The following is a 57,671-nucleotide window of genomic DNA, read 5'->3' as shown; positions in this document are numbered from 1 at the left end:
GCAGGTACTCGTTTAACTCTTCTTTGTTTGTGCCTTTCTCAAGGTTTAGGTTTGCTACTGCCATTGAAACATTTGGCGTAGGTACGCGAATCGCATTACCTGTTAGCTTACCTTCCATTTCTGGCATCGCTTTTGATACCGCTTTAGCAGCACCAGTCGATGTCAGAACCATGTTCAATGATGCAGCACGACCACGACGATCGCCTGAGTGGAAGTTATCGATTAGGTTTTGGTCATTGGTAAATGAGTGAACCGTTTCAATGTGACCAGACAGTACGCCGAATTTATCGTGAACCGCTTTCAATACTGGCGTGATTGCGTTTGTCGTACAGCTTGCAGCAGAGATGATCGTGTCTTCTGGTTGAATGACATTCTCGTTCACACCAAATACTACGTTCTTGATGTCGCCTTTGCCTGGCGCAGTCAGTAGTACTTTCTTCGCACCGTTACATGCAACGTGTTGGCTCAGGCCTTCAGCGTCACGCCATACGCCTGTGTTATCAACCACAAGTGCATTTTCAATACCGTAAGTCGTGTAATCCACTTCTTCTGGCTTGTTTGCGTAGATAACTTGAATGAAGTTGCCGTTTACGATGATTGCTTTACGTTCTTGGTCAACTACGATGCTGCCGTTGAACTGGCCGTGAACAGAGTCACGACGAAGTAGGCTAGCACGTTTTTCTAGGTCGCCGTCTTTGCCACCACGTACAACGATTGCACGTAAACGAAGTGGGTAACCTGGGCCACTTTTCTCGATCAATAGACGAGTTAGCAGTCGGCCAATACGACCAAAACCGTACAATACAACGTCACGAGGTTCTGTCATTGCATCGCCTTGAAGCGATTCTACAAGTGCAGTTTGTAGAAAATCATCCAACCCGTGAGTGTCTTCGCGATCTTGCCAGAATGCATGGGCAAGGCGACCAACATCAATACGACATGGAGACAAGTCCATAGAGAGAAGGTGTTGAATGATTGGTTGAGTCTGTTCTGCTGTAAGAGGAGAACCAGTGTAACGTTTTGCGATACGGTGAGCTTTGATGATGTCGATAGTTGTCGCGTTAACCAGGGTCTTACCGAAGAGGATAACTTCTACGCCTTTTTGACGGTATAACTGACCTAAAGTTGGAGCGATGGATTCAGCAATAGTTTGACTAGTTTGCCAGTCTAGGAGGTGCTTTTCGGGACTCATCTTTACTCGGGACCTTTCACGTTAAGTTTCTGCATTCATGGCGGTTGTAGGGAAGCCAATCAGCATAGGGGATTTGAGGCATCAGGCTGTGGTCTATATTGCCACTTAAATGTGCTTGATATGCCTTGTGTGCAACTTGTAATTTTTATGTGGCAGGATTGTAAGGTACGACGGGTTATTCTGCTAGGAAAAATAAATGCAGACAAATTATCTGTAAGTTGGCTTTATATTAGCCATAAATCAAGTTTTTAGTGTCGATAAAGGCTATTGACTTTAACAATCTGTAGTACTTATTTTTCGCCAAAAAATACTCAAATCAAAATATTATATGTAATAAAAGTCATAGTGATCATTAAAGGTGTGATCGTTAGCTCAAGTTACACGTAAACAGTAAACGACAAATAAGGTGATTAATGCGTTTTCTTGTTCGACCTTTAAATACGCCGAATTCGAGTGCGAAAAGTGCATGACGCAAACGATTGGATCTCACAAATTTCACTTAACTTCGGTGTTTGTTGGTTTATAGAGTCATTACTCCCAACCTTGTGGAGCCGAGAAACGTGGCCGTTTGCTTATTATGCGAGTGATAATAACTGGATAAAGCTTGCTTCGTTAAACTTCACTTGTTCATACCTCGTTTGTTTACAGCTCTCTCATCTATACTCCTCCTGTTTAAACATCTTGTGTCTAGAGCTCGCGTGTTTAAAGCACACTTGTTTAAAGCATAACTGTTTAAAGCATATTTGTTTTAACTCTATCGGTTTAAGTAACAGCCCCCTTTAAAGCCTAAACATGGAGGTAAGTTGATCATAATTTACCGTTCTGGGCTCAGAGTATCGTTTGTTCATATCCAATTTGATCAATAAGTCCTGTTAATGTCCTATTCTTAACTTGGGCTAGGTAAAATTACTTTCGGGAAGGGAGTCGTTATAAAAATGATAAACATGTCAATTAGATGGCGTCTTATATTTCTTTCCACGGTTTCTGTATTCATCATGTTTGGTTTTACAGTCAATGAAGTGCTCAAGAACGATAAGAAGATGAATCACCTTGAAACAACTCGTATTAAGGTTGAAGCGCTTCAATCTTTTAATACCGTTTCCAGCGATGCTTATCGATGGTTGGTTCTGTCTAATGACTCTCCAGAGAAAGAGCTGCTGCTTTTAAAGCTGCAAGCTGATTTAGCTAGACTTGCTCAGTACGAGAAACAGCTTCGACAGTTCGACAGCAATTGGACTGTTGAACCACAGTTGGTTGAGCTTAAGAGTGTGTTAGCTAGACTCGCTCGCGTAACCTCCAGTATGAACAACGACGCAACACAGATTACGGACAACAACACGCAACTGACAGAGCATGCTTTCGACTTGCTAAAAGGCGTGTTAATGGAGCTATCTGAATATCGCATTAACATCGTGGACGAAAAGATCAGTCAAGCTGACGCGATGTTTATCAATCTTACTCACTACGTGTTCTGGACTCAGCGAGAAGCGTGGTTGAGCTACCGCTTGTATCGTTCTCCAGAGCTGATAGATCAATATTTATTGAGTTATGTTGGTGCTTCAGAAAGGCAGCAGCAGTTATTAGATACGTTTTTCCGTTCTGGAAGCCGTTCGCCTGAAATTAGAAAGCTATTAAGTACGTTTTCTAAAGATGAATTTCAAAACCGTTTTACAGCTCGAATCCTCAAAGGTGACTTCTCGTCGCCTGAAATATATGAACATGTGGAAGGTTTAGAACGAAAGAAGCTAGCGATTTCAAAGGCAGTGGGTGCTTACACGAAGCAATTGCAGTTTGATCTGACCAAAAATATAGCGCTGCAAAAAAGGCAAACCTTGGTTATGACATTGCTTATTCTTGTCGTTTCAGGTGTGTTGTTGTGGCTCGGTGTAGCGACATCTCTTCGCTTAAATCGAAACCTATCGATTATTTTGAAAGGGGTGTCTGAATGCGCGGATAGCTACGGCAAGCCCAAGGTCATTCATATTCAAGGCAACGATGAACTTGTCGAGTTCACTGAAACTTTAAATCGAGTGATGGAGCGCAACTATCAACATAACAAAGAGTTAGTAGAAACAAAGGAAGATGCAATTTCGGCTAACAAGGCCAAGAGCGCATTTTTAGCCAATATGTCCCATGAGATACGTACACCACTCAACGGGATTATTGGGATGGCTGAGATCTTATCTCAAAGCCAACTGAGCGCGAATCAACAAGAAGTGTTAGGAGACATCGAATCGTCTTCTCACTCATTACTGGTTCTGCTTAATGACATTCTTGACCTCTCCAAAATCGAGTCGGGCAACTTAATGCTATCGCCACACAATGCTGATCTGAGAGAGGCGGTTTACGACTCAGTAAGTGTGATTTTATCCAAAGCGATAAGTAAAGATATCGAACTCGACATCAATATCGATTCCCAAACCCCACCGGAGCTGTTTTTCGATGAGTACCGTGTAAGGCAGGTGCTGACCAATTTGCTGTCTAACGCCATCAAATTTACGTCAAAGGGCACGATTACGACGGACATTGCATACACACCTATGTCTTTGGGTAGAGGCAAGCTTGAATGCAGTGTGTCTGATACTGGAATTGGGATTGAGCCAGAGAAGCTAGAGTCCATATTTGAACCTTTCACTCAAGAAGATGGCAGCATTACTCGCCAATTCGGTGGGACAGGGTTAGGCCTTGCGATTTGTCGACAGCTTGTTGATTTGATGGGGGGTTACATTACCGCGCGTTCAGTGAAAGGAGAGGGCTCAACGTTCACTTTTTGTTTGTATGTCGACACTGTCGAAACTCATGTTCAAACCTTCGATAACCTAAACCGTGCGACTATTATCTCGAATTCTTTCAATTACCTCGATCAACTGGTCAAAGAGTGTGAACGCTTAAATGTTCGACCTAATGTTGTGTCATCCATTTTGGATCTTGATGAAAACCTGAAAGAAAGTGACTTCATACTTTATTGTCATACGCTGCATCACTCCATGGATAAAGATCTTGCGACGCTGAAGGCGTTATACCCTTTGGCTCGCGTTATCGTGTGTCAGCATCATCTCTTTAAAACCAATCTAATCACAGAAACGGTTCACTCAACTCATACATTGCCATTCTTGGGTCGACGATTCTTAAACAGCTTACAATCGCTCGATATCGGTGAAGAACAAGCGCCGACGGTGGAAGCAAAAGATGAAGAGGTTCGTTCTCTGAACCGACGTATTCTGATTGTTGAAGATAACCTAATGAATCAGAAGATAGCGAGCTTCTTTCTTGAGCAAGCGGGCTATGAATATTTGATTGCCAGTAATGGCCAAGAAGCGGTGGATGTCATCACTCAAGGCGCTCAGTTTGATGCTATCTTAATGGATTGCATGATGCCTGTTATGGATGGAATAACGGCGACCCGTGCGATTCGACAGTGGGAGAGTGACCAACAAGCCGCACCATTACCCATCATTGCTTTAACCGCTAGTGTGCTGGAAGAAGACATCAAAGATTGCTTTGAAGCGGGCATGAATGCCTACTTGCCGAAACCTTATAAATCCCACCAACTGTATGACCTTTTCAGTAGCCTTGATATTGTCTAACTGGCTCATTATCAAGGCTAGCACTGTACGATTTAGCGAACTTCTAACCCAAGGTTGTATTGCGCAAGGCAGCGACCGACATAACTAATCTTTAGTAATGCAGCCACTAAGATCGTGCTGATGTGTGCGACAATTTGAATTGGCAGTGAGAAGTGATCGGCCATAGGATAAGCAACAATAATACTGAGTAGCATAAGCAAGGCGGTGGTTGCTAGACTGAAGTTTGAAACAGAAAGTAGCGTTTGAAAGCGTTGAGTCATCGTCTTCATATTGAATTCCTAATTGCTATTAATAATTATGATACTCGTTATCAATAGCAATTAGCGTTCCAGTTTTATTTTAATCATTAAATCAATTGGTTAAAGTGTATTGTCAACTGTTCGAGTCATAATGACTCCGGCATATACCGAGTCTTTATGACTCTGATGTGTAGTTACCACTGTCTAAATCCGCAAGTATCGATGTGGAATCGAACACCAGAATACAAACCCAGCCCAACATTATTTTTTTGCCCAAATTCAGCATGAATCTTTTTAAGTTTCACGTGTAGATCTTCGCGAGTAATATCATTCGCAGGTACTAAGTCTAAGGCGCAGAATTCCAAGTGTTTACTTCGCAGTGCGCCGCCAGCTTGTTGATTGTAGATATTGGTTCGCTCTCCGGACACAGGGATAACAACGCCAATTTCAGGCTCAATATATTGTTGTATGTACTTAAGGGTATTGATCATGTTTGGCACATGTTTCTTATTGGGAAGGGTGAACAGGGTCGTATTACTCATTGCCCAATCCGTGCCTTGCAACAAGACTAAATGCAGAGGCATGCTCTGAGTGATGCCGTTGTCTTTGAGTTGTTGACCGATCGCTTTGACTTGATCTTGGGCGTGGTTAAGGAGCATCCAACCTCGAAATGCTGATCGGGTCGGAACCTTGTAGCCATGAACATCGACCACGAGATCGTCATAAGTGATTTCGGTTTCTTCGGTATAAAGTTTCTCAAATTTTTCAGGGTAGGGTTGTGTCGTTGATAACGCCAAGGTAATCAGAATACTTCCGTACATAAAGTCTCTCCATCGCTAGTGTACACTCGTTATTTAGTTTGATACTGCTGTTGAGTTTCATTCATTTTTGCTTAGGTACGCTTAAGTCTAGACGGTTAGGTTTAGATGCTTAGGTCTAGATGCTTAAGTATAGACGCTGGAGTTTAGGTACAAAAAAACCCACTACTAAGAGTGGGTTACTAACATTGTTATAAGTAAATTAGCGAGGTTAGATTACTTCTTACCTTGAGTTTGCTTGTCTTCTTCTGTTAGTTCACGAATGCGGCGGCTGATGTCGCGACGAGCTTTAGAGATCTCTGCACTCTTGATGATGTGATCATCAACGCGGTCTTCGTAGTCAGCTTTCATGTTTTTGATAATGCCTAAGATCTCGTCGTGAGTCATCTCTGGCTTGATGTAATCAAGTAGGTTATCAAGAAGGTCGACACGCTTGCGGTTGTCGCGAACTTTCTTTTCGTTGTCTAAAAGTTCACGCTTAAGTTTGTTCTTACGTCGTGCTTGGTTAACAATTTCAAATACGCTGCTCATAGATTCCTTTTCCTAATCGTCAAATACGTTGTCTGGTTCTGATTAAAGCACATCAGTTAGTGTTGTAACAGTCTTTAGATCAAAGCAAAAGTAAGGTTGTATAATTATTCGGCACTCTCGCTAAAGTGCGATTGTTTTTATCTAACTGTTCAAGTTAGTATCCAGTATAGACACGGCATTGATACGAAATGTGAAATGAATCAACAACAACTGGAAACAGAAGATTTGGGCGACGATGTCACTGAACCTTCGGCAGAGCAAAACAAGCTTCGTGATGCGTATGTACAAGAACGTACTTATTTGGAAGTCGTGGAAATAGAGCTAAATCGTTCTAAGATCATAATGATTGATGAACAAGGCAGAAAGAAACGAGTACCGATTTTGTCTGAGCATTAGCCATTACTGGCTGCATTGTTAAATGTTGAGATGGAATTATCAAAATAATAAAAAGGAAAAACGATGAACACAGTACTTTCCCCAATTGAAGCGAGAATTATCGGTTGCTTGATCGAGAAAGAAGTCACTACCCCGGATCATTACCCGTTAACGTTAAACAGCTTAACGACTGCATGTAACCAAAAGAGTAACCGTGAGCCAGTTCTCTCTCTGTCTGAGTCGGACGTTTTAGATGCGGTTGATGGTTTGATAGCTCGCCGCATGGTGAGTGATGAGAGCAGCTTCAATAGCCGTGTTAATAAGTATCAGCATCGTTTCTGTAATACTGAATTTGGGGATTTGCAATTTACAGAGCAAGAGCGCGCAATCATCTGCTGTATGCTGCTTCGTGGGGCGCAAACTCCTGGCGAACTGCGCACTCGTACTGGTCGTCTTGCTAATTTTAGTGATGTGAAAGAGCTTGAAGCGACACTCGATAAATTAGCCGTAAGAGAAGCGGGTGCTTTAGTCGTGAAGCTACCACGTGAAGCGGGTAAACGTGAATCACGCTACCAGCACTTATTGAGTGGTGAAGTGGATGTTGAAGCGTTTGCGACGGCATCGGTAAGTGCGGTTGCACCCTCTGCGACAAGCGAAAAGTTTGAAGAGCTTGAATCAGAAGTCGCAAGCCTACGTGAAGAAGTGGCAGAGCTTAAGGCTCTGGTTGAATCACTGCTTTAGATGTCTGAGTCTGATAAAAATGCGGATTGGGTCGTGTACTTAATCCGCAATCGTCACAATGCCCTTTATTGTGGCGTGACGAATAATTTAGAGCGTCGATTTGAACAACATCAAACGGGTAAAGGTGCCAAAGCGTTAAAAGGTAAAGGCCCACTTAAGCTAGTTTGGAGTTTTGGTGTTGGATCAAAAAGTGAGGCGTTGAAAACCGAATACGCGATCAAACAACTACCAAAATCTCGCAAAGAAAAATTGGTATCACTCAAACTAATTATTGAGTGGCAACAAGACAGAATTCAATATATCGAAGTCTCATAATTCATAGCTAAAATGTTTGTTATTGATTAAATATTAATAATGTAATGGACTATAATAAATAAATGTAAGCTCATGAATTTTAACGGTAATTACTCTTTCTGTGAATGGGCTTAAATCATCATTGAACTCGTTGTTGTTAATCTCCATTCCAAATTAACATATTGCTCATTTAGAATGTCGTTCTAATTAGTGTTAGACGCTATCATTTATCATCGTTGTCCTACATAATATCTTTCAGCCATACAAAGAGATGGTGTCATGCTAGGTTAAAAAATGAGCCAAAGTAGCTCATATAAAACGAGAAAAATATGAAACGTTTACTGATGTTGTTTGGACTTGCCGTATTTTCTGCGTCCGCTCTCTCCCATGGTACTCATGTCCTCAATGGGTACTGGGAATACCAAGATTATCTTTCCAAGTTTCCAGAGCAAAAAGCACTGACCGATAAAATGGTTGAAGCTGTGCAAAATCACCCTGTGCCATTGAGACGAGCTCAGAATGAGCCTATTACGATCTCAGTGGTGTATCCGGGTCAACAGATCTCCGACTACTGGGTTCGTAACATTCAAGCTTTTGAGAAACGCCTCGATAAGTTGAGAATCAACTATCAAATAAATCAGGTGTTTACCCGGGTTAATGCCGATCTCACGCAAACAAGTATTTCATTGCAAGAAGCGATAGAGAACAAAACGGACTACTTGATTTTTACATTAGACACGACGCGCCACCGCAAGTTTATTGAGCACGTGTTGAGCTCTACTGACACCAAACTCATTCTGCAAAACATCACAACACCAGTCCGTGCTTGGGCTGATAGACAGCCGTTCATGTATGTGGGATTTGATCATGCGACAGGCAGTTTAAAATTGGCGAATTACTTTAAAGAAGTGAGCAAACCAGACAGCAAATATTCTGTGTTATATCGCTCAGAGGGCTACATCAGTGATGCTCGTGGAGATACCTTTATCCATGATGTGAACACTGATACGAACTTTGATCTTAAGTCTTCGTTTTACACGAAATCAGACAAAGAGAGTGGTTACCAAGCGGCTAAAATCAGCATTGCGAACGATAAGGACCTAGACTTTATCTATGCATGTGCAACCGATGTCGCTCTGGGCGCTGCGGAAGCCATTCGTGAATCTGGTCGAGATATCTTAGTTAATGGCTGGGGAGGCGGATCCGCTGAACTGGAAGCCATTGCAAAGGGCGATTTAGATGTCACAGTCATGCGTATGAATGACGATACCGGTATCGCTATGGCAGAGGCGATCAAGTGGGACCTAGCCGGATTGGAAGTTCCTACGGTTTACTCTGGTGAGTTTGAAGTTGTGACCAAAGATGATTCACCAGAACGTATTTCAGAACTTAAGCAGCGAGCATTTAGGTACTCAGGTCAATAATGAAGAAAAGCTACGCCAGTACACCTAGGAACACCTTAGCTAAACTCATTACGCGTATCATTATTTTAGTGATAGGCGTGATGGCACTTGGCGTACTTATTCATAATTATGAAACCAGCAGTAATATCGTAAAGCAAGAGACGAATCGAACGGTCCAGCAAACCTCTAGCTTGATCCAAAATATGTTTGATTACCGTTTGTCGGTGCTGCAAATCCATCAAGACAGTAGCTCACATAGTGAAACACTCAGAGAGTATTTTGATACCCACAATGAAGAGGCTCTGAGTTATTTCTTTTTTGGTGTTGACCAAAGAGAGCCGGATCATGCGCCGGATCTTCGCTTTGTTTCTACTCATGACGGTTTGGCCTGGGAAGATGGCAACGGTCAGTTTTATGGATTGGATGAGTCCAACCTAAAACATATCTCTGATGAGGTTTCATTTAGTAGTAACTGGCATTTCATTAAAGTGATAACCGATATTGGTAAGCGTCATTTGTTGGCTCGCCGAACCCCTATTGTGGATAACAAAACAGGGGAGGTTCTTGGTCAGCTCTATATCGCGATCGTACTTGATAACAATTTCTCTCTGGCTGAGTCTATTCAGAAGGGCAGCAACTGCGAAAATATTGTTATCGAAGCGCACGGAACACCGGTTACGTCGACATTCAGTGGCGATGAAAGTTACACAATAACGGACATCCTCAACTACAAAATGTACGAGCAACTGCCTCGTCATTTCGTCACCATCGCGACCATTAAGATCAATGCCGTTGAAACGCCCCTTACCATTCGAGCTGTCCAAAAGAACACTAACTTCATTGCGTTAGAAGAGAACTATGAGCGTGCGATCATTGTTGTGATTGTGGTGATCATATTGATGTCTTTCTTTGCGAGAGCTTGGATTCAAAGAAAGGTGGCGGCTGAACTCGATAAGTTGATGGACTTTACTCGCTCAGCAAGTGACGGCGAAGAGTACAACAAGTTCGATGGCTCCAACATTTTCGAGTTTCATCATATTGGTTGCACCCTTGAGGACACTTTTGAACGTTTATCTGAACAGAACCAAAAATTCCAAGATCTCTTTAACTTTGCTCATTCACCTATCTTGGTTTGGTCTGATAAAGGTGACTTGATTCAGATGAACCCCGCTGCTCGTATGGCGCTATTTGACGCCGATGACAGCTACGGAGCGGTGGCTCAAGAGTTTGAGCATCGCATGCTACCGAATATTCATATGGTGGTTCAAGGCTCTAAACTGACAGGTATTAACGTACCCATTGGTGAAAAGGTGTTTCGCTGGAACATGTCTGCTATTCGTGTGGAACATGGCATTACCGGTGTGGTGGTACAAGGCCAAGACATTACTAAGCTCATTGAAGCTGAGAGGCAGGCTGATCGAGCAAGAGAAGAAGCTGAGCACCTTGCGAATGTACGGGCAGATTTCCTCGCAAAGATGAGCCATGAGATTCGTACACCGCTTAACGGTATTCTTGGTGTTTCTCAGTTGCTGAAACGCTCTATACACAGTGAAGATAACCGTGAACAGGTGGATGTACTTTGTAATAGTGCGGAACATTTGCTGGCGGTACTTAACGATATCTTGGACTTCTCAAAGATAGAGCAGGGGCAGTTCAATATTCAAAAGAAAGACTTCCGCTTGGGGGAACTGGTTAATACATTAGACAGTATCTATCGTCCGCTTTGTGGCGATAAATCGATCGCATTTACTATTGTGAATCACTTGGCTGGTGACATTGAAATAAACACCGACCAAGTGCGCTTGAATCAAATCATGTTTAACTTGGTGAGTAACGCTCTTAAGTTCACTCACCAAGGCGGTATTTCCGTTAGTTTTGAACTCGAAAGTATCTTTAACTCAGACCATGCGAGTTTGATCGTTCGAGTGAAAGATACCGGTATTGGTATTGATGAAAGCAAGATTGACGCTGTGTTTGAACCCTTTGTTCAAGCAGAAGAGACCACGACTCGTGAATATGGTGGGACAGGGTTGGGCCTAACGATTGTAAAAAATCTGGTCGATATGCTGGAAGGGGACATTCAAGTCCGCAGTGAGATAAATCAAGGTTCGGAGTTCATTATAGAAATTCCAGTGGAAGTGCACACTAAGCCGCTATTGGACGTGAAGCAACAAGCTGATATCGAACCAGAGGCGCTGTTTAGCCGATCTTTGAACGTATTGCTGGTGGAAGACAATCACACCAATGCCTTTATTGCGCAGGCTTTCTGCAAAAAATATGGCATGGTGGTGACATGGGCAAAAGACGGTTTAGAAGCGCTAGAAATGGCTAAGGCGACAACCTATGATCTTATTTTGATGGATAACCAACTTCCCAATCTTGGTGGCGTTGAAACTACTCAGCAACTTAGGAGTGATATTGGCGTTACAGCCCCGATTTATGCGTGTACCGCTGATGCTCAAGCGTCGACAAGAGACAGCTTTATGGCTGCTGGTGCTAATTACGTGATTGTAAAACCGATTAAAGAAGAGTCGTTACACCAAGCATTTGTTCATTTTAAAAACTCACATTGGGATGTAACGAACTACTGATCTAAACCTTTGAAAGTGCGATAGAACAAGTGCTGTGAATAAACTTTACTTGAAGACGCATTTATACAAAGCCGGCAACAAAGGCTTGCTCCAACAGCAGCGTTTTTAACTCGTCACTCATATCTAGGTGTTCAGGGAACTGAATGCCTAATAGCCAACCTTGGCCTTGTCTTTTTTTGCTCACTACGTTGTAGACCTGTTCGCTATCTAAGTACTCACTTAAGACAGAGTTTACTTGTATCTTCCAACCGACATCGATATCGGATTGCTGGGTAATATAGACGCCACAGCCTGAGACTGAAAAATCGACCAGAGTGGCATCTAATGACAAAGTATCAAAGGTAACTTCACAGCTGAGTCGTACCTTATATCTTTCGTGTTCACGGATAGGCTTGGTCGCAAAGCTTGAAGGCGGACGAAGGAAAATAAGGTGTGCTGGCGAGGTGATATGAGCCAGTACGTTGGTTTTAAACGCGACAATGTGTCCAAGTTCGGTGTCGGTGATGGCACGAACAATAATATCCACGTTGATGAGTTTTCTGAGTGTCAGTGCTTCTGTCGCTTTTTGTGACAGCTCAAGGATAAGGTATTGTTCTTCTTTGTGTCCGATATAGAGTGTAGTGATCTGGATCGAGTCGTCTGGGCCAAATTCTAATACACCTGCTGTTTTTGTACCGGGTTTGAGGTATCTAAACAGTTCTAAGTTTTTATCTTTATGCATATTCGTTACTAAACAATGTTAATCGTCTGATAAAATAATATAACGTCCTGATAAAACTATGTCATTAGTTTCATTGAGGTAATTTGCAGTATTTGTTCAAAAAGTGAATCGTTGTCCCAAGTAAACAACGGCTTACTCTTGTCGTAAAACAAGATACACTGATGACAGATATATAATTGATGGAGAAATAGTAAATGGAACTGGAAACCTTATTAAATACTCTGGCTGAAACCCCAGAAAGCGTGCAATTTGAAGATACAATGCAAGTGATCGAAGCTCACTATGTTTTTGCGGAGAGTGAATTTCGCAATGGTGAAGTGGTGAATACTGCAGGGCAGAATAATGGTTCGTGTAAGATTTTTGCTTTTGGTTTAGAGCAAGGTTTATCAGCGGAGCAAACACTTGCTTGTTTTGGTCAATTTTATCGTAACGACGTGCTAGGTTTTCCAGAGAACACGGACCATCGAAATATTCGTAACTTCATGGTTCATGGTTGGAACGGTATACAGTTTTCTCAGCCTGCGCTGGTTGCAAAAACGAAGTAGGCACTAACCAAATAAATCTCAGTATTTTTGAAGCGAGAAGCAATCTCTCGCTTTTTTGTCTATGTTGAACCGGTACGTAACCTGCGGAATAGGTTCTAAGCTACTTAACAGGTTCTAAACTACTGAACAGGTAACCTACTGAATAGGCAGTTCAGACAAGCATTTACGGCACAGACATACTCCAGCTTTTGGAATATCGCTAGTATCACGCTTTTCTAGTTCAAAACACCAACACGTCTCTTTACCCGCACTGATATCGCATTGAGCTGGCTCGTTACACTGCGGACATTGGTGAGTCGAACTAACACCAGTAAGATTATCCATAACCGAAGTTTGCTCTTCTTCAGATAAGCCTTTCCAACCTATAATTTCATCCATTGTTCGAAAGCAGCCACTGCACATTCCGCCATTATTTTTACAAGCCGCTCGGCAAGGTGTTTTCATTTATCTAACCTGTGATTCATTTGGGCTGAAATGTAGCATATTTGTTTGCCTATTAAGAGCCGTTAGGCTAAGAAATCACTCAGTTAAATTTAGAAATGACCTCGTAATTTTTAGGCTTTTCATGTAGCATCTCGCCCCTTTTGTTGAGTGGGGGATATTATGTTTATTGGATTTGATTATGGAACAGCGAACTGTTCTGTCGCGGCAATGGTTGATGGAAAACCAAGCCTGTTACCGCTAGAAGGTAACAACCACTATATTCCCTCAACCGTGTTTGCGCCTACTCGTGAGAGTGTTTCCGAACATCTATTTCGTCATTTGAATATCAAACCGAGTGATGCGGTTGGTGAGCAAGTGTTACGACGTGCTATAGCTTTGAATCGAGAAGAGAGTATCGATTTGGTGCCAGAAGATATGGCGTTTGGTCAGGCGGCGTTGGACCTTTACTTAGAAGACCCTCGTGATGTTTATTACGTAAAATCCCCTAAGTCTTTTCTTGGCGCAAGCGGGTTGCATGATGTTCAGGTGAGTTTCTTCGAAGATTTAGTGTGCGCCATGATGGCAAATATTAAACACCAAGCAGAACTCTCCACTCAAGAGCAGATCAAACAAGCTGTTATCGGTCGACCAATTAACTTCCACGGTCGAGGTGGTGAAGAAGCAAACCGACAAGCTGAAGACATACTCTCACGCGCAGCTAAGCGTGCAGGCTTCCTTGATATCGCTTTTCAATTTGAACCAGTAGCCGCAGGCCTTGATTACGAAAGTACCCTGACTGAAAACCAAACGGTATTGGTTGTGGATATTGGCGGTGGTACCACCGATTGCTCATTGTTAGAAATGGGGCCAACTTGGTCGGGTAAAGCGGACCGAACCCAGAGCTTGTTAGCTCACAGCGGGCAAAGGGTTGGGGGTAATGACCTTGATATCTACCTTGCCTTCAAGCAACTGATGTCACCTTTCGGTATGGGCAGCAAAGGCATTTCGGGTATCGATATGCCGCTGACTCAATTCTGGAATCCAATTGCAATCAATAATGTCGAAGCTCAAAAGAACTTCTATTCTCGTGAAAACCTAGCGACCTTGAAGTTACTTCGTAAAGAAGCTTCAGATCCTCAAAAGCTAGAGCGTTTGATGAGGGTTTATCATGACACTCTAGGCTATAGCATTGTACGCAGAGCGGAAGAAGCCAAGATTGCACTAGCAGAATCTTCTCAATATCGAGCCGCGATTAATGTTGCTTCTGAATTGGTCGAAGTGGACATTTCCGTTGAGCAGATGGTGGAAGCTATTGAATCGCCAAAGTCTAAGATGATTGAGTTGGTTAAAGAAGCCATGCAACAAGGCCAGAAAAAGCCAGACGTAATTTACATGACGGGTGGTTCAGCTCGTTCACCTATACTTCGTGAAGCCGTACAACAAGCATTGCCGAACGTACCGATCGTGAGCGGTAACTACTTTGGTTCAGTAACCTCAGGTTTAGCTCGTTGGGCTGAGGTTTGCTTCAAATAAGAGTCCAATGATGAGTTATGAAGGGCAACCAGTCGCTGATTGGTTGCTCTTTTTTTTGTTTTCTCTAGTGAAATTTTAATTGAGCGATTTTTTCTAGCTTAAATCGAGAATTGTTTCACAAAGCTAAATATTTCAACCCACTTCATCATGTTACAAAATGTTTCAATGTCGAGGGTGTATCTCTCGATGGTCTGATGAGTGATTTCGCGATTTGATTTTTAATGCTTATTTGTTGACTATAAAATCAAAAATAGCCGAAGCTTTTGTCTCAAAAGATAAAAAAGATCACCAGTGAGTGTCTATTTATATTGTTGTTTTAAATTGATTTTTTGTTTTTTATAGTACGATTATTTTTATTTTATATATTTTAATGCAACTTTTTTGTCATTCGTATATTAGTGTTTGCCTACTTGTTAAATGCAGGTAACAACTTCTCCGTAAGTACGAGGTTGTTAGTGAATAACTCACCCAGTTACATAATGGATATGACAATGAATAAGAAACTTTTAGCGCTAGCAATTTCTGGTGCAGTATTTGGTACACAGGCAGTTGCTGTAGAACTTTACAACGAAGACGGCACAACATTCTCTGTTGGTGGTCACGTATCAGTAAACCTAAATGGTTCTGAGAACGGCGATACAGATGTAGGTGCTAACTCACCACGTATCAACTTTAACGCGACTCAAGAACTGAGTAACGGTTTTACTGCTGACGCTAAAGGCGAATGGGCACTTAACTACCTTGAAGGTGGTGAAGAGACGTTTACAACTCGTCTAGGTTACGTCGGTCTTACTCACGATGACTTTGGTCGCGCAGTAGTGGGTACTCATGGGCTCCTTACTACGATGTAGCCGGTGTTGCGGATATGCCAATCGCGTTCGCGAATGACTTTATCTACGACAACCACGGTGCTCTTGGTACTGGTCGTGCAGACAAAATGGTTTCTTACCGCAACGGTTTTGAACTAGGTGAAGCTGGTAAAGTTACTATTGGTCTAGGTTGGCAGGGTACTCAAACTGTTTCTGATATCTACTCAGTAACAGAATCAGATGCTACAGGCATTACTGATGAATCTTACACATACGGTTTAAACACTGAAGTTAAGGATCGTACTCAAGTAACTCTAGGTTACGAGATCATGGGTGCTAAACTTGGCTACGGTTACAACACTGGTGACATCAAGATGATGGGTGAGACGGAAACTGCATCATCTCACGTATTCTCTGCTGCATACGGCTCTTATGGTAAAGGTCTTTACCTAGCAGGTGTATACGCTTCTAACGAGTTCATGAACTCTACATCAGCATCTGAAACAGTAGGCACTGATAAGATCACTGCGTCTGGCCTTCTAGCTGAAAGTGACGCATACGAGCTATTGGCTGCATACGCACTAGACAACAGCCTAAACTTCATCATCAACTACGAGATGGTTGAAGGTCGTGTAGCTACAGGCGAGTCAAAAGAAACAGCTCGTGAAGAGCTAGCTCTTCAAACTGAGTACAACTTCACTCCTAAGTTTGTTGGTTACGCTGGTTACCAGTTCGACCTAAACGACGACAACGGTCGTAATACTGATGACAAGTGGACTATCGGTGGTCGTTACTACCTATAAGTCGCAGACTTATTTAGCATAGTGTTTACTCCTTAAGTTTACCTTTTAGGATACTGTCCTAGACACCATGCTAAGCCCTCTCAAGCCTTTTGGTTTGAGAGGGCTTCTTTCGTTCTATACGCACCTGTTTTAGCTTTTCCTTCATGTTTCTTCTGCTATTCATTTTGTCTACGTAACTATGATCTACGTAGTTATGGCTCTTGTCATCAGTTCATATATGTCGCGATCTTCGGATAAAAGTATTTAAATCATTTAATTGAGCTCAAGATCAGAATTTAGAGATCGGTAATCATCTTGTCGAAGACTCTCATTTTATGATGCGCTAAACTCTGCTCTCTAAAAAATAGTTCAGGGATAAACTATGAGCAGCGTTGTAGATCAGAAACAATTGATGAATTCGAAACGAACAGCAACCCCAACAAAAGTACTGTGTGTTGGGCGTAACTATGTCGATCACATTGAAGAACTTAACAATGCGATCCCTGACTCTATGGTGGTTTTCAATAAGCCAAGCACCAGCGTTACTTCCTCTCTGTCTTCTTTTCATCAAGAAGCGCTGCACTACGAAGCAGAAATCTGTTTTATTGTTGAAAAAGGTGAATACTCTGCTGTGGGATTCGGCTTAGACCTTACTAAGCGTGAGTTGCAAAGCAGTTTAAAAGCCAAAGGTTTACCTTGGGAGCGTGCCAAAGCCTTTGATGGTTCCGCTGTCTTTAGTCGCTTTGTTCCCGTTGATAATTTTGATCTCTCTGACTTAAACCTAGAATTATTTATTAACTGTGTCCGTGTTCAAAAGGGTCACGTTGAACAGATGCTGTATTCTCCACAAACTATCCTAGAAGAGCTCTCTTCTTACACGACTTTGCTTGATGGCGATGTTGTAATGACAGGTACCCCAAAAGGTGTTGGTGAGGTCCATCGAGGTGATATCTTCCTTGGCCGTCTAAAGTGTGGTGAAACGACATTGATTGAGATCGAGTGGGTAGCAAGTTAAGTAGTCTTTTCTATTTGGTTAATAAATTTGCTTTATTGTTCATTGGTGGTATTTAATTCGAATATTTTACTATCTTACAACTAATTGCATCTGGAAGGGTGTTGGTAATTGATATAAAATCCGCCTCCGTTTTTATCAATACTGAAACCCATGATCGACTTAGCCATCCTACCTGTTTACCTGACTGCCGTTGTTGCACTTCTCCTTTTGCCTGGCCCTGATATGTTACTCATAGCGAGCTCAAGTATGAGCTATGGACGCAAGGTTGGTGTGTTTGCTAGTTTGGGTAACGCGACTTCTGGAATTATCCTGACAGTATTGGCAGCAATGGGTGTTTCAGCATTGATTGCGATGAGTCCAGCGGCTTTAAAAGCCCTTCATCTGTTAGGCGGTACCTACTTATTAAAAATGGGGTGGGATTGTCTTCGAACAGAGCAGGGCAATGCGCCTGAGTTAAGCGACAACTTTGCTGCAAAAGCCTACTATCAACGAGCATTGATTAGTAACCTGCTTAACCCTAAAGCGTTGGTTTTCTTTGTGATGTTCTTACCACAGTTTGTGTCGACGAATATTGAAGCGACTTCTGGTGAGCAGATGCTCGTTCTGGGTTTATTGTTGAATGTTCTCGGTTTAACGTTCAACTTTTTGCTGGTGGCTTTAGTGGGTACGATTGGTAAGTCTCTCGTAGAGAATGCTAAGTTTCGTACCTATCAACAGAAAGTCATGGGCGGAGTCTTCATCGTGTTGGCTATCTGGATGTTGTCCTCTTTCTTTACTTCGTAGACGAATCAAACCAGACATCTTCTTGCGGTTAGCCGCTGAGACAAAAATGGACGCTTCGAGCGTCCATTTTTTATATTTAACCGTTACATGCTGAACATGTTAACTGCTATGAGTTCAACTCTTGTTGATGCTGTTCAATCAGCTTACTCATGTCTTCTTCACCGCGCAGGCGAGTGTCTTCATAGGTTTCTGTTCCTTCGAACTTTGTCACCGTCTCATAATAGACTTTCACTTTTGGTTCTGTGCCTGAAGGTCGGACGATAATGCGTGTGCCATCTTCTAGGTGATAGATGAGAACATCACTTGAAGGCAGGTTAATCGCTTCAGTATTGCCACCAATGACGAAGCGTAAAGAAGACTGAAGATCTTCAATCACAGAGATAGCAACACCGTTTATTGCTTTAGGTTGTGCCGCTCTGAGTTTAGAACCAATCGATGGTGAATCTGGGTCAAGAGCAATGCTTCGCTGCGCGTTCGTATGAACACCATGTTCAAATGAAATTTGAGCGAGAAGATCCCAAACCGTTCGACCTTGAGATTTCAACTCCTCAACTAATTGAGCAAACACGACAATTGCCGATAGCCCATCTTTGTCTCGTACCTGAGTGCCGATTGTGTAGCCTAACGCTTCTTCATAGGCGAACAAGAATTCGTTCTGCTCATCTTCCAATTGCATGCCAATATTTGCCAGCCATTTAAAGCCCGTCAGCGTTTGGAAGTAAGTCGCACCATGGGACTGAGCCACTTTTTCAAGCAGAGTTGAAGATACGATACTGTTACCAACTAACTGGTTTTTGGTATGCGGCTTTGAGAGTAAATAATGAGCGAATAGCACGCCGACTTGATCGCCCGTTAGCATTTTATAGGAAGCATCATCAGTTCTAGCTGTATTGTCAGTTCTAACCGCTACGGCAAATCGGTCTGCATCTGGATCATTGGCGCAAGCAATGTCGGCATCAACACTTTTTGCTAAGTTAACCACGAGATCCATTGCCCCTTTTTCTTCTGGATTCGGGAAGTTCACGGTTGGGAAGTTGCCATCAGGCTCTCTTTGTTCGGCCACACAGAAGACTTTGTGGAATCCAGCATCGTGAAGAAGATCTTCCGCCATTTTTGCTCCCACCCCATGCATTGCCGTGTAGGTGATGGTGGTATTCGCCGATTCGATCTCTTTACTCACGTATGGGCTCTGATTGATCGCAGCGCGGTACGTCTGGTAATAACCTTCAGTTAACCACACTAACTTATCTTGTGTTTCAGCGTCACTTAGGCTCATTAATGGGATTGGCTTGGTTGAAGCGACATCGACTTCGCCGGCAATACCTGCATCGTGAGGGGGAATGATTTGAGCGCCATTCTCCCAGTATACTTTGAACCCATTGTATTCCGGCGGGTTGTGGCTCGCCGTAACAACAACAGCGGCAGCCGCATTGAAATGCTCAATACCAAAAGCAACGATAGGTGTTGCAGCGACATCGGAGGTTAGGTACACCTTAATGCCCAAAGCGGTAAGCACAGAAGCCGTATCAATTGCGAATTGCTTTGAATCTAAACGCCCGTCATAACCCACAACGACGCCACGAATCGAGGCATTGGCGACATGTTCAATCAAGTAATGGCCAAGGCCTGTTGCCGTTTCTTGTATCACCAAGCGGTTCATTCTGTTTGGACCGCATCCTACTTTGCCTCTTAACCCTGCGGTTCCGAATTCTAATCGTTGAGTAAAGCGGTCTTCTAGTTCGTCGTGCATTCCCTCATCAATGAGGTGTTGAAGCTCTTCACGAGTTCTTGGGTCTGGGTCTCTCGCTAACCAGTTCATTGCATCTTGCATAATCACTAAACCTTTTAATGTCGGTATGACTTACTGTTGATTTAATTTAAGTGATATTGATTATCATTTCCATGAAAGCAATCGTAAAACTCAATATAAAATAATTTATAACGGCGAGGGCGCGTGGATTAAGCCACTCTCAATAATTGACTGTTTAATAAGTAAACTTACCTTGAACAATTGGATATCACTAACTAGCCTTTTACATAAATATAACAAAATTTAACAAATTCGCCGTTTTTGAATCTTTCATGGAAACTTCCAACGCTTATGAGCCGTATTATATCTTAGGTTGAGATGAGGTCAGCAGGCCGTTTACTGGCTAGTTCCATGTGAGTGGTAGATTGAGATTCAGCCTTTCATGTGCAGCTGGAATAACAATGAATGTTGTTCAGATCGCAATGACATATAGCTCGTAATGAAACATAGCTCGCAACGAAATAGAGCTCGCAACGACATTTAGGTCGCAAGTATCCAATTAGGAAGGATAAGGAGAGATCTTTTGAAAAGATTACTGGTTAGGCTAGGGTGGCTTTTGAAAAGTTTTGTTATGGTTTTGGTATCGCCTTTGGTGCATGCCAGCACTGAATACAATATGACTCAAGGTGTCACTGAGATCAGCGGTAAGGTATACGAACTTCATATGCTGATCTTCTACATCTGCTGTGCGATTGCCTTTGTTGTTTTTGGAGTGATGTTCTATTCGATTTTGAGGCACAGGAAATCGAAGGGCGCAGTTGCTGCCCATTTTCACGAAAGCACGAAAGTCGAAATTCTTTGGACCATCATCCCTATTATTATCCTCATCGCTATGGCGATACCCGCCACCAAAACTTTGATAGCGATGGAAGACACCTCCCAATCAGATCTGACCGTTAAAATCACTGGTTCACAATGGAAATGGCATTACAGCTATTTTGGTGAAGACGTCGAATTTTTCAGCCTTCTAGCGACCAGTGATAAAGAGATTGAAGGAATTGAAGTGAAAGGCGCGCATTACCTGCTAGAAGTTGATAAGCCGCTTGTACTGCCTGTTGACCGTAAAGTCCGTTTCTTGATGACTTCCGACGATGTGATTCACTCATGGTGGGTGCCAGCATTCGCCGTTAAGAAAGATACCATTCCGGGTTTTATTAATGAGGCTTGGACAAAGATAGATGAGCCCGGTGTCTACCGAGGGCAGTGTGCAGAGTTGTGTGGCCGCGCTCATGGTTTCATGCCGATAGTGGTGCATGCCATGGAAGAAGACGATTTTGACGCATGGCTAGCAGAACAGAAAGAGTTGGCGATAGCCGAACAACAAGCCGCGAAAGATGCATTAGATGCGTCACTTTCTTTGGAAGAGTTGAATACCATCGGTGAAGAGGTTTACAAAACTCGATGTGCGGTTTGTCACCAAGCAAACGGTGAAGGCATTCCCGGAGCATTCCCTGCCATCAAAGGAAGTCCTATTGCCCTTGGTGATGTCGATGTTCATATCGACACCATTGTTTATGGTCGTGGCGGAACGGCGATGCAAGCATTCGATAATCAGTTAACCGAGAAAGAGATCGCAGCGGTAGTGACTTATCAACGAAATGCTTGGGGTAATGACACCGGCGATATTGTTCAGGCTTCAGATGTGAACGCTTATAAGGCCAAGCAAGAAGGCGGAGCTCAAGCACCTGATGAACAGGGCTCAACGGATGAAGCACAAAATGATGCTAAGGAGCAGTTATGAGTTCACCAATCAATAAGCCGGTGAAATCGGCTCCTGCAGAAGACCAAGTTCTGATCCATTCTGCGGAAGGTACGCTGGGCAATGATGATTTGCCTGTTGACGATCACGATTCACATGCGGCACCTAAAGGCTGGGCGCGTTGGCTTTACTCAACCAATCATAAAGACATCGGTACACTTTATCTGTGGTTCAGTTTTGCGATGTTCTTAACGGGTGGTGCCATGGCAATGGTGATCCGTGTTGAGCTATTCCAACCCGGGTTACAACTTGTTGAGCCAGATTTCTTCAATCAGATGACTACAGTCCATGGTTTAATCATGGTATTCGGTGCCGTGATGCCAGCATTTACGGGCTTGGCTAACTGGATGATCCCGATGATGATCGGAGCTCCAGATATGGCGTTGCCGAGAATGAACAACCTCAGTTTCTGGATCTTGCCTTTTGCGTTTCTAATCTTGATCGGATCTTTGTTTACTGAGGGAGGCGGCCCAAGTTTTGGTTGGACCTTCTACGCGCCACTCTCGACAACTTATGGTCCAGACAGTACCGCGCTATTCGTATTCTCAGTTCATATTATGGGGATCAGTTCGATCATGGGGGCGATTAACGTGATCGTAACCATAGTGAACATGCGTGCGCCGGGCATGACTTGGTTCAAGCTACCGATGTTCGTATGGACTTGGTTAATTACCGCTTTCTTGCTAATAGCCGTGATGCCCGTTCTCGCGGGTGCGGTGACCATGGTACTGACTGACAAGTACTTTGGCACTAGCTTCTTTGATGCCGCTGGTGGTGGGGACCCGGTGATGTTCCAGCACATATTCTGGTTCTTTGGGCACCCAGAAGTGTACATCATGATTTTGCCGTCTTTTGGTATTGTCTCGGCGATCATCCCTGCATTCAGTGGTAAGCGTCTGTTTGGCTACCACTCTATGGTGTACGCGACCTGTAGTATCGCATTGCTGTCATTCTTGGTTTGGGCGCACCACATGTTCACCACGGGTATGCCAGTATTTGCCGAATTGTTCTTCATGTATTGCACCATGTTGATCGCTGTGCCGACCGGTGTGAAAGTCTTCAACTGGGTGGCAACCATGTGGCGGGGTGCTTTGACCTTTGAGACGCCAATGCTGTTTGCGATTGCCTTCATTGTTCTGTTTACGATTGGTGGTTTATCTGGATTGATGTTGGCAATAGTGCCTGCTGATTTCCAATACCACGATACCTACTTTGTTGTGGCTCATTTCCACTATGTTCTGGTAACAGGTGCCGTGTTCTCAATTATGGCCGCCGCCTATTACTGGCTGCCTAAGTGGACAGGGCATATGTACGATCACAAGCTCAGTCTGTGGCATTTCTGGACGTCGGTAATTTCTGTCAATGTGCTGTTCTTCCCAATGCACTTTTTGGGGTTAGCGGGTATGCCGCGTCGTATTCCAGATTACGCCATTCAGTTTGCTGATGTTAACCAAGTGGTGTCGATTGGAGGTTTTGCCTTTGGGTTGTCTCAGCTGATCTTCTTATGGCTGGCTATCAAGTGCGTAAGAGGCGGAGAGCCTGCACCAAGCAAGCCTTGGGACAGAGCTGAAGGACTTGAGTGGACAGTACCAAGCCCTGCGCCTCACCACACCTTTACTCATCCACCTAAAGTGGATTAGAGGGATGAGCTATGAGTGATAAGCAAAGCGATCCCAATCAAGATAAAAAGCAACCAAAGCGCCTGTCTAATAAGCGATCGACCAAAACGCTGACGGGCTACTTGGTGTTAAGCGTGGTTGCGATGTTTGGCTTCGGTTTCGCTTTGGTGCCGCTCTACGATGTGATGTGTGAGGCTTTAGGGATCAATGGTAAAACCAATACCGTTTCCGCAGTTCAACCTCAGGGAATGCAGCCAGACTACTCTCGTACGGTCCGCGTTGAATTCATGTCCCACATCAAGCCAGATATGCCATGGCAGTTTTCGCCTGAGGTTCGAGTGTTAGAAGTTCATCCTGGTGAGGTGGTTCAAACTAACTACATTGCCAAAAACCTTTCTGGTACCTCGTTGGTTGGTCAAGCCGTACCATCGGTTTCTCCAGGTATGGGGGCAACTTACTTCAATAAGATGGAATGCTTTTGTTTTAATCAGCAGCCATTGGACGGATACAAGACCGCTGAAATGGGGTTGATATTTTACATCGAGCCCGATATTCCAGAATCGATACATACGCTTACGCTCTCTTATACGTTATTCAATATCACGAGTGAGGTGGTTGGGGGAGTAAACGAACCTGAGCCTAATGTCCTCGCAAGTAATTAAGAAATTACAGAACCAGTATCAACATAAGGAGTTGAGCGATGAGTTCTAAAAAGGAAGTTTATTTCGTTCCACATCAAAGTCACTGGCCATTAGTGGGTGCCGTCGCGCTGTTTTTGGTCGCGGTTGGCGCTGGTTTGACGGTGCAAAATATGGGCACCGACGCTGCTGGCGGCGTGTTTGGAAAAGCAGTTCTGTTAGTCGGATTTTGTGTGTTGCTTTACATGCTCACAGGATGGTTTAGTAATGTGATCACGGAATCATTAAGTGGCGTTTATTCTGAGCAAATATCCCGCTCCTTTAGGCAAGGCATGAGTTGGTTCATCTTCTCTGAGATCATGTTCTTCGGCGCTTTCTTTGGCGCGCTTTTCTATGCTCGTATGATTTCTGTGCCTTGGATTGGTGGGGCGGGCAATAATGAAATGACCCATGAAGTGTTGTGGCCGATGTTCCAATCAATGTGGCCGTTAACGACTACCCCTGATGGCGTAACGACACAAGCCATGCCTTGGCAAGGTATCCCGCTTAAGAACACCATTATCCTGCTGCTTTCCTCTGTGACGCTGCACATGGCACATATCAGTCTTGAACAAAACAAGCGTATGGCTTTGATCGTGTGGCTAGAGATAACCATTGTTCTGGCTGGCTTCTTCCTGTTCTTCCAAGTTGAAGAGTACCTTCATGCTTATCAAGAGATGGGACTGACACTTCAATCCGGTATCTATGGCAATACCTTCTTCTTATTGACCGGATTCCATGGTTTGCATGTCTGTTTGGGAACGATTTTTTTGATTGTGTTACTGGCGAGAGTTGCGAAAGACCACTTCACTCCGAAAGACCACTTTGCGTTCCAAGCGGGCAGTTGGTATTGGCACTTTGTTGATGTGGTTTGGTTAGGGCTGTTTGTGTTTGTTTATGTGCTTTAGCGGTTGAGCCTATAGGGGATTAATAAGGGCGAGGGTTGGGAGTTATCACTCCTGAACCTAAAGCCAGTAACAACAGTAGCACGACAACGGCTGACCACATGACTCGACGACCCAAGAAGTGACTCAGTCTTTTGCCATTTTGCTTACCTGAGGCGATTTGGATTAGACCTTTCATCAAATTGAAAGCGATAAAAAACAGCAAAGCGACCAATACAATTTTAAACAACAACACAAAGGTAGATAACGCCATAGTGATAACTCCAAACGGATTGATTGATGATGAACACAAGTTCCGCAGTAAAGGTTTTTGGATAGCGGTTGTTTTAACTGTGGTTTCAGTCGGCATTTTAATCAAGTTGGGTTTGTGGCAGTTAGAGCGTGGTAACGAGAAATTGCGTTATGAACAACAGCTATCAGAAAGAGCGCAGCAATCGCCTAGGTCATTGGACACGGTTATCTCTGAATGGAAGGACTCGCGTATACAAGCGCAAGGTGCATCTGAACAGCTGTCTTTAAATGGTTTGAAGGTTGATGTGGAATTGGAAACACCAAGTGGTTTAGTGGTCTTGTTAGACAATCAGGTTAACCAAGGAGCGGTGGGGTATGTGATTTACATGTTGGGTGAGGTTCGCTTTAAAGATGAAAACGAGTCATTAGTGGCCGAAAATCAGTTATTGATCGATCTGGGGTTCGTTGCGGCAAGTAATGACAGAAGAGAGCTTCCACAACTAGGAAACATAACATTATCAACCAATATGTCAGGGCGTTTGTACACTCGTTCAGTGAATCCTCTAAGTCATGAGCTGGGTTTAGAAAACACAACGCCTAAAAGAATTCAAAACATCAACATAACAGCGTTATCAGAGTACACAGGACAAGCCGTTTTACCCTTTGTCTTCCAACCGCAAAGCTTAGAATCGTGGCCTTATGAGTTGTTATGGCGACCGACGGCAATGAAATCTGAGAAGCACTTCGGTTACTCATTTCAATGGTTTGTAATGGCAGCGGTACTTTTGTTTTTGATGTTGTTAATTGGCTATCGGTACCTAAAAACGACACCTATCACGGAGAACAACGATGGATAAGTCTCAAGCACAAGTGAACAGGGAAAGTACCGAGGCAAACATGGCTGAGCTTAGAAGCCGTCGTACTAAGGGACGTTTGGTATTAATCGGACTCGTTTTAATTTTCGCTTTGCCTGCGATTATCGCCAAAACAGTGTTGGATCAGAATTGGTATACATCAGGTGTCACTAACTCAGGCGAATTGGTAGAACCAAGAATTACACTAGCGGATTTCGGCGTAACGGTACCCATGGCAGGAGAGGGGTGGGTTGTGGGTTATATCGCACCGATGGAGTGCGAAAGCTTGTGTGAACAACAACTCCATTATTTGAATCAAAGCTACTTAGCGTTAGGGAAAAACAAAGAGCGAGTGACCGCCGTTGTTTTCGTCTCAGAAGGTAACTCGTTGTCGGGTTCGCTCAACAAGCCTGATTTGTCGTTTTTAGCTGGTGGTGATCAATTAAGTACTGAGTTTGCACCCGCTTCCATTGTCATCATTGACCCACTCGGGCAATTGGTTATGGAATACAAAAGTGTTTCTGATCCTTCGCAGCTAGTCAGCCAATCTAAAGGCATGATTCATGATCTAAGAAAGCTGCTTAAGCTGTCACTAGTTGGGTAGTTAATCAGCTTAAGTTGATAAGCTTGAGTTGATGAGCTTTAGCAGATTGCGTTAATGCTGAGTGTTGTTAGCGAAAAGGGAATAAGTATAGGGAGATAAATGATGCAGAATAAAGCCCCTGATTTACTCATGCACATGATGAGATTAACTATCTTGTTAACCCTTACCGTGATTGTGCTCGGCGCTTATACCCGTTTGTCTGATGCTGGCCTTGGCTGTCCTGACTGGCCTGGGTGCTATGGAAAGATTACCGTTCCCTCGAATACCCAAGCAGTTAATCAAGCCAATCTACAATTTCCAGAACGAGCTCTCGAAGCAGACAAAGCTTGGATAGAGATGATCCATCGCTACTTTGCAGGAACATTAGGGCTGCTTATCTTTGTCGTTGTTGCTTGGTGTATTAAAAAGAATATAACAACTGCTGGTCTTCCGTTACTTATCTCTGCAACCGTGATATTTCAGGCTTTGCTTGGAATGTGGACGGTGACTCTCAAGTTGATGCCCGTTGTGGTTATGGCGCATTTGATGGGGGGCTTCACGTTGCTGTCACTGTTGTGTTTGCTCTACTGTCGTCTGTCTAATGTCCAACATCACTTTGGTGAGTCTGTTTCCCATTCTCCTCTTAAAGCTTGGGCATTGTTTGGGTTAATCGTTGTGGTTGGTCAGATATTACTAGGTGGATGGACATCGTCTAATTATGCCGCTTTGGTGTGTACCCAATTGCCTATTTGTGAAGGTAACTGGATGAGCTATCTCGATTTCAAAAATGCGTTCGATTTTGCTCAACATGGACACGATAACTATGAGTTTGGCGTGTTGGAGTATCCCGCGAGGCTTACCATACATGTCATGCACAGGTTCGGGGCTATTGTGGCGACATTAACGGTGCTGATGGTCGTGTACCAGCTATGGAACTTTGGTCAAGTGCCTCACCAAAAGCTGAGCGTCATTGTCGCAATAGTGTTGTTTACTCAAATCAGCCTTGGGATCAGTAATGTATGGTTTCATCTGCCAATCTCAGTTGCGGTTTTGCATAACCTAGTCGCAGCGATGTTGCTCATCAGCATGGTTGTAACCAATTTTGTCGTGTGGCAACACAAACCGAGTCAGAGCTTGGTGAAAAGCAGTGTATTACAAGGAGGTAATCATGGTCAGTAGAACGTCAACACAGTATGAAGTGGTGGCTCAAGACGCAGCCTTAACTCATAAGATAGCAGCCAACAATGACATAGCTTTAAGTAACGAAATTGCTATAAAAAACAAAGCCACTTGGAAAATTTATTTAACGCTGACCAAGCCTAAAGTGGTGGCTTTGATGTTGCTGACGGCATTGGTTGGAATGTGTTTGGCTGTGTCTAATGGATTACCTTTTCAGCAAACTGTGTTCGGGATGATTGGGATAGGGCTCATGGCGGGTTCAGCCGCTGCGTTTAACCATTTGATCGATAAAAAGATCGACGGCCAGATGACTCGAACAAATCGACGTCCTTTACCATCCGGTGAACTGAGTAGTGTGCGTGTATTCAGCTTTGCTGCGGGTATTGGGTTACTTGGGTTTGTCACGTTAGTGGTGTGGGTCAATCAACTGACTGCGTGGTTAACTTTTGCAAGCTTATTGGGCTATGCGGTAATTTATACTATGTACTTGAAGCGAGCAACGCCGCAAAACATTGTGATCGCAGGGATCGCTGGTGCAATGCCTCCGCTATTGGGCTGGACGGCGGTTACCAATGAACTGCACTCAAATGCTTGGTTGTTGGTGATGATCATCTTTATTTGGACGCCTCCGCACTTCTGGGCGTTGGCAATTCATCGTCGTGATGAGTATGCCAAAGTGAATATCCCCATGCTGCCTGTGACCCATGGTATTGCTTACACCAAAACATCGATTCTGCTCTATACCTTGCTGCTAAGTATCGTATGTATATTGCCGGTGTTGGTCGGCATGAGTAGTTGGATATATCTAAGCGCTTCATTGGTGTTAAACGGCGGGTTTGTTTATCACGCTTGGGTACTTAAGTATCGTGATGAGCCTAATATGGCGATGAAGACCTTTAAGTTCTCCATCTATCATCTCATGATCTTGTTTGTTGCTCTGTTGGCAGACCACTATCTACTTTGACAACTGGCGTTTCTACTTTTAATGAACAAGAAAACGGATGCTTTGGGCATCCGTTTTTGTTTGGTTGATGACTAAAACTCACCCAATACAAAGTAAGTATCTAGCGAGTACTTAGTCCACTTTGTTCCAAGCACTTTGCCAGTGTGAACCGACACCTGGTTCGTACTGAGTTGCTGTTGGAGCCCATTGAACACAGTAGCCAGAGTATGGGAACTCTTTACACTGATAAACGCCACCATCGCTGCTTAGAACCTTTGTTCCTGCTGTGTAAGACTCAATGCTTTCTGGGAACACGAAGTCGTAGTCGCCTGCTGGTGGCGGTGTTTGCTCGTCCATTAGGTGGAAATCAAGCGTGTTCTGATCCACTAAGTTACCTTGGTCATCTTTCGTCACAACCACAAGCATGTGGTGGCCAGCTTCAGACTTAGAAAGAGTCAATTGAACACCTTCAACTTGTCCGTCTGTTAACTCAGACTTCTGAGATGCAAGTGCTTCACGGTGATGGTTGTACACAGTCAATTCAGCTTGAATATCGCCTGTTGCTGCAAGAGTAAGATCAAGCTGTGTCGGTTGGTTTTCATCAATAATGTACTCTGACTCTAAGCCTGTTACTTCTAGCTCATGCTCTGGTTCTGGAGTATCAATCTTGTAGCCGATTTCTACACTGTTAAAGCCAGAGCCTGCTTTTAGATAAACAGGGTTAGTGCCGTAAACGGGGGCGAAATCACCTTGGTCGTTCAATTGGCCTGCTTTGATTTGCGTCTGCTCTTGATTGATTTTAGAAGAAAGAGCGTAAGACCAGTTATTGGCTTTGCCTTGCTCAGTACTTTCAATCACAAGCTCAGTGCTGTATGAAGCGTTCTCACCGGATTGGTCGAATACGCGAGTATAAACAGCATCACCAACATTCAGGTCTTGTGTTGGGTTGATTTGACCGCCTTGATCCCAATCCGGGATGATAGGGCCGTCGCCATCAAACTTCACATCGATAACGTTGTAGAAAGCCGCAGCAGTGTCACCTACATCCCATACCGCAAGGATCACTTGATAACCTTCGCGTTCTGGCACATTACACAAGTGGCTTACTTGCATTGGTGGCTGTTCCATATTGCCTTCAACAACACAGAATGGCGTTAAGTTGAAAGAACTGCGCGCCAAAGGTTGGTTTGGGTTCCAGTCGGGTTGAGTAATGTAGTATTTCCAGTCGCGAGTCTTGTGATTAGCTGTGAACGTCCACTCGAAGTATTGAGAACCAGACTTGATCGGGCGTTTAACCCAGCGATCGGCTGTCTGCTCGTCAAGCGCTGCCGCTAAAGATGATTGCGCGCTGGCGATTTTTCCATCTGCAGGGCCGACTTCAGGGAAGCCTTCAGGGCCTTCCACACTTTGTGGCTCATATTGGATACCACCACAGTTGGTGTTTTTTTGTTGTGTATCACTCGCTGGGAACTTACATAGGGCGACACGACTCTCAGCAACGCCATTATTGTATGCCGAAACATAACCGTGACCGAAGCTTGCTCCACTTACGCTAAGTAGCGATAGTGCGATGAGCGATTTTTTTGGGAGTTGTTTCATTATTTGTCCTTACTGTATTTGGCCGACAAAAAAGAGAACACTCCAGCATGCATTGACACTTAAATCCTATTAAGTGGCGGCCCCGCTATCATAGACAGAATAATTGTCGACAGACCGGTGGCTTTGCGTCCTATTCTTTCAAATAGTTTGCCAGAAGTGCGTTTGAGCAAGCGAAATGTAGCCAACCAGTTTTATAAATGCGAATCAATAGATTGAAATGTGGAATGCCAATCTCGAACTTTTAATTCTTAATACAAATTAACTTGCTATATGTTTAGTTCGCTAACGTATAAATTATTGATATAAATGAAGAAAGTATTTACTCTAATCGCTTTTGTGAATGTTTTTCGATTGTGATGTTTTGTTCTGCACAACAATTGCGCGCATATCAAAACCAAACCTTTGGTTTCCACTAACCAAACCCTGACATGCTATGTATGAAAAGCCGGACAATTGATTGGTATGAATTATATAAAGGAGTCGGTATGGAATTCACAGAACTAGATAGAGACGCGTTATATCAAACGTGGATGTCACAAAAATCGAGAATGCGTATTACGCAGATGGAGTTTTCAAAAAAGCTTGGAATGAACCAGCTTGATTTCTCTAGAGTGCTAAGAGGCGAGACGCCATTAACGATGTCTTTCGTTAGTCACTTTTGTCGTTTACTTCATTTAGAGCCTAGGAATGTGTTTCCTTCTCTTAAAGAAGGTAATGAGTCAGGGCCAAAAGTGGTCTACCTGAAAAGTAGAATGAGCGTTGATGGTGAGATCCAAAATGCTTATATCGAAGGAAATCAGGTAATCGTAGAGTATGCACACACCGTTCAGCATGATTAATTTTAAAGCTAGCTCTGAGTTTTAACTCCCCTTTTCTACAAACTTTTCATATAAGGTATGACTTACTCAATTAAATTCCTTAATTTTAACTAAGTGCGTCATGAAACCTTTAAAAGTCTTTTTGCTTGTTGCAACCAGCATTTTCTTGTTTGGTTGTGCAGGCGGCCCAATTAAAACCGCAACTAAATTCACCAGTTATAAAGATTTTCAACCATGATTGACTCGCTTGATGATGCCAAAGATGCGATCAACTATTGGGTTGAACGTTTCGGTGATACTCTACAGAATATCGATGACGCTTAGAAAGAGCCTGTAATGCTAGAGAAAGAGAACTTGATTAAACTTGCTAGAATGCAAATGCCATTTGGTAAATACGCTGGTCGTACGTTGATTGACTTGCCTGAAGAATATTTGCTGTGGTTCGATAAAAAAGGGTTCCCCTCTGGTGAACTAGGCGACTTATTAAAACTGTGCCTTGCTCTGAAAATTGAAGGGCTTGATAGCGTTGTCAAACCATTGAAAAGAATGTAGTTGAATAGAGAGCTTGCGTTAATCACGTGAGCTTTTTTTGTTTTCAAGTGCTACACAATGCTACATGTATGCTGAAGCTTGAAGAATAGCTGCTCTTGTCTTCCTTGAAATTACGCAATCGATAGCGTGTAAATAATGCTATACAGGGTGTTTCTAATATAAAACACAAAAAAAATTGCGTTTATTTTCAATTAGTGATTGAAACTAGAGTTTTTACTAGTTAAGTTACAAGGAACAAGAAGATTAGTGCTGAAAGAAAGTTACGTGAGACAACGTACATTCAGCTCAAGGATAGAAAAAAGGAAGAAGTAAGCAATGTTCCAGACTGATGATGTAAGAATTAACAAAGTAAAAGAGTTATTACCACCTGTTGCTGTTTTAGAAAAGTTTCCAGCGACAGAAGTTGCTTCTTCTACAACCTTTGAAAGCCGCAAAGCGATCCACAATATTTTAGAAGAAAGCGACGACCGCTTGCTTGTTATTGTTGGCCCATGTTCTATTCATGATACAGAAGCTGCTCTTGAGTACGGCAAGCGTTTGAAAGTGTTGCGCGACGAACTTGGCGATAACCTTGAAATCGTAATGCGTGTTTACTTTGAAAAGCCACGTACAACCGTTGGTTGGAAAGGTCTAATCAATGACCCGTACATGAACGACACGTTCAAGCTAAATGATGGTCTTCGTCTTGGACGTAAGCTACTGCTTGACCTAACTGATATGGGAATGCCGACGGCAAGTGAATTCCTAGATATGATCACGCCTCAATACGTTGCTGACTTAATCAGCTGGGGCGCAATTGGCGCACGTACGACAGAATCTCAGGTTCACCGTGAACTGGCTTCTGGCCTATCTTGCCCAGTTGGATTTAAGAATGGTACTGATGGCAACATCAAGATCGCAACAGACGCTATTCGTTCGGCAAGCGCTTCGCACCACTTCTTATCTGTAACTAAGTACGGACACTCAGCAATTATTGAAACAGTGGGTAACCCTGACTGTCATATCATTTTACGTGGCGGTAAAGAGCCAAACTACAGCGCTGAGCATGTAGGTAAAATCAAAGAAGAACTAGCTGCGTCAGGCCTTCCACAAAAGGTAATGATTGATTTCAGCCACGCAAATAGCTCTAAGCAGTTTAAGCGTCAAATGAATGTATCTGATGACGTTAGTGCTCAAATCTCTGGTGGCGACAAAGCTATCTTTGGTGTGATGATTGAATCTCACCTTGTTGAAGGTCGCCAAGATCTTGTTGATGGTAAAGCTGCAACTTACGGCCAATCTGTTACTGATGCATGTATTGGTTGGGCAGATACTGAAACAGTACTTCGCCAGTTGGCAGACGCTGTTGAAGCTCGCCGCAACAAGTAATCTAATCATTATAGCCAGTCACTAAACGACTGAAAATTCAAAGCCCTTATTAGCAATCGCTAGTAAGGGCTTTTTTGTGGTTCTTAGTTGTAAGCGGAAAGTGCCTTGTACTCTTAAATGAGAAAAGACAGTAACTCGTCGACTTTAAGTGACAGTAAAGTTCTATCTTGCTTGGTTTCCACGTTGAGGCGTATCAACGGCTCTGTATTGGACGTTCTTAAGTTGAAGCGCCATGTGCCCATATTCATGCTGAGCCCGTCTGTGTGATCGATCTCAACGGCATCAACTTGATAGTGCGACAGCACATAAGCCATGACTTGTTCTGGGTCTGAAACTCTGCGATTGATCTCTCCTGAAGAGGGAAATCTATCCATACTCGAATTGGTCAATTGATGAAGAGATTGTTGAGTTTTCGACATCAGTTCGATAACAAGCAGCCAAGGAATCATTCCTGAATCGCAATACCCAAAGTCACGGAAATAATGGTGCGCACTCATTTCACCACCGTACACAGCGTTTAATTCTCGCATCTTCTCTTTGATGAGCGCATGCCCAGCTTTGACTGCAACAGCCTTCCCACCAAGCTTATTGGCGACTTCAATCGTGTTCCATGTCATACGCATATCGTGCAACACTGTGGCGTTAGGCTCTTTTAACAAAAATGCTTCAGCGAGCAACCCGACAATATAGTAACCCTCAATATAATTGCCTTTTTCATCAAAGAAAAAGCAGCGGTCAAAATCACCATCCCACGCAATCCCTAGATCGGCCGAATGTTCTAACACAGCATTTCGAGTCGCTATTTGGTTTTCTATAATCAATGGATTGGGAATACCATTAGGGAAATTTCCGTCAGGAGTATGGTGAACCTTGATGAAGGTGATAGGGGCACTGAGTTCTTTAAATTTCTTCTCTAAAGCATCAATGACATGTCCTGCAACGCCGTTTCCTGCGTTAACCACAATCTTCATTGGTGAAAGTTTAGAAGGTGTTATGTAGGAGAGTAGATGGCCTACATAAGGGGCGAGAACACTGGTTGATCTACTAGAGTTACTTGGTTGTGCATGAACGAACGGTAAATTGCAGTTCAGCTTTTGATTAAGTTCTTCAATGCGTCGTTTGATTTCATCTAAACCACTGTTTTTACTGATGGGGCTAGCGTCTACACCGACCAATTTCATTCCGTTGTAATTGATTGGGTTATGGCTGGCTGTGATTTGTATTCCGCCAATCGCTTTTAGGTGACGAGTCGCAAAGTAGACTTCTTCAGTGCCAGTCATCCCAAGATCAATGACGTTTATCCCGGACTCGATTAAGCCTGCAGTAATGGCTTCTTGCAATGACAAAGACGTTTCACGGTTATCTCGACCAATAACGACTGGATGCCATGCACTTGGGGTCTTGGCATTTCCTGGCAGGAGATATTCACCAAACGCCTTTCCAAGCAGATAGGCAAACGGCTCATTGATTTGGCTACCAATGATGCCGCGAATGTCGTTGTTCTTAAAGCAGCTAAGATCTAATGTTGGTTTCATTTGATTGAAGCCGCTTCTATTTCGATTTTTTGTTCTGAGACGACGAAGCTTGTTCGCTTCGAACATCTCGCCCATAGCTGTCTTGATATCGAATGATATCGTCTTCACTTAAATGGCTGCCAGTTTGAACTTCAATCATTTCAAGAGGTATCTCGCCAGGGTTCTCTAGGCAGTGGATGTGACCTAAAGGGATGTAAGTCGATTGATCTTCTTCGACGAGATAGGTTATCTCATCGTTGGTCACTTTCGCAGTGCCAGCTACTACTATCCAATGTTCCGCTCTATGATGATGCATCTGAAGTGAAAGCTGATGACCCGCTTTTACGGTGATACGCTTAACTTTGTCTCGCTTTCCTAAATCAATCACATCGTATTTACCCCAAGGTCTAAATACCTCACGATGATGAATATGCTCTGTTCTACCTGCTTGACTTAGTTGACTAACAATCGATTTCACACCATGAACCTTGTCTTTGTCTGCGACCAATATAGCGTCTTTGGTCTCGACAATAATCAGGTTATCGACACCTACAGTAGCAACTAGCTTGTTTTCAGCATGGATGTAGTTGTGTTGAGAGTCGACGGTTAACACATCACCTTCAATGACGTTTTTATGCTCATCTTTGTCGCTTACATCCCAGATAGCAGACCATGAGCCAATATCATTCCAACCGACATCCATCGGGATCACAGCTGCGTGCGAGGTTTTCTCCATCACGGCATAATCGATGGAATCGCTTGGGCTGCTTTTGAATGCTTCAGCGTCGATACGGATAAAGTCGAGGTCGGTATTTTGCTTTGCAAGAGCGAGTTTACAAGCCGCTAATATCTCGGGGTGGTGTTCGGCGAGTTCTTCAAGATAGCGTGATGCCTTGAACATGAACATGCCACTGTTCCATAGGTACTGTTCTGAGCGAATGTATGCTTCTGCGGTTGCTTTATCGGGCTTTTCTACAAAGCACTCAATGTCGTAAGCATAATGGGTTGGCTGGTCTGTAGTGTTGGTTTCTAGTTGTAGGCTAGGGATAAGAGGTTGCCCTTGTTTGATGTAGCCATAGCCAGTCTCTGGAGCATTTGGGGTTATACCGAATGTCACCAGTTTGCCTTGTTTTGCGTAATCAACACCACGGTTAATCGATTGTTGGAATTCAGAGGTTTTAGCGATGTGATGGTCGGCAGCAAGCACTAATAAGATTGGGTCAGCCGCTTCTCCCTTAGTGTTATGAGACTTGGTCAAAGCTTGCAAGGCTGCAAGTGCGATGGCTGGCGCAGTATTTCTACCGACAGGTTCTAACAGAATGCCACTGTGCAGGACGTTAGCTGAGCGAATTTGTTCAGCAGCGATAAAACGATGCTCTTCATTACAGATGATGAATGGCGCATCGCAGCTGCTATCCGTTAGGTGTGCGTCGATACCTTGCAGGCGTTGAAGTGTTTGCTGAAGCATCGACTGTTCGCCAGCAATATTCAGAAATTGCTTAGGATAGAGCTCTCGAGACAGTGGCCAGAGGCGGCTTCCAGAGCCGCCAGCTAGGATGACAGGTAAAATCATAGAGTGGTAATTATGTGCATTAGAATACTGCCATCATATTACCACGCTTCACGCTTATTACTTATCGATAACCAAGAAGGATGTTGACTATCGATGACCTTCCGTAGGGGAGTTCAATATGTCTTTGGGATCGCTAACATTCTGATTCTCACCTCGGCTTTGAACGCTGTTATGACCTTGAACATTAGAAAAATCTTGAGTGTCAATCTTGAGTGTCTGTGTTGGGAACGCGATGTCTGCATTGTGTTTATGAATAATCGCCAGAACCTGTAACAGAACGTCTTGCTTCACTTTGTGGTACCTGATCCAGTTGACTGTTTTTGTGAAGGTGTAGATAAAGAAGTTCAGTGTTGATGGCCCAAATTTGTCAAAGTTAACGATCAACGTTTGCTTGGCATCAATATCTGGGTGGGTCTCGAGCATGGTTCTTACATCATCAACAATGAGCGCCAATTTGTCTGCATCTTGATAACGAAGACCAAAGGTTTCATTGATTCTACGATTCAACATTCTCGATGGGTTCTCTACCACAATACTACTGAACACCGAATTTGGAACGTACAAAGGACGCTTATCAAAAGTGCGGATAATCGTCATGCGCCAGCCAATGCGTTCGACAGTACCTTCGATTTGACGATCGGGAGAGCGTATCCAATCACCGACTTTAAAAGGGCGGTCGAAGTAAATCATCATGCCACCGAAGAAGTTCGACAGTAGATCTTTAGCGGCTAAACCGACGATTAAACCACCGACACCACCAAAGGTAAGCAAGCCCGATAGGCTCAGCCCAAACGCCTGCATGATGGTTAAGCCACCCATCACCATAAAGAACAGTCGAGCCACCTTTGCGATAGCCTGTACTGTGGTTTCGTCTCTGGTTTTTTGCTCTAAGACATACTCTTCAGAGTTACTGATCATTCGCAGCGTAAACCAAACAAACGTAGATATGATCAGTATGTGTTTAAGTGTTCTTAGCCAGTTGATTTCATTGCCAAACTGGTCTTGAAGAATCAAGCCAACAGACACGGTAGCAGGCCAGCACCAAAGCAACGTACTGACAGGTGTTTTTAAGGCCTCTAGCAGTAGGTCATCCCAATGAAATTGGGTTTTTTTGACCAAGATTTCCAGGCGATTATGGACAATTCGCCAAGCGACCCAAGCGAAAAAGCTCGCAATAGTGATGAATAGGACGCTATTTGCCCAATCGCTATGGCTCTGGTTGATGTAGGTTTGTACTTGGGTTATGAATTCATTCATTGTGTGTACTGCCGCAGAAATTATGGGTTAGAAATTAGCAGAAATCACTTTTGTTCTCTACCTTTATAAATCAATCGATTAGCTGACAATTGTATCTCTATATGGATATATAGTCGTTTTTTTGTATGAAGACAATTTTGTTATTTGTTTTCGATGCTACGTAGCTTTGTAAGTGGAGTAATAAATGAGTGACAAACAATATGCAGTTATCGGCTTAGGGCGTTTTGGGTTATCTGTATGCAAAGAGCTACAAAGTTCAGGGGCGCAGGTGCTCGCTGTCGATATTGATGAAGAGCGAGTGAAAGAAGCGGCTAATTTTGTTTCACAAGCGATTGTTGCGAACTGTACGAGCGAAGAGACAGTTAAAGAACTAAGGCTGGACGATTACGATATGGTGATGGTGTCGATTGGCTCTGATGTTAACTCCAGTATTCTAACGACGCTAGTGGTAAAAGAATCAGGCGCAAAAGCTGTTTGGGTGAAGGCGAACGATAAGTTTCACGGCAAGATCCTTTCTAAGATTGGTGCCGACCATATCATCATGCCGGAGCGAGACATGGGTATTCGTGTTGCGCGTAAAATGTTGGATAGACGCGTTCTTGAGTTTATCGACCTTGGCAGCGGTTTAGCGATGACGGAAATTGTTATTGGTTCTAATTTTTTGGGTAAGAAACTTGGTGACCTTAAGCTGTGTAAAGAAAATGGTGTCGAGGTACTTGGTTTCAAGCGAGGTCCGAACCTAACTAAAGCACCTGAACTGGATGTGAGTTTAGAAATTGGGGATGTGGTGATCATCGCTGGGCCGAAAGAGACCTTATCTAGAAAGCTACGCAATTGGTAACTGGCAATCGGAAATAAGGTAACAGTATGAATTCGTTAAAACGAAAAGGTACTTTCTACACGCTTAAGAGTGATAAAAAGCCACGTAAAGGCTCTGAACCTAAGATTATCCTTACGAGCTTCTTAGGCGTACTTATCCCTTCCGCAATCTTGTTGACGCTACCCGTGTTCTCTGTGACAGGCCTAAGCTTTACGGATGCACTGTTTACTGCCACGTCGGCGATCAGTGTGACAGGCTTAGGTGTTGTTGATACCGGTCAGCATTTCACCTTAGCGGGCAAAATCTTACTGATGTTCTTGATGCAAGTCGGTGGGTTAGGGCAGATGACCCTATCTGCGGTGCTGCTCTATATGTTTGGTGTTCGGCTAAGTTTGAAACAGCAAGCATTAGCGAAAGAAGCATTGGGGCAAGATCGTAAGATTAACCTCAGAAAGTTAGTGAAGAAGATCATCATTTTTGCATTGGTGGCGGAATTTATAGGTTTCGTATTGCTCTGTTTTCGTTGGGTTCCTGAAATGGGGTGGGCAACAGGGAGCTTTTACGCGTTATTTCACGCGATTTCCGCATTCAATAACGCAGGGTTTGCGTTGTTCTCAGACAGTATGGTGAGCTTTGTTGACGATCCACTGGTGATCTTTACCTTAGCAGGCTTGTTCATTTTCGGCGGATTAGGCTTTACTGTCGTGGGCGACCTATCGACTAACTGGCGGAAAGGCTTCCAACATCTGCACTTACACACCAAGATTATGCTAACGGCGACACCGACGTTATTGGCGGTGGGTACGGTGATGTTTTGGTTATTGGAGAGAAATAACTCAGCGACGATGGAGGGCTTGTCGACACAAGGGCAGTGGCTGGCGGCTTTTTTCCAGTCAGCGAGTGCTCGTACTGCTGGTTTTAACAGTGTGGATTTGTCTCAATATACACAACCTGCATTGTTGGTGATGATAGTACTGATGTTGATTGGTGCTGGTTCAACTTCAACTGGTGGTGGTATTAAGGTTTCGACATTTGCGGTCGCTTTTGTAGCAACGTGGACCTTCTTACGTCAGAAAAAGCATGTAGTGATGTTTAAACGTACTGTGACCTGGCAAGCGGTAACAAAGTCATTGGCCATTATTGTGGTAAGTGGAGCACTGTTAACCACCGCAATGTTTTTGTTAATGCTTACTGAAAAGGCCGCGTTTGATCGAGTGATGTTTGAGGTAATTTCGGCCTTTGCGACGGTCGGATTGACTGCTGGGTTAACCGCAAACTTAACTGAACCGGGGAAATACATCATGATTGTGGTAATGGTGATTGGACGAATCGGACCTTTGACTTTGGCTTACATGTTAGCTCGTCCTGAGCCTTCGTTGTTGAAATACCCTGAAGATACGGTGCTAACGGGTTAATAACGTTAACAGGCTAAGTTAACCCTTCTTGTTAGTGCGTTAGAAAAACAAAGCCAGCGAATATGCTGGCTTTGTTGTCATAGGCTGTTCGTTAATTGCTGAATGCTTAGCCCTCAAACATCTCAACGTATTCCTCATAGCCTTCTTTTGCTAATTTATCCGCTGGAATAAAGCGCATTGCGGCTGAGTTCATGCAGTAGCGTAAACCTGTTGGCTTTGGACCATCTTTAAATACATGTCCTAGGTGAGAGTCACCAAATTTACTGCGAACCTCTGTTCTCGGGTAAAGCAGCTTGTAGTCAGTAGTCGTTACAACATAAGCCTCGCTGATTGGCTGTGTAAAGCTCGGCCAACCTGTTCCTGATTTGTATTTGTCTTTTGAAGAGAATAAAGGCTCACCCGTTACGGTATCTACGTAAATACCTTCCTGCTTGTTGTCCCAGTACTTATTGTCAAAAGGGCGCTCTGTTGCGTCGTCTTGTGTAACATCGTATTGCAGTGAGGTTAGAGAAGCTTTGATCTCTGCATCAGACGGCTTGCTGTATGTCTTAGCATTGGCTGTCGCATTCTTACCGTCGATGATCTGACGGATCGTTTGCGGGTTTTCTTTTCTATCATCGCCGAAGACTTTATCTAGGTACTGATCACGACCAGAAGCGTAGCGGTAGTAGTTATAACGAACTTTGCTCTTCTTGTAATAATCTTGATGGTAATCTTCTGCTGGCCAGAATTTTTCAAACTTAATCAGTTCTGTTTTTAGTGGTTCACCAAAGATCTGAGCTTTGTCTATCTCCATCATGAAGTTTTGAGCGACGTCTTTCTGTTCTTGGTTATGATAGAAAATAGCAGGTCGATATTGTGGACCTCTATCTACGAAAGAGCCTTTGTCGTCGGTTGGGTCGATGTGTTGGAAGAATTGGTCAAGCACCTGTTCATAGCTGACCACATCAGGGTTATAGGTCACATTGATCACTTCGATGTGGCCAGATTTACCCGATGAAACTTGTTTGTAGGTTGGGTTTTCTAATTCACCACCAGAATACCCAGAGATAACGTCTGTCACGCCTGTCAGTTTTTCTAGATCGGATTCTGTACACCAAAAACAACCACCAGCCAGTGTCGCGATTTCAGTTTTACCTGAATTAGCCGTTTTATCCATTGTATTGGCAGTACCAGTCTGGCTTACAAACAGCGAAATCAGTGGTAATGCAACCACGAGTGATACCAATATTTTAGATAATTTATTCATAGATACCTCATCTTGACGTTTTTCTCATTCGATTTTGAATGTACGAATAGAGACAGGTTTTAGATGGAAAAAATTACACTATTCATGAAAAAAATATCTCAAATAGAAAATCTTGCTCATAAATGCCGCCAGTAGTAGGGTGTAGGCATTGATATAAAATACCAAATAATGATGACGTTTTCGTACATCTAAGGAACAACATGCAAGCAGAAGTTAAATGGGTCGAAGGCTTTAAATTCCTAGGTCACTCTCAATCAGGCCATTCTATTGTTATGGATGGAAGCGGCGGTGCTACAGCGCCAAGCCCTATGGAGATGGTGCTCATGGCCGCTGGTGGTTGTAGCTCTGTTGATGTGGTTGATGGTTTGAAATCTGCAGGCCAGAACATCACAGGCTGTAATGCAAAACTTGAAACAACACGTCGTGAAACAGCGCCGAAAATCTTTACCGTGATTAATATTCACTTTGAAGTGTCTGGTGACAACCTTGATCCTGAGCTTGTTGCTAAAGTCTGTGCGGATTCATTAGAGAAATACTGTTCAGTATGTCTGATGCTAGGTGCTGGCGTAGAGATGACCCACAGCTGGGAAATCATCTAGTCTTTTGATTGTACAGCTTGGCGGTAGGCTAATCTTTACGGCTTACGGCTTACGGCTTATCGCTTATAGGTATAGCCAGATAAAGAAAAGGGCGGAGCACTTTAAAGTGCTCCGCCCTTATTATTTTAACTAAGGTAGAGTGCTATTATTCAGCCGTTTCTACGATAACTTCTTCCATTTGCGCTTCTTCTTGGTATTCGAAGCTTGGGATTGTTGCGTCGACACGACGGTTTTGCGCGCGACCTTCAGCTGTAGCGTTTGATGCTACTGGGTTTTCTTCACCTTCACCTGAAGCCGTAATGCGGTCCGCTTCAATGCCTTGCTCTTCAATGTACGCGGCTACAGCAGCTGCACGCTTCTTAGAGATCATCATGTTGTACTCAGCCGCACCTGTTGAATCCGTGTGACCAACAACATTAACGGATGATTGAGGGTGAGCTTGCAGCACTTCAACTAATGGTGTTAGTGCAGTTTTACCGTCTGAAGATAATTTAGTGCTGTTTGTCTCAAACATACCTTGAGAGAAGCTTTCAGTCTGAGCTTTAGTAACAACAACTGCTTCTTCTTCAACAACAACGATTTCTGGCTCGGCAATAGGCTCAGAAGGAGCTTGTGTTACTGCTGCCGCAGAAGCTACTGTTGCGGCTGACGCCGTTGTGTTACCTGTACCGAAATTGTAGCTTAGGCCGACGGTAACAAGGTTAGAGTTAAGATCTTGAATAATCTTATCGTCAAAATCATCAAAGTATTGGTATTCAACTCTAAGCGCCCAGTCGTCTGATAGTTGTTTCTCTGCGCCGATACCTAAGGCTAATACAACGTCGTCTTCGTCATCGTGCATGATGTAAGCAGGACCAGCTTTGAAGAAGATATCAAACTCTTGTTTAATCGCTAGTCGATACATTGGGCTCAAAGAAATGGCTACGATAGAATCGCTGTATCTTTGAGTCGCTCCGTTGTTGTTAAAGCTCGTGTCATAATCACCTAAGTAATCCGCATTCAATTCAAGAGCAATGTTATCGGTAAAATTGTAACCACCGTAAACACCACCCGCAACTGAATCATCTTCACAGTCAACGTTGTCGACACAAGCGCTATCTAGCCACCCCATTCCGACTTTCGCACCCACATAGGTGGTTGCAGCAATTGAGGGAGCAGCAGCGAAGCCTGAAGCTGCGATCACAGCACACATGATTTTTGAAAGTTTTTTCATAATCTTATCCTTGGATTAATTTTTATTGTTATCTGAACTGGCCTTTAAAGCGAAAACTTACCGGGTGGGACACTGCAAAAGTAAGTAAATCAAGGCGTTGATTCAGGCAGAACCTTTTCAAGAACTGTTAATACATTGTTAGTCTGATTGCTTATGAGAGTCAATGTGATTGTTGGGATTTATATTTTTCAAGGTGCTATTTATAACTTTTTTGTCGAACAATTGCTGTCTCAAATGTTGGAAACGACGAAACCTCGTATCATTTTTACGTGATGCGAGGTTTCATTTTTTATGTGTTCGGATTATTTGGTTACATAGCCTGAATTGCAGGCGTTAGAGGAGGTATAGCCGTTATGGGCGTTCACCGGCTAACAAACGTCTTTCAATATCTGCAATCACTCCAGGTAAATCTGCAATGGTATCGATCAGGTAGTGCGGGTTTGATTTGCTTAGCTTCATGTTTGCTTTTTCACGTGCTGCTGCTAGTGTTGTTTCGTCTGCATCCACATATTCTTGGTAGGTTAAGCCAGCCTCGTTACCAGATAGAACAAGACCTACCGTCCACATGCCTGCGTTGTGACCTTCATCGATCCCCGGTGCTGCGTCGTCCACTTTTACACACGCAGCAACGCTAGTTACACCTAGGTCGATTACGTTTTTAAGTGCCATAAATGGAGCAGGGCGACCACCTTGAGGTAAGTCATCGGTCGCTACCACGTTATCTGGTCGGTAACCGTAATCTGCAGCAGCACGAATTAAAACATCCATCACTTCACGTGGGTAACCTGAACAAGAGCCGATCTTCACGTTCTTCTCTTTTAGGTTATTGACCACTTCTATCGCATTCAAAATAGGTGCTGCGTGATCGGCTACTTTCGCTTTTTGAAGAGGCATGAATGCCGCGTAGATCGCGTCAACGTCTTCACTTGTCATCGAGCGTCCGAACTGAGCTTTCCAACGAGCGTCAACAGCTGGAATTCGACCCACTGCTTGGATGTGGTCCCATTTGCCGATCCCCATAGGTTCACGCGCTTCTGCTAAGTCGATATCAAAGTCGAAACCTTGTCTGAATGCTTCCACGAAAATACTGGTTGGAGCAAATGATCCAAAATCAACGATAGTGCCAGCCCAGTCAAAGATAACCGCTTGGATAGGTGATGTTGTGTTCATAGTCGTGTCCTATTTATGTTATCTCCCAGCTCAGGTTGTTCTGGGAGACAAATGATTGTTTTAGGTTATTGGTTGCTTGAAATTATTGCTTCAAGACATGCTTTAAAAGGTGGTTTAAAGGTACTCAAAGTCTTTGCAGACTTTTGCTATCGCTTTTTCGAATACAGACAGAGCGACTTCTAGTTCGCTGCGACTGATGATCAATGGTGGGCTCAACTGAATCACATTACCTTGTGACACCTTAAAGCTCAGGCCATCGTTTAGACACTGGTAAAGCACGGCTTCTGCTTCATCAAAAGCTCGGGTTTTGGTGATATGATCTGTGACCAATTCCACCCCCCAGAGCAGGCCGATGCCGCGAACGTCACCAATGACTGGGTACTTCTCTTTCATTTGAAGCAGCTGTTCACGCACGAATGCGCTGTCCGCTTGTACTTTTTCAAGTAGGTTTTCTTGCTCAATTACTTCCATGGTTGCGAGTGCTGCCGCGCAACCAATTGGGCTTTTTTCGTGGGTGTAGTGACCAAGAGATACTTGGGCTGCCGTGTTGTATTTGTCTTTTGTTATCATGGCTGCGATTGGTACTAAGCCGCCGCCAAAACCTTTACCGATACAAAGAATGTCAGGTTCGATATCAAAAGCTTGGTGTGTAAACCATTCGCCACTGCGACCCATGCCATTAGGGATGTCATCAATGATCAACAGGACGTTGTGTTTGTCACAAATCTCACGGATGCGTTTCCAGTAAGCTTTGCTTGGTACTTGCACGTCTGTGTTACGAACCGCTTCTGAAATGAAGGCACCAATGCCACCTTCTTTTTCAATCACATATTCTAGGTAATCGGCGTAGTGCACATCACATGCAGCCTCACTTTCACCGCCTGCGCTTTGCCCGCGAAGCGGAAAAGCACCACGATAGGAAACCGCTGGTGGAATGCGTTCTACGCCAGCCATTAATGGTCCCATGCCTTCGCGGAAACAAGCTTCACCACCTACTGAAATTGCATCGAGTGACGCGCCATGGAATGAGTCCCACAATGACACTACTTTGAAATTGTTGGTGACATGTCGAGCAAGTTTTAGCGCCATGCCGATCACTGATGTGCCACCGGGAGCAAACAACACGCGATTCAAATCACCACCGCAGATCTGTGTCAGCTTTTCAGCGCACTGAACGGCTGTTTCATTGGTAAAGCGACGCGGTGAAAACGGCAATGACGCCATTTGTTGAGTCACCTTATTGATGATGTGTGGGTGACCATAACCTAGCTGGTGAACATTATTGCCGTGAAAGTCCATGTACTTCTTGCCCGTCGCATCTTGAATGTAGATGCCTTCGGCTGCTTCAAGTGTGTCTAGGCAAGGCGTTGACATGGCTTGATGAAGAAACACGTCAGCATCACGCTTTAACATCACTTGAATCGCATCATCGTTTAGCGATTCGTTCCATTTTTCGCGTGCTGGCGTGGTGTTCACATCGCCTTCGCTTCGAAAGTGTGTGGCCTTTAGAACTGGCTCTTGATTGGTCGTTGTCATTATTTGATGTCCCAGTACATAGCGTTTTTCACTGCGCCAATGAGAGCTTCAATGTCTGACGGATAGACTTCACCGATGTTACCGATTCGGAAGCAGTCTGCGTTTGAAACCTTGCCCGGGTAAATCACAAAACCTTGTTCTTTCAAACGGTCATAGAATTCCTTGAATTGGTAATCGCTATGAGTTGGAGAATAGAAAGAAGTAATGATAGGTGAATGAAGATCATCATTAAGCAGTGGCTCAAAGCCAAGAGAGCGCATACCTGCAACCAATGTGGTTTGGTTGGTTTGGTAGCGATTATGACGAGCTTCGATGCCACCTTCTTGCTCCAATTCAAGTAGAGCTTGGTAGAAAGCACGCACTGTATGAGTTGGAGAGGTGAAGCGCCATTTACCATGGTTGCTTTCCATGCAGTGCCATTGGTCAAACAGGTCAAGGCTTAATGAACGAGCTTGGCCTTTGCATTTTTCCAGTTCCGATTGCTTCGCAATAACAAAGCCGAATCCAGGTACACCTTGAATGCATTTGTTTGCCGAGCTGATCATGTAATCGATACCTAAGTCAGCAATATCCATAGGGATGCCACCAAAACTCGACATCGCATCTAGAATGACGGTTTTGTTGTGCTGTTTTGCCAATTTGGCGATGTCTTCGATTGGATTCAACATACCCGTAGTGGTCTCACAGTGGACAATCGCTACGTGAGTAATGTCTGAATCCATAGCCAATGTCGTCTCCATTTTGTTCAAGTCAGGCTGTGATGTTTCACCTGGGGAAACGACATGGCATGGAATGTTTAAGTATTCTGAGATTTGAGCAATACGGGCACCATACGCACCGTTGTCAACAACAAGAAGCTTGCCGCTTTTAGAGATAACGCTACCGATTGTTGCTTCAACTGAAGCGGTGCCGCTACCTTGCATTAGTACGCTCGTATAACCCGTTTGCTTAGTCGCCAAAGTCACTAGCTTGCTACGAATCACTTCAACAACGTCTTTGTTGTATTCATCATCCCAAGTACACCAATCTTTTAGCATCGCTTGGCGAACGGTTTCAGAAGTAGATAGAGGGCCCGGTGTCAGTAGTAGGTATTCGTTTCTCATGTTCAATTCTCGTGATTTGTATTTTGGACTATACCAATATTTGCGGTTACTTTAACAACCAATTTAAACGGTCGTAAATAGCCCAAACGTTATTTTCACAAAAGCTTCATATTCAAATTTGTCACTTGTGTTGAGAAATTTTCCGATCTTTAAATTGCCATTTTTTGTTCATTTAACCGTCATAAAAGTCGATTAGGTTAATACACTTCATCTGGTACATACCAATGCAAAGGCGTGTACTAGTCACCTAAATGAATTTATGGGTATAGGTGTCTCTTGATGAGGCTTCTAACTTAAGAAACGTTAAACCTTAGTTGCTTCTAAACCTAGGCAGCTTTAAACCTCGATAACTTTTAATTTTGGCAACTTCTCACTTTAGAGTTGAGCCTGACTGGAGAAAATGATGAAAAACCGTTTTATGAAAGGATCACTTGCAGCGTTAGTAACTCTACTAGCTGGTAACGCTTATGCAGCACAGGAAGTGACGGTTTACACTGCGTTTGAAACTGACATTTTAGCTAAATACAAAAATGCTTTCGAAAGTGAAAACCCAGACATCAACATCAAGTGGGTACGTGATTCAACTGGGATCATGACGGCAAAATTATTGGCCGAGAAAAACAACCCTCGCGCAGAGGTAGTTTGGGGACTTGCTGGTTCTTCAATGGCATTGCTTAAAGAAGAGGGCATCCTGAAACCTTATACGCCTCAAGGTGTAGAAGCATTACGCGCTAACCTTAACGATCCACAGTCTACTCAAGCTTGGTATGGCAATGACGCATTCTTCAATGCAGTTTGCTTTAACGAAGTGGTGGCTAAGCAATTGAACCTACCGGCACCTAAATCTTGGGATGACCTAACGAAGCCTATCTACAAGGGCCACATTGCTATGCCAAACCCGGCTTCTTCTGGTACGGGCTACATGCAGGTTTCGGCTTGGTTACAAAACATGGGTGAAGACCAAGGTTGGAACTACATGCAGAAGCTAGATCAAAACATTGCTCACTACACGCACTCAGGCTCTAAGCCATGTGTTCAAGCCGGTATGGGCGAAGTCGCTATCGGTATTTCTATGGCGAGCCGTGGTGCTAAGCTGAAAACTCAAGGCGCTCCACTTTCAGTGATTACGCCTGAAGGCATCGGCTGGGAATCTGAAGCGGTAGGCCTTGTTAAGCCTTCTGATGCAGCACAACGTGTTATCGATTGGTCTATTTCTAAAGCGGCAAACGAGCTTTACATCGAAATGTACCCAGTTGTTGGTCACCAAGGTGTGACAGGCAAAGCAGAGAACTTCCCTAATGTAGAAAAGAACATGGCAAAAATGGACTTCGCTCGCATGGGCAGCGAACGTGCCGACGTTCTTAAAACATGGTCTGACAAGTTTGACGCTAAATCAGAGCCAAAATCTTAATCTGCTGAGCTTTTTAGACACATAGTTTATTAGACACGTAGTCCAATAGATATGCAGCTCATTAGAAGTTAGGAATCAGTAAAGGAAGGCTTCGGTCTTCCTTTTTTAGTTTTACGCCTTTAGGTTTTTAGTAAGGTACAACAAATGAAAAAGCACTACTCATATTGGTTCAAGCAAGCATTGGAGCAGGAATTTGGCAACATCAATGCGGGGCTAGAGTCCTCTAAACCGCTTCAAAAAGACGTTAACTGTGATATCGCTATTGTTGGCGGTGGCTATACGGGTTTATGGACTGCGATTTTAATCAAACAACAGCAACCCGAAAAGCATGTTGTCGTGATTGAAAAAGGCCTATGTGGTAGCGGTGCTTCTGGTGCGAACGGCGGTTGCATGCTGACGTGGTCGACTAAGTATCCGACGCTGAAAAAACTCTATGGAAAAGAACAAGCGAAATGGTTGGTTAAGGAATCGGAAAAGGTTATATACGAGATCGAAGCCTTCTGTAACGAACACAAGATTGACGCGCATCTATATCGAAGCGGTACTTACTACACGGCGACCAATGAAGCGCAAAAGGGTGGAATGGAGCCTGTTGTTAATGAGCTGGTTAAGCAGGGCATCAATAGCTGGAAGAAGTGCGATAACTCTTTGGCTGAGAAAGCGGGGTCTGATCGCCACATTGAGGGTTACTACTCAGAAGCTGCGGGTAGTGTGCAGCCAGCGTTATTGGCTAGAGGTTTGCGCCGAGTCGCGCTCGAACTGGGTGTTGAAATTCACGAAAACACAGAGATGACATCACTCGACTATGGCTCCCCAGCTCGTATCCAGACTAAGGGCGGAGCTGTGTTTGCAGACAAAGTGATCTTAGCGCTCAATGCATGGATGCTCGATCACTTTAGAGAGTTCAAACGCAGTATTGTGGTTGTCTCTTCAGATATGGTGGTGACCAAGCCCATTCCTGAAAAGCTCAAGCAGTTTGGTCCTGAGAAAGGGGCAGCGGTGGTAGATTCGCGTATCTTTGTCCACTATTACCGAGATACCCAGGACGGACGACTCATGTTGGGCAAAGGCGGTAATAAGTTCTCGTTTGCCAATCAAGTTGAAAGCATGTTTAACCAAACGACCAACTACCTGCCGATTCTCAATCAATCGTTCCAAAAACTGTTCCCTAAATTGGAACAAAGTGAATTCGATTACAATTGGTCTGGCGGCTCAGATCGTTCGGTCACCGGATTGCCATTTTTCGGTAACCTAAAAGGCCAAAGCAACATCTATTATGGGCTTGGTTACTCGGGTAATGGCGTTGCTCAAACCCGTATGGGTGGAAAAATTTTGTCAGCAATGGTACTCGATATCGACAATGCTTGGACACGAAGTGGTTTAACTAAAGGCCCGTTAGGACACTTCCCGCCAGAGCCATTTCGTTGGGTAGGTGCGATGATGGTGCGTGATGCGGTACGAAGAAAAGAGAACGCGGAAGATTCGGGTGACACGCCATTGTGGCTAGATAAACAGTTATCCAAACTCGCAGGTGCGGCGGGCAAAGCCGACAAGGTTGAATCATAGATTAATCTAGCGTTTAAATTAGAAGTTTACATTTAGGCTCTCAGTGATTTATGGGCAAGTCACTGAGGGCTGTCAACGTTGAACGAACTGTTAATGCTGAACAAATAGCAATCTTTAATGCTTATTATATCTGCAATATAACTGTCATTTAGCTACTATAAATTTGTCACTCAACTGCAATATTCTCAGTTTAAATTTGGTATATACCATATAGAGAGTGCTGTAGTATGAGCAACCAAACTTATTTGAATATTGAAAACGTTGTAAAGCAATTTGGCCAATTTACAGCGTTAAAAGACATCTCCCTATCGATAGATAAAGGCGAGTTCGTCTGCTTCCTTGGCCCATCTGGCTGTGGAAAAACTACCTTATTACGTGCGATTGCAGGCCTAGACTTACCAACGTCAGGTTCTATTGAGCAGAACGGTAAGGATACGACCTTCTTGCCACCAGAAAAGCGCGACTTTGGCATCGTGTTCCAGTCTTACGCTTTGTTTCCAAATCTCACTGTGGAAGAAAACATTGCGATTGGTCTGAAAAACCAAGGCATGTCGACCAAAGAAGCCCTTGAGACGGTTGAGTCTTGGTTGGAGACCATCGGTTTACCAACGTCTGGCCAAAAGTATCCGAATCAGTTGTCTGGCGGACAACAGCAGCGTGTTGCTTTGGCTCGCGCGTTAGCGTTGTCTCCAGGCTTGTTGCTACTCGATGAGCCTCTTTCTGCGTTGGATGCGAAGGTAAGAACACACCTGCGTGATGAGATCTGCCAACTGCAACGTAAGCTGGGTATCACCACTATTATGGTGACGCACGACCAAGATGAAGCCCTAACGATGGCCGACCGTATTGTCGTGATGAATCATGGTGTTATCGAGCAGGTCGGTGCTCCACAAGAGATCTACCAAAAACCTGTCAGTCGTTTTGTGGCTGAGTTTGTTGGTAGCATGAACTTCATTCAAGCTTCTGTCGTAGCGCAAGGCAAGATACGTATTGCTGAGTCGATGCTACCGTTGCCGGGTTTAGATAACCTCACTCCAAAACTTGGTGATGTTTTCGATATTGCCGTTCGTCCAGAGCAAATCCAGTTTGTTGATCGTTTTAGTGAATCCTTGCCAGTGAGAATCGTATCAAGCGAATTCTTAGGGGCGTTTTATCGTGTTGAGTGTCAATTGCAACATGACTCAACGGCGAAAGAGATCATCGTCGATGTATCAGTCAAAGAGTTCAACCGATTGAAGCTGCGTCGCAGTGATATTCGTTATGTGGCGTTTGACCAAGAAGGCCTGAGAGCTTACCCATCGAAAATCCTGCAAGTGATGAAAGACGAGGCGGCGTAAATAATCATGGAATCGACTCAAATGATGCAATCTAAGCTGCTAATTCAACGACGAGTACAGCCTTTTCTTGCTCGATTAAGTAAAGACAACGTAATCCTATTTGGGCTGTTGGCCTTTTTGTCTGTGTTCATGACGCTGTTTATCCTGATGCCACTGTGGGCAATGTTGAAAAAAAGCGTTCAGAATGCAGACGGAGAATTTGTAGGATTACAGAATTTCGCAACGTATTTTGCTTCGCAGAGCCTGTGGCAGTCGGTAGGCAATACGTTCACGCTTGGGTTCTTAGTGACGGTTGTCGTGGGAGTATTAGCGTTTGGCTATGCCTATGCTTTGACTCGTTCATGCATGCCTTTTAAGGGGCTTTTTCAGGTGTTGGGTTCAGCGCCGATTCTAGCTCCGTCGTTGCTTCCTGCCATCAGTTTGATCTTCTTATTTGGCAACCAAGGTATCGCAAAAGAAGTCTTGGGTGGCAATTCGGTGTACGGCTTGATTGGTATCTCACTGGGCCTGATATTCTGGACGTTTCCACATGCCTTAATGATTTTAACTACTTCATTGAGAACCTCTGACGCTCGTCTTTATGAGGCGGCACGTGCACTCAATACTTCATCGCTAAAAACCTTCTTCATGGTGACGTTACCTGCGGCAAAATACGGTTTGATAAGTACCTTGATCGTTGTGTTTACGCTGGTGGTTTGTGATTTTGGTGTGCCAAAGGTGATCGGTGGTAGCTACAACGTTCTGTCTACCGATATCTTTAAGCAGGTAGTAGGGCAACAGAATTTCTCTATGGGCGCGGTGACCAGCATCCTATTGCTATTGCCTGCGTTGCTTGCGTTTACCGTTGACCGCTGGGTTCAAAAGAAACAAAAGAGCTTGTTTGATACTCGCTCCGTCGCTTACCAACCAGAGCCAAACACTCTACGTGATGGCGTGTGTTTACTCTATTGCACCGTAATTTCAGTGGCTGTTGTTATCGTGCTAGGCATGGCGATATACGGATCTATGGTCACTTTCTGGCCTTGGAATAAAACGCTAACGCTAAATAACTATAACTTCGCAGAGATGAGTACTTATGGTTGGACGCCATTTTTCAACTCTTTAACCCTCGGCTCTTGGACTGCGATCATCGGTACCGTATTGATTTTCTTAGGCGCGTATTGCATTGAGAAAGGCCGCGCCTTCGGTCCTGTTCGTCAAGCAATGCAGATGCTCAGTGTTGTGCCGATGGCAGTTCCGGGCATGGTGTTGGGTTTGGGGTACATCTTCTACTTTAATGACTTGAGCAACCCACTTAACTTTTTGTATGGCACGATGGCGTTCTTGGTGATCAACACCGTGGTTCACTACTACACGGTAGGGCACATGACGGCATTAACCGCATTAAAACAGCTGCCTGAGGAGATAGAAGCGACGGCGGCTTCGGTTAACCTACCGCAATACAAGCTGTTCTTTAAGGTGACCGTGCCGGTTTGTTTGCCTGCGATTTTAGATATTGCGACATACCTGTTTATTAATGCACTTACCACGACATCTGCGGTAGTATTCTTGTATTCTACCGATACGATACCTGCGTCAGTTTCAGTACTGAATATGGACGATGCGGGACAAACCGGTGCAGCAGCAGCCATGGCCGTCATGATCATGATATCGGCGGCAAGTGCGAAGTTGATTCATATGCTAATCAACAAGTTATTTGAGAAGCGCACCCAAGCTTGGCGCAAACGCTAGCCAACCATTTTATATTGCAGTTGGCCAAGGAATGGCTGACGACAAGAACAAAAATAAAAGGAAATGAAGTGCAGTACGTAAAAATAAAAGACGTCATCGTAGAGCAAATAGAGTCGGGGATGTTAACGCCACGACAGAAGCTGCCTGCGGAGCGCAAACTGGCTGAATCGTTTGATACAACACGAGTAACGTTGCGTGAAGCGCTGTCTTCACTTGAAGCTGAAGGGCGTATTTATCGAGAAGACCGCCGTGGTTGGTTTATCTCTCCAGCGCCGCTGCGCTACGATCCAACGCAAACGCTGAACTTCACTAATATGGCTTTGTCGCAGAATCGTAAGCCGAAAACAGAATTAGTGGCAGCGAAAGGTATGTTAGCAACCAAGGAAGCCACTAAGCTTCTTGAGCTGCAACCTTTTTCGGATGTTTATCGAGTGGACAGAGTTCGTTACCTTGAAGATAGGCCAGTTGTGTATGTGACCAACTACATTCGACCTGAACTGTTCCCTAACTTGCTTGACTACGACTTGTCTAAGTCATTGACGGACATATACCGAGAGCACTTTGGTGTGGTGTATCAAAAGATACGTTATCGTGTGAGCACAACATCATTGCTGGGCGAAACAGCGCAAGCTCTGCGCGCGACTTCGGGTTCTCCGGCTATGGTGGTTGAGCGTGTTAACTACAATCAGAACGGTGATTTGATTGACTGCGATATTGAGTATTGGCGTCATGATGCGATCAGCATTGAGTCGATAGCCCAGCTAGAGCGCTAGTCATACTTTAGAATGCTGGCATATCTGCAATTATGTAGTATTGCCCAATTGAAACGATCAAAGGTCTCTTATTCGGAGGCCTTTTTTATCACCGGTTGTCAGCCGTTGTGCTAATTCATCAATAATTTAGGAATGAAATGGAATTCTCTGCCATTGTAATCGTGATTATTTCGGCTTTGCTTCATGCGGGTTGGAATGTTCTAGGTAAATCTAATCAAGGATCGGGTTCGTCATTCTTCTTAGCCTCTGGCTTTGCCGCCGCAGCGATATTGACGCCTTACTTGCTCTGGTATGTTCACAGTGTAGGGCTATCAAATATCTCACTTCCATTCTGGCAACTGGTTTTCTTGAGTGGGATCTGTCAAATCATCTATTTGATTGGGTTAGGCGCGGCCTATAAACAAGCTGATATCGGTGTGATTTACCCAATGGCACGAGCACTTCCCGTGTTGATGGTGGGTTTAGGCACCGTGTTGATCGGCTATGAATTGTCGCCCAATCAATGGCTTGGTTTTGCACTGATCACATTAGGTTGTTTGTTTGTCCCGCTTAAGCAGTTTTCTGAATTAAGGCTCAAGGCCTACCTGAATCTTGGCGTACTGTGGGCGTTAATCGCGGCCATCGGTACCACGGGGTATTCCATTATTGATAAAGAAGCGCTTCTGTTACTCGATCCTTTGAGCACACCAGTTATAACTAACAAGCACACAGCGATCTTCTATCTGGGCATTCAGTTTTGGGCGATTGTGATTCCACTGAGCCTGTGGTTGCTCGTGTCGAATCAAAAAATCGAATTTCATAATGCTTGGTTATTGCGTAAAAGAGCAACACTTGCTGGCATCATGATGGCTTCGACTTATGGCTTGGTGCTGTTTGCGATGACCATGACTGAAAATGTCAGCTTGGTTGTCGCTCTAAGGCAAGTAAGTATCATCTTCGGCGTAGTGATGGGGATCTACTTTTTAAAGGAAAAGTGGCACGCCACTCGCGGTGTAGGCGTCTCTTTTATTATTACGGGCTTAGTTATCTCACTGACTTAAAAGAACAACTGAGGAATTGAGGATTAGTGCAGAGATATTCCTAATAAGCTTTAAGCTAAATCAAAAACGCCCTTAGCGATACAAACTTCGTTAAGGGCGTTTTCTCTTTATCTAGTAAGAAGATGTATGGCGTAACAGGTTTAACCTGCTAAAGCTTGAGCATCTTGTTGTTTCAACACTTTGTGACCATCTTCAGTGACGCCACGTTTCCAATAACTACTGATGTAGATGTTCTCTTTCGCGACTTCTTTTTCGTTGCGGAAGTACTGTCTTAGTTCGCGCATGCTTTCAAATTCACACGCTGTCCAAATTGAAACCTGACCGTCTAACCATTCTGAATTGCGCACGGTTTGTGCAAGTGATTCTGAGGTTTCATCTTCAATTAACCAAGTGACTTTTATACCTTGAGGTACTTCAAGTGTTTGCTTGTCTGCTGCTGAATTGATCTGAATGACAGCGTGGCCTGCTGCGTGTTCCGGAAGTGTTTTTACTTTTGCAGAAAGCGCAGGCAGTGACGTCATGTCTGCAACTAAGAAGAACCAGTCAGACTCTAGATTTAGCCCTTGAATTAATCCAGGGCCTGCCACTGAAACCGTGTCACCTACTTCTGCGTTCATTGCCCATCTTGCAGCAAAGCCACATTGCAGATCTGTGGTGATGTGGCGTACGAAATCAACCTCAATCCACTTTTCTACAGGGTTGTACTGACGAATGGTGTAAGTGCGCATGGTTGGGCGCTCACCTTCGTTCAGTTGACTTAAATCTGTGGTGCCGAGTGGCGAGAACAAAAGCTTGATGTAGCCGCCGGCACATTCGGTTGGGTACTTACTTAATCCTTCACCGCTAAGCGTTATACGCTGCATATTCGGTGTAATGGTTGAGGTTTGAGTAACGGTTAATGTGATAGGGCTAGGCTTGCTCATATAAGGCTCTCTTAGATTTTGATTTTCACATCATAATCCTGAACAGGAAAACACTCAATACTAATGGTTATCATTTACTTTTATTTACACAGCGCAACGTAACCTGAACCTCCATCTAGTTACCTACCAATCCTGACGTCTATTTATCTTGATATCCATATCTACAAAAAAGCCCTTTAGAAAACTAAAGGGCTTGATGAACGAGCTTGCTGAATAAGGGTGTTATTAGCTGTTTGCTTGCTCTAGTTCAATCGTTTCATCAGCGGCTTTCGCTGCTTCTAGCATCTTACGAATAATGAACGATGCAGCCATTGCGATACCAACCATTACTACCGCTAGGATAGTTAATAGTTGGAAGTAATCACCGTAAACCGTTTGAACGATCTCTTGTGTGATCTCTTGGCCTTTCTCAAGTGCAATAGACGTTGAGAATACAGCACCAACAATGCCTGATAGTGCGATTGCGACAGAGAATAAGCTTACTGAGAAGTTCTCGATGTGCTTAGGTGCAACAGACAGAATGAATGCCACAACCATAGAACCAACAATAACCTCACCAAATGCTAGGAAGAAGTGGATTGCTAGGAACACTTCTGGGCGAATCAGAATATCTTCACCAACGGTCGTTACTGCCATCGTTAAGATACCGAAAGCGATCGCCGTCAGAATGAAAGAGAAACCTACTTTGGTTGCGGTAGAGAAATGAATGTTTTTCTTTTCTAGTTTAGAGAAGATGCCCGTAATGATAGGGCCTGCAACCATACACCAAAGTGGGTTCATTGCCATCGACGCTTCAGGGGCTACAGGGATGAAACCGAATAGATCGCCACGCATTGTGTTGATTGCAACCATTGTCATCGATGTCATCATTTGACCGTAGTACACGAAGAAACATGTCGTCAGGAATGTGATGATTAAGATCGTACCCATCTTCAGCATGTCTGACTTCTTCGATTTCATCATCAAAGAGACAAAGTAGATGATCGCTGCACCACCAATTGCGTACACGATGTTCTGGCCGATATCCATGTTAGAAAACATGAAGAATACCAAACCAATCATTGCAGCAGAAAGGCCAAGGAATGCAGCCCAGTGTTTAGTGCTTACTGGTTTTTGGTCGATTTCAGCACTTGCTTCAACAAGGCCTTTGCGAACAAAGAGCATCATCAGAAGTGCGGCACCTGCTAGAGCAGCTGAAAGAAGGAAGCCACCGTGGAAACCAACAACAAGCACTAGCATCGGGAACAAGTACTGGCCTAAAAGCGCACCAATATTGTTGACTGAGTAGTTGATAGGGTAGCAGTTTTCGAAATCTTCCTGAGTTTTGAACGTGCGTTTGTAAAGACTTGGGTAAGAAGGGGACATCAAACCACGCGCATAACTCGCTAAAGCAATACCACATAATGCCATTGGAACATTGGTCGCCGCGGCACCGAGTACCAGTAGAGCATAACCACTTGCGAATCCTAGAAAGGCAATGGTCAACGATCGGTATGCGCCTAAGAATTTGTCGGCGATGAAGCCACCTGCAATAGCAAATAGCGGTCCGATTGCAGAGAAAGCACCAACAACCATCATTGTGTCGGCTTCATTGTAGTTAAGATCTTCAAGGAAGAAACGAGTCAAGATCACCATGACGCCATAGAACGAAAGTCCAAACATCATTTGGCAGAACATCATTGATTTGTTTAATCTATTCCACATTATTTTATTCTCACATTAGTATTGAGATGTAGTGTAATAACCTAATTATAATACCATCACTAGCAATACATAAAATGAAACATGCATCCCAAACAGAACTTTACTCGATATACCTTTTCTTATGAGTGCATTGATATTTCTCATGAATGAAATTTGCAATGTTAGATTTTGATAATGGATGCATAACTGTGAGAAATTTAACTACCTTCATTTGTGGCTAAGTAATGAACGGATGAAGGAAAAGTTAACATTGGTCATCTGTAAAATGTTCAAGTGAGTATCACTTTCAATTGGCTGTTGGATTTTGGCCAATAAAAAAGCCAGCTTGGTGGCCTGTCTCTTATACACAAATCCCTAAGCCACGCTTGGGGATTTTTTTTGAACTATTTTTAGGTTTCATGATCTGATCATCTAAGCAATGACAAGGATGATTATCATGACCTATATAGAGCCAACCC

General features: G+C 43.9%; 49 protein-coding genes, 1 pseudogene and 1 riboswitch (1 of these 51 running past the window's edge). Of the genes and pseudogenes, 31 read left to right on the top strand and 19 right to left on the bottom strand.

The window, feature by feature from the left end; genetic code table 11:
* Positions 1–1,192, bottom strand: partial view of a glyceraldehyde-3-phosphate dehydrogenase gene (locus tag H5300_RS04875; protein ID WP_004730041.1) — the 5' portion only. The gene continues 245 nt to the left of window position 1, outside the view; 1,192 of the gene's 1,437 nt are visible here — the first part of the coding sequence; the start codon lies at positions 1,190–1,192; its stop codon lies beyond the left edge, outside the window.
* A gap of 995 nt (positions 1,193–2,187) precedes the next feature.
* On the opposite strand from H5300_RS04875, the gene H5300_RS04870 reads away from it, so the two are divergent.
* Positions 2,188–4,779, top strand: a complete 2,592-nt coding sequence (locus tag H5300_RS04870; protein ID WP_182795552.1) for an ATP-binding protein — start codon at positions 2,188–2,190, stop codon at positions 4,777–4,779.
* A 32-nt stretch (positions 4,780–4,811) separates the two neighbouring features.
* Here H5300_RS04870 and H5300_RS04865 read toward each other — a convergent pair whose 3' ends face one another.
* The 3 genes from H5300_RS04865 to H5300_RS04855 all read right to left on the bottom strand — a co-directional run bounded on the left by H5300_RS04865 (position 4,812) and on the right by H5300_RS04855 (position 6,367).
* Positions 4,812–5,048 carry a hypothetical protein gene (locus H5300_RS04865; RefSeq protein ID WP_004730045.1) on the bottom strand — a complete coding sequence of 79 codons (237 nt, stop codon included), beginning with the start codon at positions 5,046–5,048 and terminating at the stop codon, positions 4,812–4,814.
* Between the two features lie 164 nt (positions 5,049–5,212).
* On the bottom strand, positions 5,213–5,839 hold the full coding sequence (locus H5300_RS04860) for a D-Ala-D-Ala carboxypeptidase family metallohydrolase (RefSeq protein WP_004730047.1): 627 nt from the start codon (positions 5,837–5,839) through the stop codon (positions 5,213–5,215).
* Positions 5,840–6,052: 213 nt separating this feature from the next.
* Complete coding sequence (locus tag H5300_RS04855) at positions 6,053–6,367, bottom strand: DUF496 family protein (protein WP_004730049.1); 315 nt, start codon at positions 6,365–6,367, stop codon at positions 6,053–6,055.
* 195 nt (positions 6,368–6,562) lie between these two features.
* Here H5300_RS04855 and H5300_RS04850 point away from each other — a divergent pair, with 195 nt between their 5' ends.
* The 5 genes from H5300_RS04850 to luxQ all read left to right on the top strand — a co-directional run bounded on the left by H5300_RS04850 (position 6,563) and on the right by luxQ (position 11,771).
* Positions 6,563–6,763 carry a hypothetical protein gene (locus tag H5300_RS04850; protein WP_004730052.1) on the top strand — a complete coding sequence of 67 codons (201 nt, stop codon included), beginning with the start codon at positions 6,563–6,565 and terminating at the stop codon, positions 6,761–6,763.
* 63 nt (positions 6,764–6,826) lie between these two features.
* Entirely contained in the window at positions 6,827–7,483 is a 657-nt protein-coding gene (locus H5300_RS04845; RefSeq protein WP_017082480.1) for a YceH family protein, read from the top strand.
* A complete protein-coding gene (locus tag H5300_RS04840; protein WP_004730056.1) occupies positions 7,484–7,798 on the top strand; it encodes a GIY-YIG nuclease family protein in 315 nt (104 codons plus the stop codon).
* Between the two features lie 308 nt (positions 7,799–8,106).
* Positions 8,107–9,201: an autoinducer 2-binding periplasmic protein LuxP gene (locus tag H5300_RS04835; RefSeq protein WP_004730058.1), complete on the top strand. Its 1,095-nt coding sequence runs from the start codon at positions 8,107–8,109 to the stop codon at positions 9,199–9,201.
* Complete coding sequence (gene luxQ / locus H5300_RS04830; RefSeq protein WP_182795546.1) at positions 9,201–11,771, top strand: quorum-sensing autoinducer 2 sensor kinase/phosphatase LuxQ; 2,571 nt, start codon at positions 9,201–9,203, stop codon at positions 11,769–11,771. The genes H5300_RS04835 and luxQ overlap by 1 nt, the downstream gene beginning before the upstream one ends.
* Before the next feature lie 61 nt (positions 11,772–11,832).
* Here luxQ and H5300_RS04825 read toward each other — a convergent pair whose 3' ends face one another.
* Complete coding sequence (locus H5300_RS04825; RefSeq protein WP_182795545.1) at positions 11,833–12,492, bottom strand: PilZ domain-containing protein; 660 nt, start codon at positions 12,490–12,492, stop codon at positions 11,833–11,835.
* Between the two features lie 194 nt (positions 12,493–12,686).
* On the opposite strand from H5300_RS04825, the gene H5300_RS04820 reads away from it, so the two are divergent.
* On the top strand, positions 12,687–13,037 hold the full coding sequence (locus H5300_RS04820; RefSeq protein ID WP_182795544.1) for a HopJ type III effector protein: 351 nt from the start codon (positions 12,687–12,689) through the stop codon (positions 13,035–13,037).
* Between the two features lie 135 nt (positions 13,038–13,172).
* Here H5300_RS04820 and H5300_RS04815 read toward each other — a convergent pair whose 3' ends face one another.
* The gene (locus tag H5300_RS04815) at positions 13,173–13,481 is read right to left on the bottom strand and encodes a DUF1289 domain-containing protein (RefSeq protein ID WP_017079638.1); all 309 of its coding nucleotides are present in this window, start codon (positions 13,479–13,481) and stop codon (positions 13,173–13,175) included.
* A gap of 159 nt (positions 13,482–13,640) precedes the next feature.
* Here H5300_RS04815 and yegD point away from each other — a divergent pair, with 159 nt between their 5' ends.
* The 4 genes and pseudogenes from yegD (at position 13,641) to H5300_RS04795 (ending at position 18,382) form a co-directional block, all read left to right on the top strand.
* Complete coding sequence (gene yegD / locus H5300_RS04810; protein WP_182795543.1) at positions 13,641–14,993, top strand: molecular chaperone; 1,353 nt, start codon at positions 13,641–13,643, stop codon at positions 14,991–14,993.
* Between the two features lie 491 nt (positions 14,994–15,484).
* A pseudogene (locus tag H5300_RS04805) lies at positions 15,485–16,605 on the top strand (porin).
* Between the two features lie 361 nt (positions 16,606–16,966).
* On the top strand, positions 16,967–17,599 hold the full coding sequence (locus tag H5300_RS04800; protein WP_004730071.1) for a fumarylacetoacetate hydrolase family protein: 633 nt from the start codon (positions 16,967–16,969) through the stop codon (positions 17,597–17,599).
* Between the two features lie 150 nt (positions 17,600–17,749).
* Positions 17,750–18,382: a LysE family translocator gene (locus H5300_RS04795; RefSeq protein WP_017079642.1), complete on the top strand. Its 633-nt coding sequence runs from the start codon at positions 17,750–17,752 to the stop codon at positions 18,380–18,382.
* Between the two features lie 106 nt (positions 18,383–18,488).
* Here the strand turns inward: H5300_RS04795 and H5300_RS04790 are convergent, their stop codons facing one another.
* Positions 18,489–20,213, bottom strand: coding sequence for a phospho-sugar mutase (locus H5300_RS04790; protein ID WP_182795542.1), 1,725 nt, complete (start codon positions 20,211–20,213; stop codon positions 18,489–18,491).
* Positions 20,214–20,715: 502 nt separating this feature from the next.
* Between H5300_RS04790 and coxB the strand changes: the two genes are divergently transcribed.
* Genes coxB through H5300_RS04770 form a run of 4 tightly spaced genes read left to right on the top strand, consistent with a single transcriptional unit; the run spans position 20,716 to position 25,155 of the window.
* Positions 20,716–21,933 (top strand): cytochrome c oxidase subunit II, encoded by a 1,218-nt coding sequence (gene coxB / locus H5300_RS04785; RefSeq protein ID WP_017082471.1) that lies wholly within the window; start codon positions 20,716–20,718, stop codon positions 21,931–21,933.
* Positions 21,930–23,591: a cytochrome c oxidase subunit I gene (ctaD, locus tag H5300_RS04780; protein WP_182795541.1), complete on the top strand. Its 1,662-nt coding sequence runs from the start codon at positions 21,930–21,932 to the stop codon at positions 23,589–23,591. The genes coxB and ctaD overlap by 4 nt, the downstream gene beginning before the upstream one ends.
* 11 nt (positions 23,592–23,602) lie before the next feature.
* Positions 23,603–24,232 carry a cytochrome c oxidase assembly protein gene (locus H5300_RS04775; protein ID WP_108087005.1) on the top strand — a complete coding sequence of 210 codons (630 nt, stop codon included), beginning with the start codon at positions 23,603–23,605 and terminating at the stop codon, positions 24,230–24,232.
* A 38-nt stretch (positions 24,233–24,270) separates the two neighbouring features.
* Positions 24,271–25,155: a cytochrome c oxidase subunit 3 gene (locus H5300_RS04770; RefSeq protein WP_182795540.1), complete on the top strand. Its 885-nt coding sequence runs from the start codon at positions 24,271–24,273 to the stop codon at positions 25,153–25,155.
* A 19-nt stretch (positions 25,156–25,174) separates the two neighbouring features.
* Here H5300_RS04770 and H5300_RS04765 read toward each other — a convergent pair whose 3' ends face one another.
* Positions 25,175–25,405, bottom strand: coding sequence for a DUF2909 family protein (locus tag H5300_RS04765; RefSeq protein WP_065605744.1), 231 nt, complete (start codon positions 25,403–25,405; stop codon positions 25,175–25,177).
* Position 25,406: 1 nt separating this feature from the next.
* Here H5300_RS04765 and H5300_RS04760 point away from each other — a divergent pair, with 1 nt between their 5' ends.
* The 4 genes from H5300_RS04760 (at position 25,407) to cyoE (ending at position 28,963) form a co-directional block, all read left to right on the top strand.
* A complete protein-coding gene (locus tag H5300_RS04760) occupies positions 25,407–26,240 on the top strand; it encodes an SURF1 family protein (RefSeq protein ID WP_065605747.1) in 834 nt (277 codons plus the stop codon).
* Positions 26,233–26,841, top strand: coding sequence for a hypothetical protein (locus H5300_RS04755; protein WP_182795539.1), 609 nt, complete (start codon positions 26,233–26,235; stop codon positions 26,839–26,841). The genes H5300_RS04760 and H5300_RS04755 overlap by 8 nt, the downstream gene beginning before the upstream one ends.
* Positions 26,842–26,943: 102 nt before the next feature.
* Complete coding sequence (locus H5300_RS04750) at positions 26,944–27,999, top strand: heme A synthase (RefSeq protein ID WP_017082467.1); 1,056 nt, start codon at positions 26,944–26,946, stop codon at positions 27,997–27,999.
* A complete protein-coding gene (gene cyoE, locus H5300_RS04745) occupies positions 27,989–28,963 on the top strand; it encodes a heme o synthase (RefSeq protein WP_182795538.1) in 975 nt (324 codons plus the stop codon). Before H5300_RS04750 ends, cyoE begins: the two co-directional genes overlap by 11 nt.
* A gap of 111 nt (positions 28,964–29,074) precedes the next feature.
* Here cyoE and gbpA read toward each other — a convergent pair whose 3' ends face one another.
* Positions 29,075–30,541, bottom strand: a complete 1,467-nt coding sequence (gbpA, locus tag H5300_RS04740; protein ID WP_182795537.1) for an N-acetylglucosamine-binding protein GbpA — start codon at positions 30,539–30,541, stop codon at positions 29,075–29,077.
* A 72-nt stretch (positions 30,542–30,613) separates the two neighbouring features.
* Positions 30,614–30,703, bottom strand: a riboswitch (cyclic di-GMP riboswitch).
* A 323-nt stretch (positions 30,704–31,026) separates the two neighbouring features.
* Here gbpA and H5300_RS04735 point away from each other — a divergent pair.
* From H5300_RS04735 to aroG, 3 genes are all read left to right on the top strand, one after another.
* The gene (locus H5300_RS04735; RefSeq protein WP_017066796.1) at positions 31,027–31,380 is read left to right on the top strand and encodes a hypothetical protein; all 354 of its coding nucleotides are present in this window, start codon (positions 31,027–31,029) and stop codon (positions 31,378–31,380) included.
* Between the two features lie 315 nt (positions 31,381–31,695).
* Entirely contained in the window at positions 31,696–31,911 is a 216-nt protein-coding gene (locus H5300_RS04730) for a DUF3820 family protein (RefSeq protein ID WP_004730103.1), read from the top strand.
* Positions 31,912–32,226: 315 nt separating this feature from the next.
* Positions 32,227–33,279: a 3-deoxy-7-phosphoheptulonate synthase AroG gene (gene aroG / locus H5300_RS04725; protein WP_004730106.1), complete on the top strand. Its 1,053-nt coding sequence runs from the start codon at positions 32,227–32,229 to the stop codon at positions 33,277–33,279.
* Between the two features lie 113 nt (positions 33,280–33,392).
* Here the strand turns inward: aroG and H5300_RS04720 are convergent, their stop codons facing one another.
* The 3 genes from H5300_RS04720 to H5300_RS04710 form a co-directional block, all read right to left on the bottom strand.
* On the bottom strand, positions 33,393–34,814 hold the full coding sequence (locus H5300_RS04720) for a phosphomannomutase CpsG (RefSeq protein ID WP_182795536.1): 1,422 nt from the start codon (positions 34,812–34,814) through the stop codon (positions 33,393–33,395).
* 16 nt (positions 34,815–34,830) lie between these two features.
* Positions 34,831–36,366 (bottom strand): mannose-1-phosphate guanylyltransferase/mannose-6-phosphate isomerase, encoded by a 1,536-nt coding sequence (locus tag H5300_RS04715; protein WP_104215836.1) that lies wholly within the window; start codon positions 36,364–36,366, stop codon positions 34,831–34,833.
* A gap of 87 nt (positions 36,367–36,453) precedes the next feature.
* Positions 36,454–37,623: a mechanosensitive ion channel family protein gene (locus H5300_RS04710; RefSeq protein ID WP_182795535.1), complete on the bottom strand. Its 1,170-nt coding sequence runs from the start codon at positions 37,621–37,623 to the stop codon at positions 36,454–36,456.
* Positions 37,624–37,807: 184 nt separating this feature from the next.
* Between H5300_RS04710 and H5300_RS04705 the strand changes: the two genes are divergently transcribed.
* Together H5300_RS04705 and H5300_RS04700 are read left to right on the top strand one after the other, a co-directional pair.
* Entirely contained in the window at positions 37,808–38,464 is a 657-nt protein-coding gene (locus H5300_RS04705) for a TrkA family potassium uptake protein (protein WP_017079662.1), read from the top strand.
* Positions 38,465–38,490: 26 nt separating this feature from the next.
* Positions 38,491–39,858, top strand: coding sequence for a TrkH family potassium uptake protein (locus tag H5300_RS04700; RefSeq protein WP_017094662.1), 1,368 nt, complete (start codon positions 38,491–38,493; stop codon positions 39,856–39,858).
* Positions 39,859–39,964: 106 nt separating this feature from the next.
* On the opposite strand, the gene msrB is transcribed toward H5300_RS04700, so the two are convergent.
* Positions 39,965–41,107, bottom strand: coding sequence for a peptide-methionine (R)-S-oxide reductase MsrB (gene msrB / locus H5300_RS04695; protein ID WP_182795534.1), 1,143 nt, complete (start codon positions 41,105–41,107; stop codon positions 39,965–39,967).
* 200 nt (positions 41,108–41,307) lie between these two features.
* Here msrB and H5300_RS04690 point away from each other — a divergent pair, with 200 nt between their 5' ends.
* Complete coding sequence (locus H5300_RS04690; protein WP_182795533.1) at positions 41,308–41,706, top strand: OsmC family protein; 399 nt, start codon at positions 41,308–41,310, stop codon at positions 41,704–41,706.
* Positions 41,707–41,851: 145 nt separating this feature from the next.
* Here H5300_RS04690 and H5300_RS04685 read toward each other — a convergent pair whose 3' ends face one another.
* From H5300_RS04685 to phnW, 4 genes are all read right to left on the bottom strand, one after another.
* Positions 41,852–42,919, bottom strand: coding sequence for an OmpA family protein (locus H5300_RS04685; protein WP_108118087.1), 1,068 nt, complete (start codon positions 42,917–42,919; stop codon positions 41,852–41,854).
* A 351-nt stretch (positions 42,920–43,270) separates the two neighbouring features.
* Positions 43,271–44,089 carry a phosphonoacetaldehyde hydrolase gene (gene phnX / locus H5300_RS04680; protein ID WP_182795532.1) on the bottom strand — a complete coding sequence of 273 codons (819 nt, stop codon included), beginning with the start codon at positions 44,087–44,089 and terminating at the stop codon, positions 43,271–43,273.
* 114 nt (positions 44,090–44,203) lie between these two features.
* Positions 44,204–45,625: an aspartate aminotransferase family protein gene (locus tag H5300_RS04675; protein ID WP_182795531.1), complete on the bottom strand. Its 1,422-nt coding sequence runs from the start codon at positions 45,623–45,625 to the stop codon at positions 44,204–44,206.
* Complete coding sequence (phnW, locus tag H5300_RS04670) at positions 45,625–46,728, bottom strand: 2-aminoethylphosphonate--pyruvate transaminase (RefSeq protein WP_182795530.1); 1,104 nt, start codon at positions 46,726–46,728, stop codon at positions 45,625–45,627. The genes H5300_RS04675 and phnW overlap by 1 nt, the downstream gene beginning before the upstream one ends.
* 400 nt (positions 46,729–47,128) lie before the next feature.
* Here phnW and H5300_RS04665 point away from each other — a divergent pair, with 400 nt between their 5' ends.
* The 6 genes from H5300_RS04665 (at position 47,129) to H5300_RS04640 (ending at position 54,586) form a co-directional block, all read left to right on the top strand.
* Complete coding sequence (locus tag H5300_RS04665) at positions 47,129–48,139, top strand: putative 2-aminoethylphosphonate ABC transporter substrate-binding protein (RefSeq protein ID WP_017082458.1); 1,011 nt, start codon at positions 47,129–47,131, stop codon at positions 48,137–48,139.
* Between the two features lie 144 nt (positions 48,140–48,283).
* Entirely contained in the window at positions 48,284–49,705 is a 1,422-nt protein-coding gene (locus tag H5300_RS04660) for an FAD-dependent oxidoreductase (RefSeq protein ID WP_182795529.1), read from the top strand.
* 227 nt (positions 49,706–49,932) lie between these two features.
* Complete coding sequence (locus tag H5300_RS04655; protein ID WP_182795528.1) at positions 49,933–51,042, top strand: putative 2-aminoethylphosphonate ABC transporter ATP-binding protein; 1,110 nt, start codon at positions 49,933–49,935, stop codon at positions 51,040–51,042.
* A 21-nt stretch (positions 51,043–51,063) separates the two neighbouring features.
* A complete protein-coding gene (locus tag H5300_RS04650; RefSeq protein ID WP_405055131.1) occupies positions 51,064–52,773 on the top strand; it encodes a putative 2-aminoethylphosphonate ABC transporter permease subunit in 1,710 nt (569 codons plus the stop codon).
* 68 nt (positions 52,774–52,841) lie between these two features.
* Positions 52,842–53,546: a phosphonate utilization transcriptional regulator PhnR gene (gene phnR / locus H5300_RS04645; protein ID WP_016789432.1), complete on the top strand. Its 705-nt coding sequence runs from the start codon at positions 52,842–52,844 to the stop codon at positions 53,544–53,546.
* A gap of 137 nt (positions 53,547–53,683) precedes the next feature.
* A complete protein-coding gene (locus tag H5300_RS04640; RefSeq protein ID WP_182795526.1) occupies positions 53,684–54,586 on the top strand; it encodes an EamA family transporter in 903 nt (300 codons plus the stop codon).
* A 140-nt stretch (positions 54,587–54,726) separates the two neighbouring features.
* On the opposite strand, the gene H5300_RS04635 is transcribed toward H5300_RS04640, so the two are convergent.
* On the bottom strand, positions 54,727–55,509 hold the full coding sequence (locus H5300_RS04635; RefSeq protein ID WP_182795525.1) for a siderophore-interacting protein: 783 nt from the start codon (positions 55,507–55,509) through the stop codon (positions 54,727–54,729).
* A 225-nt stretch (positions 55,510–55,734) separates the two neighbouring features.
* Positions 55,735–57,213 carry a peptide MFS transporter gene (locus H5300_RS04630; protein WP_182795524.1) on the bottom strand — a complete coding sequence of 493 codons (1,479 nt, stop codon included), beginning with the start codon at positions 57,211–57,213 and terminating at the stop codon, positions 55,735–55,737.
* Positions 57,214–57,671 lie beyond the last annotated feature (458 nt).

Origin of the sequence: Vibrio sp. SG41-7, from assembly GCF_014164465.1 — a bacterium.
Classification (GTDB): Bacteria; Pseudomonadota; Gammaproteobacteria; order Enterobacterales; family Vibrionaceae; genus Vibrio; species Vibrio splendidus.
The sequence above is the reverse complement of the archived record's forward strand: the minus strand, read 5'-3'. Positions and strand labels throughout refer to the sequence as shown.

Excerpts from the sequence above, each read along its gene's own strand:
- H5300_RS04870 (WP_182795552.1), top strand. The coding sequence starts at position 2,188 with ATGTTTGGTTTTACAGTCAATGAAGTGCTCAAGAACGATAAGAAGATG.
- H5300_RS04865 (WP_004730045.1), bottom strand. The coding sequence starts at position 5,048 with ATGAAGACGATGACTCAACGCTTTCAAACGCTACTTTCTGTTTCAAAC.
- H5300_RS04860 (WP_004730047.1), bottom strand. The coding sequence starts at position 5,839 with ATGTACGGAAGTATTCTGATTACCTTGGCGTTATCAACGACACAACCC.
- H5300_RS04855 (WP_004730049.1), bottom strand. The coding sequence starts at position 6,367 with ATGAGCAGCGTATTTGAAATTGTTAACCAAGCACGACGTAAGAACAAA.
- H5300_RS04850 (WP_004730052.1), top strand. The coding sequence starts at position 6,563 with ATGAATCAACAACAACTGGAAACAGAAGATTTGGGCGACGATGTCACT.
- H5300_RS04845 (WP_017082480.1), top strand. The coding sequence starts at position 6,827 with ATGAACACAGTACTTTCCCCAATTGAAGCGAGAATTATCGGTTGCTTG.
- H5300_RS04840 (WP_004730056.1), top strand. The coding sequence starts at position 7,484 with ATGTCTGAGTCTGATAAAAATGCGGATTGGGTCGTGTACTTAATCCGC.
- H5300_RS04835 (WP_004730058.1), top strand. The coding sequence starts at position 8,107 with ATGAAACGTTTACTGATGTTGTTTGGACTTGCCGTATTTTCTGCGTCC.
- luxQ (WP_182795546.1), top strand. The coding sequence starts at position 9,201 with ATGAAGAAAAGCTACGCCAGTACACCTAGGAACACCTTAGCTAAACTC.
- H5300_RS04825 (WP_182795545.1), bottom strand. The coding sequence starts at position 12,492 with ATGCATAAAGATAAAAACTTAGAACTGTTTAGATACCTCAAACCCGGT.
- H5300_RS04820 (WP_182795544.1), top strand. The coding sequence starts at position 12,687 with ATGGAACTGGAAACCTTATTAAATACTCTGGCTGAAACCCCAGAAAGC.
- H5300_RS04815 (WP_017079638.1), bottom strand. The coding sequence starts at position 13,481 with ATGAAAACACCTTGCCGAGCGGCTTGTAAAAATAATGGCGGAATGTGC.
- yegD (WP_182795543.1), top strand. The coding sequence starts at position 13,641 with ATGTTTATTGGATTTGATTATGGAACAGCGAACTGTTCTGTCGCGGCA.
- H5300_RS04800 (WP_004730071.1), top strand. The coding sequence starts at position 16,967 with ATGAGCAGCGTTGTAGATCAGAAACAATTGATGAATTCGAAACGAACA.
- H5300_RS04795 (WP_017079642.1), top strand. The coding sequence starts at position 17,750 with ATGATCGACTTAGCCATCCTACCTGTTTACCTGACTGCCGTTGTTGCA.
- H5300_RS04790 (WP_182795542.1), bottom strand. The coding sequence starts at position 20,213 with ATGCAAGATGCAATGAACTGGTTAGCGAGAGACCCAGACCCAAGAACT.
- ctaD (WP_182795541.1), top strand. The coding sequence starts at position 21,930 with ATGAGTTCACCAATCAATAAGCCGGTGAAATCGGCTCCTGCAGAAGAC.
- H5300_RS04775 (WP_108087005.1), top strand. The coding sequence starts at position 23,603 with ATGAGTGATAAGCAAAGCGATCCCAATCAAGATAAAAAGCAACCAAAG.
- H5300_RS04770 (WP_182795540.1), top strand. The coding sequence starts at position 24,271 with ATGAGTTCTAAAAAGGAAGTTTATTTCGTTCCACATCAAAGTCACTGG.
- H5300_RS04765 (WP_065605744.1), bottom strand. The coding sequence starts at position 25,405 with ATGGCGTTATCTACCTTTGTGTTGTTGTTTAAAATTGTATTGGTCGCT.
- H5300_RS04755 (WP_182795539.1), top strand. The coding sequence starts at position 26,233 with ATGGATAAGTCTCAAGCACAAGTGAACAGGGAAAGTACCGAGGCAAAC.
- H5300_RS04750 (WP_017082467.1), top strand. The coding sequence starts at position 26,944 with ATGCAGAATAAAGCCCCTGATTTACTCATGCACATGATGAGATTAACT.
- cyoE (WP_182795538.1), top strand. The coding sequence starts at position 27,989 with ATGGTCAGTAGAACGTCAACACAGTATGAAGTGGTGGCTCAAGACGCA.
- gbpA (WP_182795537.1), bottom strand. The coding sequence starts at position 30,541 with ATGAAACAACTCCCAAAAAAATCGCTCATCGCACTATCGCTACTTAGC.
- H5300_RS04735 (WP_017066796.1), top strand. The coding sequence starts at position 31,027 with ATGGAATTCACAGAACTAGATAGAGACGCGTTATATCAAACGTGGATG.
- H5300_RS04730 (WP_004730103.1), top strand. The coding sequence starts at position 31,696 with ATGCTAGAGAAAGAGAACTTGATTAAACTTGCTAGAATGCAAATGCCA.
- aroG (WP_004730106.1), top strand. The coding sequence starts at position 32,227 with ATGTTCCAGACTGATGATGTAAGAATTAACAAAGTAAAAGAGTTATTA.
- H5300_RS04720 (WP_182795536.1), bottom strand. The coding sequence starts at position 34,814 with ATGAAACCAACATTAGATCTTAGCTGCTTTAAGAACAACGACATTCGC.
- H5300_RS04715 (WP_104215836.1), bottom strand. The coding sequence starts at position 36,366 with ATGATTTTACCTGTCATCCTAGCTGGCGGCTCTGGAAGCCGCCTCTGG.
- H5300_RS04710 (WP_182795535.1), bottom strand. The coding sequence starts at position 37,623 with ATGAATGAATTCATAACCCAAGTACAAACCTACATCAACCAGAGCCAT.
- H5300_RS04705 (WP_017079662.1), top strand. The coding sequence starts at position 37,808 with ATGAGTGACAAACAATATGCAGTTATCGGCTTAGGGCGTTTTGGGTTA.
- H5300_RS04700 (WP_017094662.1), top strand. The coding sequence starts at position 38,491 with ATGAATTCGTTAAAACGAAAAGGTACTTTCTACACGCTTAAGAGTGAT.
- msrB (WP_182795534.1), bottom strand. The coding sequence starts at position 41,107 with ATGAATAAATTATCTAAAATATTGGTATCACTCGTGGTTGCATTACCA.
- H5300_RS04690 (WP_182795533.1), top strand. The coding sequence starts at position 41,308 with ATGCAAGCAGAAGTTAAATGGGTCGAAGGCTTTAAATTCCTAGGTCAC.
- H5300_RS04685 (WP_108118087.1), bottom strand. The coding sequence starts at position 42,919 with ATGAAAAAACTTTCAAAAATCATGTGTGCTGTGATCGCAGCTTCAGGC.
- phnX (WP_182795532.1), bottom strand. The coding sequence starts at position 44,089 with ATGAACACAACATCACCTATCCAAGCGGTTATCTTTGACTGGGCTGGC.
- H5300_RS04675 (WP_182795531.1), bottom strand. The coding sequence starts at position 45,625 with ATGACAACGACCAATCAAGAGCCAGTTCTAAAGGCCACACACTTTCGA.
- phnW (WP_182795530.1), bottom strand. The coding sequence starts at position 46,728 with ATGAGAAACGAATACCTACTACTGACACCGGGCCCTCTATCTACTTCT.
- H5300_RS04665 (WP_017082458.1), top strand. The coding sequence starts at position 47,129 with ATGATGAAAAACCGTTTTATGAAAGGATCACTTGCAGCGTTAGTAACT.
- H5300_RS04660 (WP_182795529.1), top strand. The coding sequence starts at position 48,284 with ATGAAAAAGCACTACTCATATTGGTTCAAGCAAGCATTGGAGCAGGAA.
- H5300_RS04655 (WP_182795528.1), top strand. The coding sequence starts at position 49,933 with ATGAGCAACCAAACTTATTTGAATATTGAAAACGTTGTAAAGCAATTT.
- H5300_RS04650 (WP_405055131.1), top strand. The coding sequence starts at position 51,064 with ATGATGCAATCTAAGCTGCTAATTCAACGACGAGTACAGCCTTTTCTT.
- H5300_RS04640 (WP_182795526.1), top strand. The coding sequence starts at position 53,684 with ATGGAATTCTCTGCCATTGTAATCGTGATTATTTCGGCTTTGCTTCAT.
- H5300_RS04635 (WP_182795525.1), bottom strand. The coding sequence starts at position 55,509 with ATGAGCAAGCCTAGCCCTATCACATTAACCGTTACTCAAACCTCAACC.
- H5300_RS04630 (WP_182795524.1), bottom strand. The coding sequence starts at position 57,213 with ATGTGGAATAGATTAAACAAATCAATGATGTTCTGCCAAATGATGTTT.